This window comes from Falsiroseomonas sp. CW058, assembly GCF_050563535.1.
Taxonomy (GTDB): Bacteria; Pseudomonadota; Alphaproteobacteria; order Acetobacterales; family Acetobacteraceae; genus Falsiroseomonas.
In genome coordinates this window covers 53,630-96,962 of sequence record NZ_JBNXUO010000018.1, presented here as the reverse complement: position 1 = coordinate 96,962, position 43,333 = coordinate 53,630, and the positions used below count along the sequence as shown (strand labels likewise).

46 protein-coding genes (1 of these 46 only partly in view) are annotated in these 43,333 nt (G+C 73.9%); 20 read left to right on the top strand and 26 right to left on the bottom strand.

Annotated elements, in window-relative coordinates; all coding sequences use genetic code 11:
- The 3 genes from ACK8OX_RS15510 to ACK8OX_RS15500 all read right to left on the bottom strand — a co-directional run.
- On the bottom strand, positions 1-248 hold a 248-nt coding region (locus ACK8OX_RS15510; protein WP_430665092.1), incomplete at its 3' end, for a hypothetical protein.
- A gap of 66 nt (positions 249-314) precedes the next feature.
- The gene (locus tag ACK8OX_RS15505) at positions 315-1,097 is read right to left on the bottom strand and encodes an enoyl-CoA hydratase/isomerase family protein (RefSeq protein ID WP_430665091.1); all 783 of its coding nucleotides are present in this window, start codon (positions 1,095-1,097) and stop codon (positions 315-317) included.
- Positions 1,098-1,109: 12 nt separating this feature from the next.
- Positions 1,110-1,988, bottom strand: a complete 879-nt coding sequence (locus ACK8OX_RS15500; protein WP_430665089.1) for an SAM-dependent methyltransferase — start codon at positions 1,986-1,988, stop codon at positions 1,110-1,112.
- Positions 1,989-2,083: 95 nt separating this feature from the next.
- On the opposite strand from ACK8OX_RS15500, the gene ACK8OX_RS15495 reads away from it, so the two are divergent.
- Positions 2,084-2,599, top strand: coding sequence for a pyridoxamine 5'-phosphate oxidase family protein (locus tag ACK8OX_RS15495; protein WP_430665088.1), 516 nt, complete (start codon positions 2,084-2,086; stop codon positions 2,597-2,599).
- A gap of 46 nt (positions 2,600-2,645) precedes the next feature.
- Here the strand turns inward: ACK8OX_RS15495 and ACK8OX_RS15490 are convergent, their stop codons facing one another.
- The 8 genes from ACK8OX_RS15490 to ACK8OX_RS15455 form a co-directional block, all read right to left on the bottom strand.
- Positions 2,646-3,611: a Bug family tripartite tricarboxylate transporter substrate binding protein gene (locus ACK8OX_RS15490; protein ID WP_430665087.1), complete on the bottom strand. Its 966-nt coding sequence runs from the start codon at positions 3,609-3,611 to the stop codon at positions 2,646-2,648.
- A 67-nt stretch (positions 3,612-3,678) separates the two neighbouring features.
- A complete protein-coding gene (locus tag ACK8OX_RS15485; protein ID WP_430665086.1) occupies positions 3,679-4,431 on the bottom strand; it encodes a potassium channel family protein in 753 nt (250 codons plus the stop codon).
- Between the two features lie 46 nt (positions 4,432-4,477).
- The gene (locus ACK8OX_RS15480) at positions 4,478-5,536 is read right to left on the bottom strand and encodes a mandelate racemase/muconate lactonizing enzyme family protein (RefSeq protein WP_430665084.1); all 1,059 of its coding nucleotides are present in this window, start codon (positions 5,534-5,536) and stop codon (positions 4,478-4,480) included.
- 14 nt (positions 5,537-5,550) lie between these two features.
- Entirely contained in the window at positions 5,551-6,429 is an 879-nt protein-coding gene (locus tag ACK8OX_RS15475; protein ID WP_430665083.1) for a 3-hydroxybutyryl-CoA dehydrogenase, read from the bottom strand.
- Positions 6,430-6,509: 80 nt separating this feature from the next.
- A complete protein-coding gene (locus ACK8OX_RS15470) occupies positions 6,510-7,439 on the bottom strand; it encodes an electron transfer flavoprotein subunit alpha/FixB family protein (RefSeq protein ID WP_430665082.1) in 930 nt (309 codons plus the stop codon).
- 2 nt (positions 7,440-7,441) lie between these two features.
- Positions 7,442-8,191: an electron transfer flavoprotein subunit beta/FixA family protein gene (locus ACK8OX_RS15465; protein WP_430665081.1), complete on the bottom strand. Its 750-nt coding sequence runs from the start codon at positions 8,189-8,191 to the stop codon at positions 7,442-7,444.
- A gap of 135 nt (positions 8,192-8,326) precedes the next feature.
- On the bottom strand, positions 8,327-8,518 hold the full coding sequence (locus tag ACK8OX_RS15460) for a twin transmembrane helix small protein (protein WP_430665080.1): 192 nt from the start codon (positions 8,516-8,518) through the stop codon (positions 8,327-8,329).
- A 59-nt stretch (positions 8,519-8,577) separates the two neighbouring features.
- Complete coding sequence (locus ACK8OX_RS15455) at positions 8,578-9,783, bottom strand: MFS transporter (protein ID WP_430665079.1); 1,206 nt, start codon at positions 9,781-9,783, stop codon at positions 8,578-8,580.
- A gap of 94 nt (positions 9,784-9,877) precedes the next feature.
- On the opposite strand from ACK8OX_RS15455, the gene ACK8OX_RS15450 reads away from it, so the two are divergent.
- The 5 genes from ACK8OX_RS15450 (at position 9,878) to ACK8OX_RS15430 (ending at position 15,621) form a co-directional block, all read left to right on the top strand.
- On the top strand, positions 9,878-12,193 hold the full coding sequence (locus ACK8OX_RS15450) for a mechanosensitive ion channel family protein (RefSeq protein WP_430665077.1): 2,316 nt from the start codon (positions 9,878-9,880) through the stop codon (positions 12,191-12,193).
- Between the two features lie 127 nt (positions 12,194-12,320).
- Entirely contained in the window at positions 12,321-12,632 is a 312-nt protein-coding gene (locus ACK8OX_RS15445; RefSeq protein ID WP_430665076.1) for a hypothetical protein, read from the top strand.
- Positions 12,633-12,765: 133 nt separating this feature from the next.
- On the top strand, positions 12,766-14,199 hold the full coding sequence (locus ACK8OX_RS15440; protein ID WP_430665075.1) for a cytochrome ubiquinol oxidase subunit I: 1,434 nt from the start codon (positions 12,766-12,768) through the stop codon (positions 14,197-14,199).
- Positions 14,200-14,204: 5 nt separating this feature from the next.
- On the top strand, positions 14,205-15,251 hold the full coding sequence (gene cydB, locus ACK8OX_RS15435; RefSeq protein WP_430665074.1) for a cytochrome d ubiquinol oxidase subunit II: 1,047 nt from the start codon (positions 14,205-14,207) through the stop codon (positions 15,249-15,251).
- 127 nt (positions 15,252-15,378) lie between these two features.
- Positions 15,379-15,621 carry a hypothetical protein gene (locus ACK8OX_RS15430; protein ID WP_430665073.1) on the top strand — a complete coding sequence of 81 codons (243 nt, stop codon included), beginning with the start codon at positions 15,379-15,381 and terminating at the stop codon, positions 15,619-15,621.
- Positions 15,622-15,655: 34 nt separating this feature from the next.
- Here ACK8OX_RS15430 and ACK8OX_RS15425 read toward each other — a convergent pair whose 3' ends face one another.
- Positions 15,656-16,291 (bottom strand): glutathione S-transferase family protein, encoded by a 636-nt coding sequence (locus ACK8OX_RS15425; RefSeq protein ID WP_430665072.1) that lies wholly within the window; start codon positions 16,289-16,291, stop codon positions 15,656-15,658.
- A 46-nt stretch (positions 16,292-16,337) separates the two neighbouring features.
- Entirely contained in the window at positions 16,338-18,497 is a 2,160-nt protein-coding gene (locus ACK8OX_RS15420; RefSeq protein WP_430665071.1) for a primosomal protein N', read from the bottom strand.
- 190 nt (positions 18,498-18,687) lie between these two features.
- On the opposite strand from ACK8OX_RS15420, the gene fsa reads away from it, so the two are divergent.
- From fsa to ACK8OX_RS15400, 4 genes are all read left to right on the top strand, one after another.
- On the top strand, positions 18,688-19,344 hold the full coding sequence (gene fsa / locus ACK8OX_RS15415; RefSeq protein ID WP_430665069.1) for a fructose-6-phosphate aldolase: 657 nt from the start codon (positions 18,688-18,690) through the stop codon (positions 19,342-19,344).
- A 5-nt stretch (positions 19,345-19,349) separates the two neighbouring features.
- Positions 19,350-20,051: a hypothetical protein gene (locus tag ACK8OX_RS15410; protein ID WP_430665068.1), complete on the top strand. Its 702-nt coding sequence runs from the start codon at positions 19,350-19,352 to the stop codon at positions 20,049-20,051.
- Between the two features lie 4 nt (positions 20,052-20,055).
- A complete protein-coding gene (locus ACK8OX_RS15405) occupies positions 20,056-20,988 on the top strand; it encodes a tyrosine recombinase XerC (RefSeq protein WP_430665067.1) in 933 nt (310 codons plus the stop codon).
- Positions 20,989-21,132: 144 nt separating this feature from the next.
- Positions 21,133-21,366, top strand: coding sequence for a hypothetical protein (locus tag ACK8OX_RS15400; RefSeq protein WP_430665066.1), 234 nt, complete (start codon positions 21,133-21,135; stop codon positions 21,364-21,366).
- A 159-nt stretch (positions 21,367-21,525) separates the two neighbouring features.
- On the opposite strand, the gene ACK8OX_RS15395 is transcribed toward ACK8OX_RS15400, so the two are convergent.
- The 7 genes from ACK8OX_RS15395 to ACK8OX_RS15365 are packed head-to-tail and all read right to left on the bottom strand — an operon-like array spanning position 21,526 to position 28,925.
- Entirely contained in the window at positions 21,526-22,086 is a 561-nt protein-coding gene (locus ACK8OX_RS15395) for an NADH-quinone oxidoreductase subunit B family protein (protein WP_430665064.1), read from the bottom strand.
- Between the two features lies 1 nt (position 22,087).
- Positions 22,088-22,324, bottom strand: a complete 237-nt coding sequence (locus ACK8OX_RS15390) for a hypothetical protein (RefSeq protein WP_430665063.1) — start codon at positions 22,322-22,324, stop codon at positions 22,088-22,090.
- Positions 22,321-23,829, bottom strand: coding sequence for a hydrogenase expression protein HypE (locus ACK8OX_RS15385; protein WP_430665062.1), 1,509 nt, complete (start codon positions 23,827-23,829; stop codon positions 22,321-22,323). Before ACK8OX_RS15385 ends, ACK8OX_RS15390 begins: the two co-directional genes overlap by 4 nt.
- Positions 23,826-25,277: a proton-conducting transporter membrane subunit gene (locus ACK8OX_RS15380; RefSeq protein WP_430665061.1), complete on the bottom strand. Its 1,452-nt coding sequence runs from the start codon at positions 25,275-25,277 to the stop codon at positions 23,826-23,828. Before ACK8OX_RS15380 ends, ACK8OX_RS15385 begins: the two co-directional genes overlap by 4 nt.
- Positions 25,277-25,951: a hydrogenase-4 component E gene (locus ACK8OX_RS15375; protein WP_430665060.1), complete on the bottom strand. Its 675-nt coding sequence runs from the start codon at positions 25,949-25,951 to the stop codon at positions 25,277-25,279. The genes ACK8OX_RS15380 and ACK8OX_RS15375 overlap by 1 nt, the downstream gene beginning before the upstream one ends.
- Positions 25,948-26,907 (bottom strand): respiratory chain complex I subunit 1 family protein, encoded by a 960-nt coding sequence (locus tag ACK8OX_RS15370; RefSeq protein ID WP_430665059.1) that lies wholly within the window; start codon positions 26,905-26,907, stop codon positions 25,948-25,950. The genes ACK8OX_RS15375 and ACK8OX_RS15370 overlap by 4 nt, the downstream gene beginning before the upstream one ends.
- Positions 26,904-28,925, bottom strand: coding sequence for a proton-conducting transporter membrane subunit (locus ACK8OX_RS15365; RefSeq protein WP_430665058.1), 2,022 nt, complete (start codon positions 28,923-28,925; stop codon positions 26,904-26,906). Before ACK8OX_RS15365 ends, ACK8OX_RS15370 begins: the two co-directional genes overlap by 4 nt.
- Positions 28,926-29,155: 230 nt before the next feature.
- Here ACK8OX_RS15365 and ACK8OX_RS15360 point away from each other — a divergent pair, with 230 nt between their 5' ends.
- Genes ACK8OX_RS15360 through ACK8OX_RS15350 form a run of 3 tightly spaced genes read left to right on the top strand, consistent with a single transcriptional unit; the run spans position 29,156 to position 31,590 of the window.
- The gene (locus ACK8OX_RS15360) at positions 29,156-29,707 is read left to right on the top strand and encodes a TRAP transporter small permease subunit (RefSeq protein ID WP_430665056.1); all 552 of its coding nucleotides are present in this window, start codon (positions 29,156-29,158) and stop codon (positions 29,705-29,707) included.
- Between the two features lie 12 nt (positions 29,708-29,719).
- Entirely contained in the window at positions 29,720-31,132 is a 1,413-nt protein-coding gene (locus ACK8OX_RS15355; protein WP_430665055.1) for a TRAP transporter large permease, read from the top strand.
- Entirely contained in the window at positions 31,129-31,590 is a 462-nt protein-coding gene (locus ACK8OX_RS15350) for an SAM-dependent methyltransferase (protein WP_430665054.1), read from the top strand. The genes ACK8OX_RS15355 and ACK8OX_RS15350 overlap by 4 nt, the downstream gene beginning before the upstream one ends.
- Before the next feature lie 21 nt (positions 31,591-31,611).
- Here the strand turns inward: ACK8OX_RS15350 and ACK8OX_RS15345 are convergent, their stop codons facing one another.
- Positions 31,612-32,442, bottom strand: coding sequence for an aldo/keto reductase (locus ACK8OX_RS15345; protein ID WP_430665052.1), 831 nt, complete (start codon positions 32,440-32,442; stop codon positions 31,612-31,614).
- 37 nt (positions 32,443-32,479) lie between these two features.
- On the opposite strand from ACK8OX_RS15345, the gene ACK8OX_RS15340 reads away from it, so the two are divergent.
- The 4 genes from ACK8OX_RS15340 (at position 32,480) to ACK8OX_RS15325 (ending at position 35,378) form a co-directional block, all read left to right on the top strand.
- Complete coding sequence (locus tag ACK8OX_RS15340; protein WP_430665051.1) at positions 32,480-33,115, top strand: hypothetical protein; 636 nt, start codon at positions 32,480-32,482, stop codon at positions 33,113-33,115.
- Between the two features lie 105 nt (positions 33,116-33,220).
- Positions 33,221-33,760 (top strand): sigma-70 family RNA polymerase sigma factor, encoded by a 540-nt coding sequence (locus ACK8OX_RS15335; protein WP_430665050.1) that lies wholly within the window; start codon positions 33,221-33,223, stop codon positions 33,758-33,760.
- Positions 33,757-34,437 carry an anti-sigma factor gene (locus ACK8OX_RS15330; RefSeq protein ID WP_430665049.1) on the top strand — a complete coding sequence of 227 codons (681 nt, stop codon included), beginning with the start codon at positions 33,757-33,759 and terminating at the stop codon, positions 34,435-34,437. Before ACK8OX_RS15335 ends, ACK8OX_RS15330 begins: the two co-directional genes overlap by 4 nt.
- Before the next feature lie 107 nt (positions 34,438-34,544).
- On the top strand, positions 34,545-35,378 hold the full coding sequence (locus ACK8OX_RS15325) for a DUF4394 domain-containing protein (RefSeq protein WP_430665047.1): 834 nt from the start codon (positions 34,545-34,547) through the stop codon (positions 35,376-35,378).
- Positions 35,379-35,448: 70 nt separating this feature from the next.
- Here ACK8OX_RS15325 and ACK8OX_RS15320 read toward each other — a convergent pair whose 3' ends face one another.
- Together ACK8OX_RS15320 and ACK8OX_RS15315 are read right to left on the bottom strand one after the other, a co-directional pair.
- The gene (locus ACK8OX_RS15320) at positions 35,449-36,663 is read right to left on the bottom strand and encodes an MFS transporter (RefSeq protein WP_430665046.1); all 1,215 of its coding nucleotides are present in this window, start codon (positions 36,661-36,663) and stop codon (positions 35,449-35,451) included.
- Positions 36,660-37,766 carry a M20/M25/M40 family metallo-hydrolase gene (locus ACK8OX_RS15315; protein ID WP_430665045.1) on the bottom strand — a complete coding sequence of 369 codons (1,107 nt, stop codon included), beginning with the start codon at positions 37,764-37,766 and terminating at the stop codon, positions 36,660-36,662. The genes ACK8OX_RS15320 and ACK8OX_RS15315 overlap by 4 nt, the downstream gene beginning before the upstream one ends.
- Positions 37,767-37,818: 52 nt before the next feature.
- Between ACK8OX_RS15315 and ACK8OX_RS15310 the strand changes: the two genes are divergently transcribed.
- The 3 genes from ACK8OX_RS15310 to ACK8OX_RS15300 are packed head-to-tail and all read left to right on the top strand — an operon-like array spanning position 37,819 to position 40,523.
- The gene (locus ACK8OX_RS15310) at positions 37,819-38,937 is read left to right on the top strand and encodes a pyridoxal-phosphate dependent enzyme (protein WP_430665044.1); all 1,119 of its coding nucleotides are present in this window, start codon (positions 37,819-37,821) and stop codon (positions 38,935-38,937) included.
- Positions 38,934-40,049 carry an alanine racemase gene (locus tag ACK8OX_RS15305; protein WP_430665042.1) on the top strand — a complete coding sequence of 372 codons (1,116 nt, stop codon included), beginning with the start codon at positions 38,934-38,936 and terminating at the stop codon, positions 40,047-40,049. The genes ACK8OX_RS15310 and ACK8OX_RS15305 overlap by 4 nt, the downstream gene beginning before the upstream one ends.
- A gap of 48 nt (positions 40,050-40,097) precedes the next feature.
- Complete coding sequence (locus ACK8OX_RS15300; protein WP_430665041.1) at positions 40,098-40,523, top strand: hypothetical protein; 426 nt, start codon at positions 40,098-40,100, stop codon at positions 40,521-40,523.
- A 19-nt stretch (positions 40,524-40,542) separates the two neighbouring features.
- On the opposite strand, the gene ACK8OX_RS15295 is transcribed toward ACK8OX_RS15300, so the two are convergent.
- From ACK8OX_RS15295 to ACK8OX_RS15285, 3 genes are all read right to left on the bottom strand, one after another.
- Complete coding sequence (locus ACK8OX_RS15295) at positions 40,543-41,190, bottom strand: trimeric intracellular cation channel family protein (RefSeq protein WP_430665040.1); 648 nt, start codon at positions 41,188-41,190, stop codon at positions 40,543-40,545.
- Between the two features lie 4 nt (positions 41,191-41,194).
- On the bottom strand, positions 41,195-42,427 hold the full coding sequence (locus tag ACK8OX_RS15290; RefSeq protein ID WP_430665039.1) for an MFS transporter: 1,233 nt from the start codon (positions 42,425-42,427) through the stop codon (positions 41,195-41,197).
- 114 nt (positions 42,428-42,541) lie between these two features.
- Positions 42,542-43,333, bottom strand: the 3' portion of a protein-coding gene (locus tag ACK8OX_RS15285; RefSeq protein ID WP_430665038.1) for a LysR family transcriptional regulator. It continues 54 nt past the right edge of the window; only the last 792 of its 846 coding nucleotides appear in the window; the start codon falls outside the window, past its right edge; the stop codon is at positions 42,542-42,544.

The following is a 43,333-nucleotide window of genomic DNA, read 5'->3' as shown; positions in this document are numbered from 1 at the left end:
AGCCTGCGGTCGTGCAGGGTCGGCCGGCAGGCCCCGAGGCAGGCGTCCCAGTCGAGGATGTAGACCCCGCGACCGCCCAGCGCGGGCAGGAGAAGCTCGGGCGGCCTGCCCGCGGGCCGGCGCAGCCTCGCCCCGGCCAGCATCGGCGCCGTGAACGGCACCGCGACGCCGCGGTCGGCGAAGCTGGAAGGGCGCTCCGGCAGGGTCGCGACGAAGCGATCCAGCGAGGCATGATCATGCGCGGGCATCGGCGGCACCTTGCCGCGAAAGAGTGACCGAATAGTTTTCTTGACCGGCGCGCCCGCCCCGGGCCTTCAGCGGGCCCGGAAGACCGGCTTGCGCTTCTCGACGAAGGCGCGGGCGGCTTCGCGGAAGTCCTCCGTGTAGGCGTAGTCGCCATTGGCGCGGATCTCCTCCGCCGTCACCGGCAGGGGGCCGCGCAGGCGCTGCAGGGCGCGCTTGTGGAAGCGGTTCGACAGCGGCGCCCCCGCGGCGATGCGCCGGGCGAGCGCGATCGCCTCCTCCCCCACCGCCTCGTCGGGGACGAGGCGGGAGAGCAGGCCCTTCTCCAGCGCCTCGGTCCCGGTGAAGACCCGGCCCTCGATCAGCAGCTCGCAGGCGACCGCGTAGCCCACGGATTGCAGCAGCGGGTCGAGCTCGCCATAGGCGTACCAGATGCCGAGATTGCGCGCCGGGATGCCGATGCGCGTGCCCGGCCCGCCGACGCGGAAATCCGACATGGTGGCGATGCCCGCGCCGCCGCCCATCGTCCAGCCGCGGCAGGCCGCGACCACCGGGTGCCGGCACGCCCGCAGCGACTGGAAGCTGCGCGTCAGTTCCCGCGAATACACCTCCTCCCGCTCCGGCGTGCCGCGTTCATGCGCGAAGGCGGCGATGTCGGCGCCGGCGCAGAACGCTTCCTCCCCGCTGCCGCGGACGACGACGCAGCGCAGGCTGTCATCGGCATCCGCCGCCTCGATGGCATCGGCCAGCGCGATCCACATGGGCAGGTCCATGGCGTTGCGCTTGGCCGGGCGGTCGATGGTGACGAGGGCGATGTCGCCCTCGCGCGAGGTCAGGATGTGGGGATGCGGCATGGCGGCGCGAAGCTAGCCCGGCCCCTTCCGCGCCGCCAGCACCCGGTAGCGGACATGCCCCTCGGTCTGCAGCGATTCGAGCAGCATCCCGCCGATCTCGGCCTCGGCGCGCAGGCCGAAGCCCAGCAGGCGCGGCAGCCGGGCGCGGCGTTCCAGCGCGGCGAGCCGCGGCGCCAGTTCCGCCGCGCCGCGGACCCGCAGCAGGGGGTTGAGGTCGCGTTCCGCCACCGGCTCCAGCCCCGCCGCGCGGCAGGCGGCAATCCAGCCCGCCCGGGTGGGCGCCACCGGACAGCGCCAGAAGCGGCGGAAGCGGGCAAGGCGGCGCATTGCATCCTCCGGCAGTGCCTCCTCCGGCATGTCGTCCACCACCACCAGGTGCCCGCCGGGGGCGAGGTGTGCCGCGATGTTGGCCACGGTGCGCGCCGGATCGGCGCTGTGGATCAGGCTCTCGATCCCGTAGACGAGGTCGAAAGGGCCGGGCAGCGCGCCGTCATAGGACCCGACCGCGATCCGCGCCCGCCCCGCCAGGCCGCGTGCCGAGATCTCCGCATTGCCACGCGCCGCCTGCACCGGGGACAGGGTCAGGCCCGTCCAGTCGCCGCCGAGATGCGGCGCGAGGTCGAGCATCGTCGCGCCATAGCCGCAGCCGGCATCGAGCACGCGCGGCGCGGGCGGCAGGTCCAGCCCGTCCAGCATCAGGCGGTGGATGACCTGCGCCGAGGGCGGCCCGCCCGCCGGATCGGCCAGCGCCCGGTGGACCGGCAGCGCGCCGTGCCCGGCCGCCGCCCGGTGCTCGTCGAACCAGGTCAGCCGGTCGAGCCAGCGGTAGTAGCGCGCGACGCGCCGCGCCTGGCGGGCGGCGTCCGGGGGAAGGGTGCCGATATGGGACATGCCCGCCAGAGATGCTGGCGGGCGGCCCGAGCGCAAGCGGCGCAACCGGCGCGCGGCTGCGCCGTTCCCCCGCCGACCCAGAGGGAGCGAGGATCATGGTGGAGACCCGGACCGACCAGGCGGCGCGCGACAAGCTGTGGGAAATGATCCGCGAGGTCCAGATCGCGATGATGGTCACTCTCGACGAACAGGGGCGGATGCGCGGGCGGCCGATGCGCGCGGTGAAGATGAAGGAATTCTCCGGCACGCTGTGGTTCTTCACGAGCCAGCCCAGCCCGAAGACCGAGGAGATCCAGCATGACGGGCGCGTGCTGCTGGCCTATGCCGACCCGTCCGAGCAGAACTACGTCTCCGTCTCCGGCACGGCCGAGGTGATCCGCGACCCGCAGAAGCAGAAGGAACTGTGGTCCGAGCCGCTGCGCACCTGGTTCCCCGGCGGGCCCGAGGACCCGAGGGCGGCGCTGCTGAAGGTGGAGGTGGAGGGCGCGGAATACTGGGACAGCCCGTCCTCCACCCTCGTGCACGCCTATGGCTACGTGAAGGCCCGCCTGACCGGGGAGCCGCCGAAGGCGGGCGAGAACGACAAGGTGTCGCTGAAGCGGCCTGCCTGAGGACGCGCCACCCCTCCCCCGCGGCGGGGGAGGGGGGCCGGGGCGGTCAGCCGCGGCGCATCGCGGCGCGGATGGCGTCGAGCAGCGTATCCATGTCGCGCTGGAAGGCCGGGCCGTCCGCATAGCCGTCCGGGTCGCCCGCGCGGTCCATGAAGCGGCGCCAGACCGGGGTGGCCATTCCCTGGCGGAAGCGGTCATGCAGCCAGGCGACCATCTCCGGCGTCATGCCGGCCGGCCCGACCCAGCCCTTCATGTTCTCCGCCACCAGTTCGCTCCCCATCTCCCGCATCGTCGGCACCGTCGGGTGCTGGGGGTGGCGTTCGGCCGTGGTGACCGCAAGCGGCAGCATGTCGCCCGAGGCGACGAGCCCGCCAAGCTCGTCGCTGGCCTGCACGGCAAGGTCGATCTGCCCCGCCAGCAGCGCCTGCTGCTGCGGCCCGCCGCCGGTATAGGGGACGTGCAGCAGTTCCGTCCCGGTCGCGCGTTCGAACATGATGAAGATGGAATGCGACAGGGAGCCGACGCCCGACGATCCGTGGGTGACGGCGCCGCGCCCGGCGCGCGCGGCCTCGATCACCTGCGGCAGCGTCGTGAAGCGGCCGCCGCGGCCGCGGGCGCAGATGAAATGCGCGTTCCTCGTCAGCCGGATCACGGCGGCGAAGCTGCGCTTCGGGTCGTAGGGCAGGTCGCGATGGGCGGGGAGGGAGGTGCTTTCCGACCCGCCGGCGAGCAGCAGGGTGTGGCCGTCCGGCGCGGCGCGCGCCACCTGTTCCGCCGCCAGCGCGCCGCCCGCGCCGGGGCGGTTCACGACGACGAGCGGCACGGGGAAGAAGGGCGCGCAGGCCTCGGCGATGGTGCGGGCGATGATGTCGCTGCCGCCGCCCGGGGCGAAGCCCACGACCAGCTGCATCGGCCGCGTCGGCTGCCAGCCGGATGCGCCGGCGCCCTGGGCGCGGGCCGCCAGGGGGGCGGCAAGGGGCGCGGCGAGCAGCGTGCGGCGTTTCAGCATCATGGACCATTCTCCCGTCGCGCCGTCTCCGCGGCGCGCGGGGGAAGGATGGACGCGGCGCGCGGCCGCTTCAATCGTCGTCGTCGGGGATGTTCAGCAGCGCCCCGCAGGCCTTGCAGTGGACCGCGTCCGGCTCGTGCCGGCCGAGGCCGCAGGACTGGCAGCGGAAGCGCACCTTGTTCGGCCGGAACAGCGCCTGGGCGAGGCGCAGGAACAGCGTGACGCCCGCCAGCATGATGACGACGGAGATCAGCCGCCCCGTGGTGCCGGGCAGGGTGATGTCGCCGAAGCCCGTCGTGGTCAGTGCGGTGACGGTGAAGTAGAGCGCATCCGCCCAGTCGTCGATATGCGGGTTGGTGCGGTACTGCGTGGCATGGACGATGCCGGTCATCACCACGATGAACACCACGAGGTCCGACGCCGCCACCACCGCTTCCTGGTTCTGGCGGAAGGCCGGCAGGTCGCGCCGCAGCTGCGCCACCAGCCGGGCGGACCGCAGCAGCCGCAGCGTCCGCAGGCTCCGCAGGAAGCCCCATCCGGCGAAGAAGGGCGCCAGCAGGAAGGAGATCACCGCCAGCAGGTCCGCGATGCCCGCCGGGTGCAGCAGTTCCCGCCGGGCGGAAGGTGAGGCGCGGAGCCGGATCGCCAGCTCCGCCGCCAGCACCAGGCCCACCGCGATGTCGGCCGCGAAGACCACGGGGCTCTCCGGCAGGAAGGACTCCAGGATCACCCAGCCCAGCGCGGCGAGGTCGAGCGCGAGCAGGCCATAGGCCGCGGCCGCGCCGCGCCTGCCGCCAAGGCCGTCCGATCCGGGGATGGTCATCCGTGCCGCCACCCCGGCAGGACGCGCGGGCCGCGCGCGGGTTCGGTCATGCCGCGAAGCCGAAGCCGAGGCCGGGTGCCTCCGGCACGGCCAGCCAGCCGGCCGCGCAGGCGGGGTGCGTCGCGAAACGGGCACGCAGCGCGGCATGGGCGCCGTGGACCTCCAGCATCCCGCCATGGGCATGGCCGGCCATGGCGGGCAGGTTCGCCGCCTCGAACCCGCCCGCGCCGCAGGCGGGCACGCCTTGCGCCTCGGCCAGCGCCAGGATGCGCAGCATGGCGGTCAGCCCGCCGCAGAAGGCCGCGTTGGGCTGCACGATGTCGAGCGCGCCGGCCGCCAGGGCATCGCGGAACCAGCCGACGGACTGGATCATCTGGCCCGAGGCGAGCGGGACGGGGATGGCGCGGCGCAGCGCGGCCAGGGCGGGGATGTCGTTGCCGCGCACCGGCTCCTCGAAGAAGGCGATGTCGCAGTCGGCGACCATCCGGGCGAGCCGCCCGGCCTGGTCCGGCGTGAAGGCGCAGTTGGCGTCGATCATCAGCGGCGCGTCGCCGATGGCGCGGCGCACCGCGCGGATGCGGGCCGCATCCTCGGCGATCGGCCGGCCGGTGCCGACCAGCATCTTCACCCCCGCATGGCCTTCGGCCAGCGCGGCCTCGCAGGCGGCGACCAGCTCGGCCTCGGTGAAGGCGGGCAGGCCGGCGGTGGCGTAGGTCCGCACGCGGTCCACGGCCCCGCCCAGCAGCCGCGCCACCGGCTGGCCCAGCGCCTTGCCCTTCAGGTCCCAGAGCGCGAGGTCGAGGGCGGAGAGCGCCGAGACGAATGCGCCCGTCGCGCCGCGCGGGTTCAGGCTGCGGCACAGCAGGCCGCACAGCGCCTCGTGCCGCATCGGGTCCTGGCCGCGCAGCAGGTCCTCGAAGTCGCCTTCCAGCAGGGCGGCGACGCTTCCGGCGAGGAATCGGCCGGTCATCCCCTCCCCCACCAGCCCCGCATCGGTCTCGACGCGGAGGCGGACGAAGGTCAGGCTTTCCCGCCCGGCATAGGCATCTGCGGCGCGCGCCGGGCGCAGCTGCTCCACCGCCGCGACGAGGCCGGTGATGCGCATGGCGCGCGGCGGGATCAGCGCGTCGGCTTCGGGGGCTGGACCGAGTAGTCGTAGAAGCCCTTGCCGGTCTTGCGGCCGAGCCAGCCGGCCTCGACATACTTCCGCAGGAGGGGGGAGGGGCGGTACTTGCTGTCGCCCATGCCGGCCTGCAGCACCTCCATCACCGAGAGGCAGGTGTCGAGGCCGATGAAGTCCGCCAGTTCCAGCGGCCCCATCGGGTGGTTGCAGCCGAGCTTCATGCCCGCGTCGATGGAGGCGATGTCGCCCACGCCTTCCTGCAGCGCGACGCAGGCCTCGTTGATCATCGGCAGCAGGATGCGGTTGACGATGAAGGCGGGGTAGTCGGCGGCGAAGGCCACCGTCTTGCCCATGCGCTGCGCCAGCCCCGCCACCGCCTGCACCGTCGCCTCCTCGGTCGCGAGGCCGCGGATGACCTCGACCAGCTTCATCATCGGCACGGGGTTGAAGAAATGCATCCCCACGAAGCGGCCCGGGCGGTCGGTGGCGGCGGCCAGCCGGGTGATGGGGATGGAGGAGGTGTTGGTCGCGACCAGCGCATCCGCCTTCAGGTGCGGCGTCAGCGCGGCGAAGATCTGGCGCTTGACCTCCTCGCGCTCGGTCGCGGCCTCGATCACCAGGTCGCAGTCGGACAGGGCGGCGTGGCCGGTTGCGGTGGCGATGCGCGCCAGCGCCGCGTCCTTCTCGGCTGCGGGCAGCGTGCCCTTCTGCACCTGCCGGTCCATGTTCTTCGCGATGGTGGCGACCGCCTTGGCCAGCGCCGCCTCCGCCACGTCGAGCATCACGACCGACAGGCCGGACTGCGCCGCCACATGGGCGATGCCGTTGCCCATCTGGCCCGCGCCGACGATGCCAAGCTTCCGGATTTCCGCCATCCGACCTGTCCCCTGACCTGCGAAAAGCGCCGGCGGGTCACCCCGCCGGCGCGCATGCGACCCCGCCGGCGATGCGGCCCCTACTTCTTGTCGAGCTCGCCCTCGAGCTCGGGGATGACCTTGAAGACGTCGCCCACCAGGCCGTAGTCGGCGACCTGGAAGATCGGCGCCTCCTCGTCCTTGTTGATGGCGACGATCACCTTGCTGTCCTTCATCCCCGCCAGGTGCTGGATCGCGCCCGAGATGCCGAAGGCCATGTAGAGTTCCGGCGCCACGATCTTGCCGGTCTGGCCGACCTGCATGTCGTTCGGCGCGTAGCCCGCATCCACCGCCGCGCGGGAGGCGCCGATGGCCGCGCCGAGCCGGTCGGCGACGCCTTCCAGCACCTTGAAGTTGTCGGCCGAGCCCATCGCCCGCCCGCCCGAGACGACGACGCGCGCCGCCGTCAGCTCCGGCCGTTCGAGCTTCGCGATCTCGGCGCCGACGAAGGAGGACAGCGCCGGATCCTCGGCGGCCGGGGCATCCTCGACCGCGGCGGACCCGCCTTCGGCCGGGACGGGATCGAAGGAGGCGGCACGCACCGTCATCACCACCTTCGGGTCGGAAGTCTTCACGGTGGCCAGCGCGTTGCCGGCGTAGAAGAAGCGGCGGAAGGTGTCCGGCCCCTCCACCCCCGCGACGTCGCTGATCACCTGCACGTCGAGCAGGGCGGCGACGCGGGGCATGATGTTCTTGCCCATCGCGGAGCCGGGCGCGAGCAGGTGCGAATAGCCGGGCGCGAGCGCCACGACCAGCGCCGCCGCGGGCTCCGCCAGACCGTGCCCGTAGGCGGGACCGGAGGCGACGAGCACCTTCGCCACGCCCGGCAGCCGCGCCGCGGCCGGCGCGCCCTCGGCGCCGAGGACCAGGAGGTGGACGTCGCCGCCCAGCTTCTGCGCCGCCGCCACCGCGCTGCGGGTCGGCTGGGAGACGGCCGCGCCGGAGCGGTCGGCCAGGACAAGGACGGCCATCCTCAGATCACCTTCGCTTCGTTGCGCAGCTTGTCGACGAGTTCGGCCACCGACCCCACCTTCACCCCGGCCACCCGCTTCGGCGGTTCCTCCACCTTCAGCACGGTCAGCCGCGGCGCGACATCGACGCCGAGCGCGTCGGGCTTCACCGTCTCGATCGGCTTCTTGCGGGCCTTCATGATGTTCGGCAGGGACGCGTAGCGCGGCTCGTTCAGGCGCAGGTCGGCTGTGACGATGGCCGGCAGCTTCAGCGCCACCGTCTCCAGCCCGCCATCGACCTCGCGCGTCACCCGCGCGCCGCCCTCGGCGATCTCGACCTTGCTGGCGAAGGTGCCCTGCGGCCAGCCCATCAGGGCGGCGAGCATCTGGCCCGTCGCGTTCATGTCGTCGTCGATCGCCTGCTTGCCCATGATGACGAGGCCCGGGCTTTCCTTCGCGACGATCGCCTTCAGGATCTTGGCGACGGCCAGCGGCTCCACCACCCCATCCGTCTCGACCAGGATGCCGCGGTCGGCGCCCATGGCGAGCGCGGTGCGGATCTGTTCCTGCGCCGCGGCGGGGCCGACGGAGACGGCGACGATCTCGGTCGCCGCGCCCTTCTCCTTCAGGCGCACCGCCTCCTCGACCGCGATCTCGTCGAAGGGGTTCATCGACATCTTCACGTTGGCCGTCTCGACCCCCGTGCCGTCCGCCTTCACCCGGACCTTGACGTTGTAGTCGACCACCCGCTTGACGGGGACGAGGATTTTCATCGTGTGACGGATCCCTGGAGATCACCTGCCGCGGGGTGCTGCACCGCCGCGAAACATGCGCGGACCATAGGGCGGGGGGCGGGGGCCGGCAAGATTCGCCCCCGCGGGCCCGGGCGGCCGCGCCTCACCCCCGCGTCACCGGACCGCCAGCAGGATCAGGAACAGCACCAGCGTCAGCCCCTGCAGCCCGACCCGCCAGCGCATCAGCCGGTTGGACCGCGACCCGCCCGCGGCCTCGCTGCGGACCAGGCCGAGCATGCCCGCGAACATCACGCCGAGGGTCGCCAGCATCGAGACGGCGAGGAGGACGGTCAGGAGGGTCAGCATGGCGGGAACATGGCGTGAATCCGGGGCGTGGCAAGCCATCCCCGCGCCGCGCGCCGGCCTCAGCGCGCCGGCGTGCGCCCGATGGCGACGGCGCCGGCCAGGGTGGCAGCGACGCACATGAGGAACCCCGCCGCATAGCCGCCCGTCAGCGCCACCAGGGCGGAAAAGGCGGGCGGGGCCACCAGCATGGTCAGCCCGAAGCAGAAGGACAGCGCGGAGGTCGCGGCACCGACCTGCCCGCCCGGCGCGATCCGCGCGGCCTCGGCCAGCATCACGCCGTTCCAGCCGACCGCCGTCGCGCCCATCACCATCCCGGCCAGCACCACCAGCGGGCCCGGCCAGCCCGGCCCGGCCAGGGCCAGCGCCAGGCCCCCCGCCGCCGCGCCCGCGCCGCACAGCACCAGCACCGGCGGGCCGCCCCAGCGGTCGGCCATCAGCGCCCAGCCGATGCGGCCGACCACGCCCATCACCTGCGCCGCCGCCATCCGCAGCCCCGCCTCGGGCAGCGGGGTGCCGAGGGCGGCGACCTGGAAGGCCACGAAGAAGGTCAGGAAGCAGAACTGCGCGATGCCGAAGCCGCAGGCCATCACCGTCAGGTGCCGCAGCGCCGGGGCGTGGCGCAGCAGCCCCACCGCGCCGGCCGCATCCCGCAGCACGCCGCGCGGCCCCGCGCCGCCCGCCGCCGGGTCGCGGTCCGCATCGAGCGGCGCACGCAGCGGCTGGATCGCCAGCGCCACGGCGAAGGCGGTGGCCGCCACCGCGAGGATTGCGGCCCGCCAGCCCAGCAGCGCGGCGATGGCGGGCGTCGCCGCCGCGACCAGCATCGCCCCGGCCGGAACCCCGGTCTGCTTCAGGCTGAACACCAGCGCCCGCCGGCCCGGCGGCGTGCGGGCCGCGATCAGGTGGCTGCCGCCCGGCGTCACCGGCCCATGCCCCACCCCCGCCAGCAGCGCCGAGGCGAGCAGCGCCCAGGGGCTGCCCAGGGCCGCCAGCGCGATGCCGGCCCCCATCACCACCAGCGCCCCCTGCAGCACGCGCACCCCGCCATGGCGGCGGATCAGCCCCGCCGTCATCGGGCCGGAGACGAGCGTGCCGGCATAGACCACGGCCGTGTGAAAGCCGACCAGGCCGACCGGCAGGCCGGTCTCGGCGGCGATCAGCGGCGACAGCACCGGCACCGCCAGGAAGGCGCCCATGCCCGCCAGATGCGCGGCCAGCAGGGCCAGCATGGTGGGCCAGAGATACGGGGCGGCGAACGGCTTCACCGGGCCGATCCTGGAACGGTGTTCGCTGCGGTGCAACATGCCGTTGCGCGGTTCAGGGTTGACCGCCGCGCCCGGCACGCGCTTACCCAGGCCCATGCGACACCTGCTCCGCCTGCTGATCCTCGTCCTGGCCTGCGCCGGGGCGGCCCGGGCCCAGACGCCGGCCGCCCCGGCCGCGACCTCGGCCGCCGAGATCCAGCGCGTGCTGGACACGCTGCGGGACGATGCGCGGCGGGCGGAGCTGCTCCGCACGCTCGAGGCGCTGGCCGCGGCGAGCCGGGCCGCGCCCGCCCCGGCCGCGGCACCCGCCGCCCCCGCGGCGGCCCCCGCCACCCCCGCACCGGCCCCCGCGGCCGAGGCGGCGCCGAGCCCGGCGCCCGACATCCTCGCGCCCAACACGCTCGGCGCGCAGCTGCTGATGGGGGCGTCGCAGCGCCTGCAGGCGCTGTCGGACAGCCTGGTGGCGGCGGCGCAGACCGCGACCGACCTGCCAGGGCTGGCCGCCTGGGCGTCGGGGGTGGCGCGCGACCCGGTGACGCAGGCGCGGGTGACGGATGCGGCCTGGAAGCTCGCGCTGCTGTTCGGCGCGGGGCTGCTGGCGGAATGGCTGACGCGGCGCGGGCTGCGGCGCTGGCTCGACCGGCTGGACGCCATGGCCCCGGCGGACGGCGATGCCTGGACCTGGGTGCGCCGCGTGCCGCTGGTGGCGGCGCGCTTCCTGCTGGATCTGGTGCCGATCGCCGCCTTCGCCGTGATCTCCTACGGCATGATCGGCTTCGTCCGCCCGCTGCCGACGACGGAGCTGGTGCTGCTGACCGCCAACAACGCCTACATGGCGCTGCGCGCGGTGATGGCGCTGTCGCGCGTCCTGTTCTCCCCGGCCTCGACCCATCTGCGGCTGGTCCGCGTGCTGGACGAGACGGCGGCCTATGTCACGGTCTGGGTGCGGCGGATCGCGGTGGTGGCCATCTTCGGCTACGCGGTGGCCGAGGCGGGGCTGCTGTTCGGCCTGCCCTGGAGCGCCTATGACGCGATCCTGCGGCTGTCGCTGCTGGTCGTCTCCCTGCTGCTGGTCATCGTCGTCCTGCAGAACCGCCATGCGGTCGCGGAGGCGCTGCGCGCGCCGGAGCTGAAGCCGGGCGAGAGCCCGGACCGCGCGCGCCGCCTGTTCCGCGCGCTGCGCGACCGTCTGGCGGATGTCTGGCACCTGATCGCCATCCTGTGGCTGTTCGCGCTGTGGGGCGTCTGGGCGCTCGAGGTGCGCGACGGGTTCGAGAGGCTGCTGCGCGTCTCCGCCCTGACCATCGCCATCCTCGGCCTCGCCAAGCTGGCGGACGAACTGGCGCGGCGCGGCATCGCGCGGGGCTTCCGCATCGGGCCGGACCTGGCGCGGCGCTATCCGGGGCTGGAGGCGCGGGCCAACCGCTACGTCCCCGTGCTGAAGGGCGTCGTCTCCGCGCTGATCGGCGTGACGACGCTGCTGTTCCTGCTGGAGGCCTGGGGGCTGGATTCCTTCGCCTGGTTCCGCCGCGGGCAGCTCGGCGCGCGGCTGCTCTCCTCCCTCGTCTCGGTCTCCATCACCATCCTGGTGGCGGTCACCGTCTGGGAACTGGCCAACGCCGCCATCGCCCGGCACCTGACGAAGCTGTCGCGCGACGCACAGGCGGCCCGCAGCGCCCGCGTCCGCACCCTGCTGCCGATGCTGCGCACCGTGCTGTCGGTGGCGATCCTCGTCTTCGTCGCGCTGAACGTGCTGACCGAGATCGGCGTGAACGTCGCCCCGCTGATCGCCGGCGCGGGCGTCGTCGGCCTCGCGATCGGCTTCGGGTCGCAGACGCTGGTGCGCGACGTCATCACCGGCATCTTCCTGCTGTTCGAGGATGCGGTGGCGGTGGGCGACGTGGTGCAGGTGGGCGGGCTGTCGGGCGTGGTGGAACAGCTCTCCATCCGTTCCATCCGGCTGCGCGCGCAGGACGGCAGCGTCCACATCATCCCCTTCAGCGCGGTGACCACCGTCACCAACATGACGCGCGACTTCTCCTTCGCCGTGCTCGACGTCAGCGTCGCCTATGGCGAGGACACCGACCGCGTCGGCCAGGTGATGAAGGACGTGGCGGCGGAGATGCGTGCGGACCCCAAGCTCGGCGCCATCATCCGCGACGACCTGGAGCTGCTGGGGGTCGAGAGGCTGGCCGATTCCGGCGTGCTGATCCGCGCCCGCATCAAGGGCGACCCGACCGCGCGCTGGGCGGTCGGGCGGGAATTCAACCGGCGCATCAAGCAGCGCTTCGACAAGCTCGGCATCGAGATTCCCTACCCGCACCAGAAGCTCGTCATCGACCGCGCCGACGCGAAGCACCCGGCCGAGGACTCGACCGAGGCCCCGGGCGGCGCTAGGCTCGGCGCGTGAGCAGCTTCCGGATCCCCGCGGGCCGAATTACCGGCCCGGCCGCCTGACCCGCCCCCGGCCCCGGGGACGGGGCCGGTCGCGGCCGGGCAGCATCGCGGCGTTCCCTTTCCGATCCGGAGTTCCCCCCATGTCCGACACCCCCATGTCCGACACCCCCATGTCCGATACCGGCGACGAGCCGCTGGTCGCGGCGCGCTTCACCGTCACCGCCGCGGCCTCGCCCGGCCTGCTGTCCCGCATCCTGGAGCCCTTCGCCAAGCGCGACCTGGTGCCGGATTCCGTGCGCGCCGCCCGGCAGGGCGAGGCGATGCGCGCCGAGGTCGCGCTGCACGCCATGCCGCTCGGCATGGTGCATCTCGTGGCGGGCAATCTCGGCCAGATCATCGGCGTGCAGCGGGTGGAGGCGATGGAAGGCCGCATCGTCCGGCTCGCGGCCTGACGGCCGGGCGCGGGCCGCCCACCCTTTTTTCCGCCACGCCCCTCCCGTCCTCGTGATGGCCATGCGCGTCCGCGCATGAAGCGCCGGCCGGTCCCGCGCGCTGTTCCCCGCGGTTGAGGAACGGAGATGCGCGATGCTGTGGGAGGCCTTCCCGAGCGCGCTTGACCTTGCGCGATTCCAGTTCGCCTTCACGGTCGTCTGGCATTTCCTGTTCCCCGCCTTCACCATCGGCCTCGCCTCCTACCTCGCGGTGCTGGAAGGGCTGTGGCTGGCCACCGGGCGGGCGGTGTTCATCGAGACCTTCCGCTGGTGGCTGCGGGTCTTCGCGGTGGCCTTCGCGATGGGCGTCGTCTCCGGCATCGTCATGTCGTACCAGTTCGGCACCAACTGGTCCGCCTTCAGCGACCGCGCGGGGCCGGTGATCGGCCCGCTGCTGGGCTACGAGGTGCTGACCGCCTTCTTCCTGGAAGCCGGCTTCCTCGGCGTGATGCTGTTCGGGCTGAACCGGGTGGGCAGGCCGCTGCACTTCGCCGCCACCTGCTGCGTCGCGGTCGGCACGCTGATGTCCACCTTCTGGATCATCGCCGCCAACAGCTGGATGCAGACGCCGGCGGGGCACGAGGTGGCGGCGGATGGGCGCTTCCTGCCGCTCGACTGGTGGGCGATCATCTTCAACCCGTCCTTCCCGTACCGCTTCCTGCACGTCGTCGCCGGCGCCTACCTGACCACCGCCTTCATCGTCGGCGCGGTCGGCGCCTTCCACCTGCTGCGCGACCCGGCCAACCGCCATGCGCGGCTGATGTTCTCCATGGCGATGTGGATGGCGCTGGTGGCGGCGCCGGCGCAGGTGGTGCTGGGCGACCTGCACGGGCTGAACACGCTGGAACACCAGCCCGCCAAGGTCGCCGCGATGGAAGGCCACTGGGAGGAGCGGCGGACCGGTGCGCCGCTGATCCTGTTCGCGCTGCCCGACATGGAGAGGGAGCGCAACGACCTCGAACTCGGCATCCCCGGCCTCGGCAGCCTCATCCTCGGCCATGCCTGGGATGCGGAGATCCGCGGGCTGAAGGCCTTCCCCGCCGATGCGCGGCCCACCAACGTGCCGCTGGTCTTCTGGTCCTTCCGGGTGATGGTGGGGATCGGGCTGCTGATGGTGGCGCTCGGCCTCGTCGCCTTCGTCATGCGGCTGCGGGGGCGGCTGTTCGACGCGCCCTGGCTGCACCGCTTCGCGGTGGCGATGGGCCCTTCGGGGCTGGTCGCGGTGACGGCGGGCTGGATCGTGACGGAGGCCGGGCGGCAGCCCTTCACCGTCTACGGCCTGATGCGCACGGCGGAGAGCGTGTCGCCCATCGCGGCGCCGGCGGTGGCGACCTCGCTCGCGATGTTCGTCGTGGTCTACTTCGCCGTCTTCGGCGCGGGCATCTGGCTGCTGTTCCGCCTGTTCGGCGTGCCGCCGCACCCGGCGCAGGAAGGGCCGGAGGAGGGCGCGCCGATCCGCACCGCCGGCATCACGCCGGCGCCGTCCCTGCCCGGGCGGCAGGTCGTGCCGGCGCCGGCGGGGGAGTGACGGCGATGGAACTCGACCTTCCCCTGGTCTGGGCGCTGCTGCTGGCCACCGCCGTCTTCCTCTACGTCGCGATGGACGGCTTCGACCTTGGCGTCGGCATCCTGTTCCCGGCGCTGAAGCTGAAGCAGGACCGCGACGTGGCGGTGGGATCCATCGCGCCGGTCTGGGACGGCAACGAGACCTGGCTGGTGCTGGGCGGCGGCGGGCTGCTGGCGGTCTTCCCGCTGGCCTATGCCATCGTGCTGCCGGCGCTCTACATGCCGCTGATCGTCATGCTGCTGGCGCTGGTCTTCCGCGGCGTCGCCTTCGAGATGCGCTTCCGCGCCGCCACGCCGCAGGGACGCCTGGGCTGGGACACGGGCTTCTGGCTGGGCAGCACGGTCGCCGCCTTCGCGCAGGGCGTCGCGCTCGGCGCCTTCGTGCAGGGGATCGAGGTGCAGGGCAGGGCCTATGCCGGTGGCTGGTGGGACTGGCTCACCTGGTTCTCGCTGCTGACCGGCGCGGCGCTGGTGGCGGGATACGGGCTGCTGGGCGCGACCTGGCTGGTGTGGAAGACCGAAGGCGCGCTGCACGAGCTGGCGCGGCGGCTGGCGCGGCGCTTCGCCATCCTGACGCTCGTGGCGATCCTCGCGGTGAGCGCGGTGATGCCCTTCCTGCAGCCCGGCTTCGCGGCGCGCTGGTTCGGCCTGCCCACCGTGCTGTTCGCCTGGGTGGTGCCGCTGGCGGTGGTGGCGCTGGCCTGGGTGCTGTTCCGCGCGCTGGCCGCGGCGGCGCCGTCCGGCCCGCGGACGAGCCTGCTGTGGCGCGACGCCATCCCCTTCGGCGTGGCGCTCGGCCTGTTCCTGCTGTGCTATGCGGGGCTCGGGCTCAGCATGTGGCCGCACATCGTGCCGCCCGGCATCACCATCTGGGACGCGGCCGCGCCGCCGGCCACGCAGGCCTTCCTGCTGGCGGGGGCGGCGGTGCTGGTGCCGGTGATCCTGGTCTATACCGGCTTCGTCTACTGGATCTTCCGCGGCAAGGTGCGGCCGGGGGAGGGCTACCACCACTGAGGAAGCTGGCCTGGTTCCTCGCGCTCTGGCTCGGCGGGGTCGCGGTGCTGTCGGCGGTGGCGCTGGCGATCCGCCGTGCATTGGGCCTGTGATTGAACGGCGCCCCCCGCGGGCCCATGTCCCGGCCATGAGCTACATCCTCGCGGTGATCGTCCCGCCGCTGGCGATCCTCCTCCAGGGCCGGCCCTTCCAGGCGGTCTTCAACGCCGTGCTGTGGATCGGCGGGCTGCTGTTCATCCTGCTGCCCTTCGTCGCCGGGCAGGCGGCGTGGCTCGTCGCCGTGATCTGGGCGGTGGCGGTGGTCTACAACCGCCGTCAGGAAGCGCGCGACCGCCGCCTGGTGCAGGACGCGCTGCGCCAGCGGGGTTAGGCCGCAACCCGCCCCTGGCGGGCGGGGGCAGGGGTCAGCCGAGCTTCGGGCGGGTCTTCACCACGCTGTCGCGCGCGTTCATCCGGTCCCACCAGGCGGACAGCTTCGGGCTGGCGGCGAAGGCGGAGGCGCCGGCCCTGGCCATCCGCAGGTATTCGACCGCCGGCAGCAGGTGCAGGTCGGCCAGCGTCACGCCCCCGCCGCACAGCAGGTCGCCCGCCATCAGCCCCTCGATCACGCCGAGCGCCTTGCGGGTGGCGGCGAGCCCCTCCTCGGCCACCTTGGCGTCCGGCGTGCCGCCCTGCATCGGCACGATGATCTCCTGCCAGAACACCTTCCCCACCATCGCGCCATAGGCGTAGCTGTCCACGATGCCGCAGATCTGCGTCATGCGGGCGCGCCCCTTCGCGTCGGCCGGCTGCAGAGCCGGGCCGGGAAAGGCCTCGTCCACGTAGCGGGTGATGGCGAAGGTCTCGAACAGGTGGAAGCCGTCATGCTCGAAGGCGGGCACCTTGCCCCAGGGCTGGCGCGCCAGGTGTTCCGGCGCGTGGCCCTTGCCGGACAGGATGTCCACCTCGTTCAACTCGTAGGCGACGCCCTTCTCCTCGAGCGCGAGGCGCGCGGTGCGGGAATAGGTGCTGTAGCCGGGGCCGTGCAGGATGACGGGCATCGTGGTGTCTCCCTTCCGCGCCGGGCGGTCCCGGCGGGGAACGGCATCACAGGAACCCCACCGGATCAACATCCACCTGCACGCGGACGCTGTTCGGCAGCTTCACCCGGTCCAGCCAGTCCCGCAGCAGCGGCTGCACGCCGACGTCGCGCCGCGCCTTCAGCAGCAGCCGCCGCCGGTGCCGTCCCCGCAGCAGCGCGAGCGGCGCGGGCGCCGGGCCCAGCACCTCCACCCCCGGCCCCCGCGGCGCGGCAAGGCCGAGGTCGCGCGCTGCGCGATCCGCTTCCCGTTCGTCCTCCGAACTCACGATCAGCGCGGCCAGCCGGCCGAAGGGGGGCCAGTGGCCGGGGCGGCGGCCCGCCGCCTCCTCCGCCATGAAGGCGGCGACGTCGCCGGAGACGAGGGCGTGCATCACCGGATGGTCCGGCGCGAAGCTCTGCAGCAGGACCCGGCCCGGCGCCTCGGCACGGCCGGCGCGGCCGCTGACCTGGTGCAGCAGCTGCAGCGTGCGTTCCGCCGCGCGAAGGTCACCGCCCGCCAGGCCGAGATCGGCATCCACCACGCCGACCAGCGTGAGATGCGGGAAGTGCCAGCCCTTGGCGACGATCTGCGTCCCCACGATCAGGTCCACCTGCCGCGCCGCGATGGCTTCCGCCGCCGCCGCCGCCGCCGCCGGGCCGGGGATGGTGTCGGACGCCATGACGATGCGTCGCGCATCGGGGAACAGGGCGGTCGCCTCCTCCACCACGCGTTCCACCCCGGGGCCGACCGGAGTCAGCGTGCCGGGCGCGTTGCATTCCGGGCAGGTCGGCGGGATCGGCTCGGCATGGCCGCAATGGTGGCATTGCAGGCGCCGCTGCGCGCGGTGCTCCACCAGCCAGGCGGTGCAATTCGGGCAGCGCATCCGGTGGCCGCAGGCGCGGCACAGCGTCAGCGGCGCATAGCCGCGCCGGTTCAGGAACAGCATCGCCTGCTCGCCGCGGGCCAGCGTCTCCTGCACCGCCTCGATCAGCGGCGGCGACAGGAAGCGCCCGCGTTCCGGCGGGTGGCGCCGCAGGTCGATCGCCTCGACCGCCGGCATCCCCGCGCTGCCGTGGCGTTCGGACAGGTGCAGGTGGTCGTAGCGCCCCTGTTCGGCATTCGTCAGGGTCTCGAGCGAGGGGGTGGCGGACACGAGGATGCAGGCGGCATTGGCCAGCCGCGCGCGCACCACCGCCATGTCCCGCGCGTGGTAGACCACGCCCTCCTCCTGCTTGAAGGCGGTCTCGTGCTCCTCATCCACGATCACCAGGCCGAGGTCGGGATAGGGCAGGAACAGGGCGGACCGCGCGCCGACCAGCACGGGGGCCGCGCCTTCCGCCACCGCGCGCCAGGTGTCGCGCCGCGTGCGGGAGGTCAGTTCGGAATGCCACAGCGCGGGATCGACGCCGAAGCGGCGGCGGAAGCGTTCCAGCCACTGCGCGCTGAGCGCGATCTCCGGCAGCAGCACCAGCGCCTGCCGCCCCTGGCGGAGGCATTCCGCCACCGCGTCCAGGTAGACCTCCGTCTTGCCGGACCCTGTGACGCCGGTCAGCAGCGTCACGCCGAAAGCCCGCGCCGCGACCCTGGCGCGCAGCGCCTCGGCCGCCTGGGCCTGGTCGGGGGCTAGGGTCGGGCCGGGATGGTCGGGGTCCGGCCGCGGGAAGCGGTGGCTGCCGGCCGGCAGCAGCGCGGGCACCAGCAGCCCCGCATCGGCCAGCCCCCGCACCACGCCCGGCGAGACGCCGGCTTCCGCCGCGAGGTCGGTGGCGCTCCGCACCTCGCCGATGTCGAGGGCGTCGAGCACGCGCGCGCGGGCAGGGGTCAGCTTCAGCTCCTCGCGGATCGCGCCGGGCGCAAGCTGCCAGCCCGCGCGCTGCGCGGGCCGGTCGAGCGCTGCGGGCGCGCTCATCGCCATGCGCAGCACGGCGCCGGGGGGGCTCAGCGTGTAGGCGGCCACCCATTCGACGAAGCGGCGCAGGCTTTCCCCCATCGGCGGGGCGTCGAGCACGGCCTGGATGTCCTTGAGGCGGGAGGCCGGCAGCGACGCGTCCGGCTCGCCGTCCCAGACCACGCCCAGCACCTCGCGCCCGCCGAGCGGGACGGCGACGAAGCTGCCCGGCGCGGCAACCAGCCCGGGCGGCAGGCGATAGTCGTAGGTGCCGGCATCGAGCGGCAGCGGCAGCATGACTCGCAGCCTTGGAACGATCCGCCCCTCGCCCCGTTCCCGCGCGGAGCGTGGCCCGTCTGCAACGCCTCCCGGTTGGTTCGGGGGCGATGACTTCCGCGCAACCTCGCCCATCCTATATACTTCTCGCCAATCGCGCCCGTAACGAAATTCCTCCCCCCGACGTGGCGCGGCCCAGGGACAGGACACCATGAAGTTCTTCGTGGACACCGCCGAGGTGTCCGACATACGCAGCCTGGCGGAAGCCGGGCTGGTCGATGGCGTGACCACGAACCCGAGCCTGATCGCCAAGTCGGGCCGCCGGATGGCGGAGGTGATCGCCGACATCTGCGCCATCACCCCCGGCCCCGTCAGCGCCGAGGTCACGGCGACAGACTTCGACACGATGCTGAAGGAGGGCCGCTACCTCCGCTCCATCGCCGCCAATGTGGCGGTGAAGGTGCCGCTGACGGAAGCGGGGCTGCGCACCTGCCGCGTCCTGGCGGACGAGGGCACGCCGGTCAACGTCACGCTCTGCTTCAGCCCGGCGCAGGCGCTGCTGGCGGCGAAGGCGGGGGCGGCGTTCATCTCTCCCTTCGTCGGCCGTCTGGACGACATCTCGACCGACGGCATGGCGCTGATCGCGGACATCGTGCAGATCTACCGCAACTACCCCAATCTTAAGACTGAAGTCCTGGTTGCTTCGGTCAGACATCCTATCCATCTGGTCCAGGCTGCCAAGCTGGGCGCAGATGTGGCGACTTTGCCGCCGAATGTCATCAGGCAACTGCTGAAGCATCCGCTCACGGATGCAGGACTTGCTTCCTTTCTCGCCGACTGGGCCAAGACGGGGCAGAGCATCCTGTGAACACGGTGGGGGCTTCGCTCCGGCGGGACCTCGACGACGAGCCCGTCGCCGAGGAAGTCGCCGCCTGGCTGAAGGAGCATCCGGACTTCCTCGCGAGGCGGCCGGAGCTCTACCGCGTCCTGACCCCGCCGAAGCGCATCCATGGCGAGAACCTGGCGGACCACATGGCCGCCATGGTCGCCGCCGAGCGCGCGCGGATGGCCACCATCGAGGCCGAGGTGGCGGAGGCCATCGCCGATGGCCGCGCCGGCGCCGGGCTGGTGCTGCGGGTCCGCCTCGCCGTGCTGGCGCTGATGCGCGCCCGCGACGTGCCGGAGGCGATCCAGCACGAGCTTCCCCCCCTGCTGCGGGTCGAGACCTGCACCCTGCTGGCCGAGCCCCGCCCGCCCCGCGCCCTGCTGAGCGGCCGGCAGGAGACGGCGGTGCCCCGCCACGGCGTCCGTGCCATGCCGGAAGGCGCGGCGCGCCGCCTGCTCGGCACCGGGCGCGACGCGCGCGTGCGCGCCGATCCGGAGGAGCGCGAATTGCTGCACGGCGAAGCCGCGGCGCTGGTGGTGCGCGACGCGCTGGTCCGCGTCCCGCTCTGGTGCGGCACGCCCTGCCTGCTCGCGCTCGGCGCCCGCGAAGCCTCCGCCCTGCCCCTGCGGCAGACCGCGCAGACCCTCGCCTTCCTCGGCCGGGCGGTGGCCGCCGCGCTGTCGCGCTGAGCGGATGGAAGGGGAAGTCGCGCTCGCCGACTACCTCGCCCATCTCGCGCAGCAGCGCCGCGCGAGCCCGAACACGGTCGAGGCCTATCGCGGCGACCTGTCGCTGTTCCTCGGCTTCGTCGCGCGCCACACGGGGGAGGCGCCGGACCTCGCCGCCCTGTCCGCGCTGCGGCCGGCCGACATCCGCGGCTTCCTGGCCGAACGCGCCGCGGCCGGCGACGGCAACGCCACCCGCGCCCGGCGGCTTGCCTCGCTGCGCGGCTTCCTGCGCCACCTCGCGCGGCGCCATGGCGGCGGGACCGAGGCGCTGGCCGGCCTGCGCGGCCCGCGCGCCCGCGCGCCCGTGCCGCGCGCGCTCTCCCCGGACGAGGCGAGGGAGGTCGCGCGCGACATCGGCGCCGTCCACGACCCCGCCCGCGCCGAGCAGCCGGCGATGCAGGCGGCGCGGGACGTGGCGCTGTTCACCCTGCTCTACGGCTGCGGGCTGCGGATCGGCGAGGCGCTGGCCCTCGACGTGAAGGACGCGCCGCTGCCGGGCGGCACTGCGGCGCTGCGGGTGACCGGCAAGGGCGGCAAGACGCGGCTGGTGCCGGTGCTGCCGGCGGTGCGCCAGGCCATCGCCGCCTGGCTGGCGCAGCACCCGGACCGGCGGCCGGACGCGCCGCTGTTCCTCGGCGCGCGGGGCGGCCGGCTCGACCCCGCCATCGCCCAGCGCAGCCTGCGGCACTGGCGGCGCCTGGCGGGGCTGCCCGAACACGCGACGCCGCATGCGCTGCGGCATTCCTTCGCGACGCATCTGCTGGGCGGCGGCGCCGACCTGCGCGCGATCCAGGAATTGCTGGGCCATGCCAGCCTGTCCACCACCCAACGCTACACCCGGGTGGACGCCGCGGCGCTGCTCGAGACCTGGCGCAAGGCGCATCCGCGCGCCGGATGAGGCGCCGCCGGCAGGCGCGATATTACCGGGAATTCAGCGCGGCCCCATCGCGGCGAGAGGGCCGGTTGCGCAGTCTGGCGGCTCTGCGGCGTTCCCCCGGCGCCCTGGAATCCCGCTGCACGACTCCGGATCAGGAAGCCGACAATGAAGTTCCTCCGCTACGCGCTGCTCGCCACGGTCCTCGCCGCGCCGGCCGCCTTCGTCTCCGCCCCGGCCAGCGCCGCCGGCCCCGCCGCGCCGTTCGAGGAAGTGGCTGCGGCGCGCGATGGCCAGGGGGCCCGCGCCCAGCGCCGCCACCGCCGCCAGCAGGCCCAGTCGCCGCGCCGGCACCGCCAGTCCGCCCGCGCCGCCCGCCGCGCCCGCGCCGCGCAGGGCTGACCGCCTTCGGCACCCCCGGCTCGCCCGGGGGCGCCACGGAATTCGGCATCGGCCATTTCCCGGCAGGCCGATGCCGACGAGGCCGGTTCCCCTGGAATCGGCCCTTCGGGCCGGTCGCAGCGATGCGGCCGGCCCCTTCTTTTTTCCGCCGCCCGTGCCCTATCCCGGCTCCGCCGCCGCCCCCGCCTGGATGCGGCGCGGCGGGTCCTGGGCGCGGAGCAGGGCGAGCAGTCCTTCCAGCATCTGCAGCGGGCTCGGCGGGCAGCCGGGGATCACCAGATCCACCGGCAGCACGGCCGGGACGCCGCCCTCCACCCCGTAGCTGCCCTTGAAGACGCCCCCGTCCAGCGCGCAGTCGCCGGCGGCGACCACCCAGCAGGGCTCCGGCACGCAGGCGCGGGTGCGCTCCAGCGCCTCGCGCATGTTGCGGCCGACCGGGCCGGTGACCAGCAGCACATCGGCATGGCGGGGACTGGCCACGAAGCGCAGGCCGAAGCGTTCGAGGTCGTAGAGCACGCCGGCCATGGCGTTCACCTCCAGCTCGCAGCCGTTGCAGCTGCCGGCATCCACCTGCCGGATCGACAGGCTGCGGCCCAGCCGGGCGCGCGCCGTCGCCTCCAGGCGCTGCGCAAGCGCCGCCACCACTTCGTCCGGCGGGGCGGGGCGCGCATCCGTCAGCGGGCGGGAAGCGAGCCGCTTCGCGAGCTTCGGCCACAGCATGTCACGCCACCTTCGCCATGCGGAGAAGCTCCACCCCCTCGGGGTCCTTCAGCACCATCTCGGTGCCCGGCGCCACGCGCTCCGCGATCCAGCCGAGGTCGTCGAGCGCCTGTGCGCGGTCGTCATAGGCCCAGTGTTCCGCGATGGCGCGGCCCGGGCCGGGCCTGACCAGCGTGACGGTGAACATCCCCGACGCGCCCGCCGCCGCGCCCGCCCGCGTGGGATAGCGCCCGCTCACAGGTCCACCCCGCTGTAGGAACAGTTGAACGACTTGTTGCAGAGCGGGAAGTCCGCGACGATGTTGCCCTCCACCGCCGCTTCCAGCAGCGGCCATTGCAGCCAGGACGGGTCGCGCGGGAAGACCGCGCGGATCAGCCCGCCGTCGTCGAGCGCCATCCAGGTCAGCACCTCGCCGCGGAAGCCTTCGGCGGCCGCGATGCCCTCGCCGCCGCGCTGCGGCAGCGGCACATGCGTCTCCCCCGGCTCCAGCGCGCCCAGCAGGTCGCGCACCAGGCCGAGGCTCTCCCGCAACTCGGCGATGCGGATGCGGACGCGCGCATCGACATCGCCTTCCGCGAGGGTCGGCAGCGCGACCGCCAGCCGGTCATAGGGCGGGTGCGGCAGGGCGCGCCGCGCATCGAAGCCGCGGCCCGAGGCGCGGCCGACCACGCCGCCCGCCGCGAAGCGACGCGCAAGCTCCGGCGCCAGCGTGCCGGTGCCCACCACGCGGTCCTGCAGGCTCGCATGGCCGTCATAGATCGCGACGAGGGAGGGGATCTCCGCCTCCACCGCGTCGAGCGCGCCGAGGATGGCTTCCGCCCCGCCTTCCGCGATGTCCTGCAGGACGCCGCCGGGGATGACGCGGTCCATCAGCAGGCGGTGGCCGAAGGCGGCGTCGCTGGCGCGCAGCAGGCCTTCGCGCAGCAGGCCGCAGCGGGCATGCGGCCAGGCGAAGGCGGCGTCGTTGCAGATGAAGCCCCAGTCGTTCAGGTGGTTGGCGATGCGCTCGACCTCCAGCATCGCGGCGCGCAGCGTCACCGCGCGCGGCGGCGGGACATGGCCGGATGCGGCTTCCGCCGCCAGCGCGAAGGCCAGCGAATGCGCCACCGTGCTGTCGCCCGACAGGCGGGCCGCGAAGCGCGCGGCCGCGCGCGGCGAACGCCCCTGCATCAGGCCCAGCGTGCCCTTGTGCGCGTAGCCCAGAAGCTGTTCCAGCCGCACCACCGTCTCGCCCTGGACGGTGAAGCGGAAATGCCCGGGCTCGATCACCCCGGCATGGACGGGGCCGACCGGGATCTGGTGCCAGCCCTCGCCCTCGACCGGCAGGAAGGCGGGCGGGGCGGCCGGCGCGTCGTTGCGGGCGGGCCTGGCGGACAGCGGGCCGACCACCGGCCAGCGCCCGTGGTCGAGCCAGGGGCGGAGGTCGAGCGCGCCTTCCGCCTCCAGCCGCCACAGGTCGCGGATCGCGCGTTCGAACCGGACCGCGCCGGGGCGGGCGGGGGACAGCGCGGGATAGCGACCCTCGCTCGGGCAGGTGGCCAGCAGCAGCCCGCCTTCCGCCTCGTCGAGGAAGGCGGCATGGACGAAGCCGGGTTCCGCCCACAGCGACAGCAGCGCCAGCGACGGCTCCATCGGCAGCGCGTCGCGCAGCGCGCCGAAATGCGCGGGCGCCAGCAGGAAACGCTCGAAGGGCACGCAGCCCTGCGGCGCGCCGCGGCGGATGAGGTCGGAGGCGATGGTCATCCCAGGATCCTCGCGCCCTCGCGCAGCAGCGCGCCGAAGGCGGCAGGCGCCGCGAAGCCCAGCGCCGCCGCCAGTGCCAGGTGGGTCCAGACCGGCACCGTCGCCCACAGCATCCCGCCCCGCAGCGCGAAGGCGCCCGCCACCGGGCGGTCCGGGCTTGGCGCGCCGAGGCAGAGCGCCTGCGCCGCGCGCACCAGCGCCGCCCCGGCGGTGAACAGGCCGAGGCCGAGCGGCAGGATCAGCCAGGGCTGCCGCGCCGCCGTCTCCGCCACCATGCGGAACTCGCTGACGAAGATGGCTGCCGGCGGCATCCCCGCCAGCGCCGCGATGCCGAGCGCGAGGCCCCAGCCCAGCACCGGATGGCTGGCGGCGAGGCCGCGTATGTCCTCGGTCTTCTGGCTGCCCTTCAGCAGCGCCGCGGCGCCGACCGCGAAGAACACCGCGCTCTTCACCAGGGAATGGCCGAGCAGGTGCAGCATCCCCGCCAGGTTCGCCGCCGCGCCGCCAAGCCCGAAGGCGAAGGTCGCGAGCCCCAGATGCTCGATCGAGGACCAGGCGAAAAGCCGCCGCGCATCCCGCCGCCGCCAGAGCGAGGCGGCGCCGAGCAGCAGCGACAGCAGGCCAAGCCCCATCAGGAAGGGGCCGGGCGGCATCGCGCCCGGATGGGAGGAGACGATCGCCTCCGCCCGCAGCACCGCCAGCAGCGCGGCGTTCAGCAGCAGCCCCGACAGCACCGCGGAGATCGGCAGCGGCCCCTCGGCCTCGGCATCGGGCAGCCAGGAATGCAGCGGCACCAGCCCGGCCTTGGTGCCGTAGCCGATCAGCAGGAAGACGAAGGCCAGCGACAGCACGCCGGCATCGCATCGCGCCGCCACGGCCCGCAGCGCCGCCCAGGACAGGCCCGGATCGCCGCCCCCCACCACCGGCTGCGCCGCCAGGTACAGCAGGATGGTCCCGAACAGCGCCAGCGCGATGCCGACGCCGCACAGGATGAAGAACTTCCACGCCGCCTCCACCGCCGCCGGCGTGCCGTGGACACCGACCATGAGCACCGAGGCGAGGGTCGCGATCTCGATCGCCACCCACATCACCCCCATGTTGTCCGACACCAGCGCCAGGAACTGCGCGCCCATGAAGACCTGGAAGGCGGCGTGGTAGGCGCGGTGGCGCAGCGCGTCGAAGCGTTCCGCCGCCACCGTCGCCGCCGAGAAGGCCGCGGTGGTCAGCCCGACAAGGGCGGAGACGACGACGAGCGGCAGGTTCACCGCGTCGATCCGCGTCCAGCCCTGCTCACCCGGCGGGTGGCCGAGCAGCGCCAGCGCGATGACCAGCGAGACGGCGGCCACGCCGATGTTCAGCGGCGGCGCGAGCCGCCCGCGCGGCGGCACGAGCGCGAGGACGACGGCGCCGAGCCAGGGCCAGAAGACCAGCACCCAGGGCAGCGGCATCACGCGTCGCCCCGCTGACGGTCGAGGATGGAGGTGTCGAGCGTGTCCATCCGGTCCCTGATCTGGAACACCACCACGCCCGCCACCACCGCCACCATCAGCACCAGCGCGGCGGTGGACAGTTCCACCACCAGCGGCATGCCGGTGACGCCGACGGCGGCCAGGATCAGCCCGTTCTCCAGGCTCAGCAGCCCGACCACCTGGCTGACCGCGTTGCGCCGCGCGATCATCGCCAGCATCCCGAGCAGCACGACGGACAGCGCGATGGTCAGGTCCACGCGCGCCAGCGGGTTGGCGCTGGCCGAGGTGACCGGCAGCACCACCAGCACCGAAAGCCCCACCAGCCCGATCGCCGCGATCAGCGACGCGCCGATGCCGAGCGAGGGCTCCACCTGCCGGTGCGCCCCGAGCCGGCCGAGCAGGTAGCGCAGCGCCAGCGGGATGGCGACCGCCTTGGCCCCGAAGGCGATCACGGCGGTGACGTAGAGCCCCGGCGCGCCCTGCACGAAGCCCTGCCAGGCCGCCGCGGCCGCCAGCAGCCCGCCCTGCACCGCGAAGGCGTTGATCACCGCGCCGAGCCGGCGCTGGTAGAGCAGCACGAAGGACAGCAGCAGCACGCCCCCGCCCAGCATGTGCGACACGTCATAGGCGGGGGTCCCGAAGGCGGGGGTCATGCCAGTCTCGTCGAGACGAACAGCAGGATGGCGCCGAGCAGGCCGAGCAGCAGCGCGACGCCCAGGAATTCCGGCACGCGGAAGACGCGCATCTTGGCGATCGCGCTCTCGAACGCCGCGAGGGCGAGGCAGAGGACCGCCATCTTCGCCGCCCAGGCCAGCAGGCCGAAGACCCAGCCCAGCGGCGCGAAGCCCGCGGGCGCGGTGCCGAAGGGCAGGAAGACCGCCGCCAGCAGCGCCAGCCACAACGTCAGCCGCAGCGCGGACGCGGCTTCCCACAACGCAAGGTGGCGGCCCGACGCCTCCAGGATCATCGCCTCGTGCACCATGGTCAGTTCCAGGTGGGTCGCCGGGTTGTCCACCGGGATGCGCGCATTCTCCGCCACCGCCACCGCCAGCAGCGCGAGCAAGGCGAGGCCGAGCGACACGCGCAGCCCGAGCGCGCCTTCCTGGAAGGCGGCCGCGATCCCCTCCAGCCCCGTGGTGCCGGCAAGGATGGCGCAGCTCAGCACCGCGATCAGCAGCGCGGGTTCGGCCAGCGCGGCGAAGGACATCTCCCGCGCCGCGCCGAGCCCGCCGAAGGCCGTGCCGACATCGAGCCCCGCCAGCGCCAGCGCGACGCGGCCGAGTGCCAGCAGCCCCGCGACCAGCACGAGGTCGGCCACCGGCGCGAAGGCCATCCCCCGCGTGAAGCTCGGCACCAGCGCGGCGGCCGCCAGCGCCGCGCCGGCCGCGACATAGGGCGCCGCGCGGCTGATCCAGCTGGCGTTGTCCGCCAGCACCGGGCGCTTGCGCAGCAGCTTCAGCATGTCCACCAGCGGCTGCAAGGGATGCGCGCCGGTGCGGCCCATCATCCGCGCCTTCAGCCAGCGCACCCCGCCCAGCACCAGCGGCGCCGCGGCCAGCATCAGCGCGATGTGCAGCAACTGCGTCAGGAAGCCGGAGGCGAGGCTCATCCCCCCGCCTCCAGCCAGGCGATCAGGGCGAGGGCGGCGATCAGCGCGCCGAAGGGCAGCATCAGCGCCTGCCGGATGGTGAGGTGGCGCAGCCGCTCCGCCCGGTCCACCGCCGCGTCGCGCAGCCGGGCCAGCGGCGCGAGCAGCAGCGCGAAGGACGGGTCGCGGAACCCCGCCGCGATCCGCGCGGGGGAGGGGTCGCCCGGCGGCGGCATCGCCACCGCCTCATGCGCGGCGAGCAGGGGGGAGCCGAGCATGCGGCGCAGCGGCTGGCCCAGTCCCGCCGCGGTGGGTTGCGTCACCGGGTCGCCGAAGGGCAGGTGCGCGGGCGGCGCGCCGAAGCCGCAGTCCCAGGCCGGGCCGCGCGCCACGCCCGCGGGGCTGCGCGTCCGCACGAACCACCAGATGAGCGCGAGGCAGGCCGCCAGCAGCAGCGCCACGGCCACCGGCAGGTAGCTTGCCGCCCCGTCGCCGACATGCACCGCGGCGAAGCCCGCGCGTTCCGTCATCTCCTGCCCGGTGATGCGGCGCAGCGCGCCTTCGGCCAGCGCCAGCATCGGCCCGGGGACCAGCCCGAGCACCACGGTCAGCGCGGCCGGCAGCAGCAGCGCCAGCCGCGCGGGCAGCGGCCCGTCCTCCGCCCCCGCGGCGCGCGGCGTGCGCGGGCGGCCGAGGAACACCAGGCCGAACATCCGCACCATCCCCGCCGCCGCCAGCGCCGCGGCCAGCGCCGCCAGCGCCATGACCGCGACGCCCAGCACCTGGAAGGCGAGGTCGCCGACCCGCCACGCCGCCAGCAGCGCCTGCAGCAGCAGCCATTCCCCCGCGAAGCCGGACAGCGGCGGCAGGCTCGCCGCGGCGCCCGCGCCCACCAGCACGCAGGCCGCCGTCCAGGGCATGGCGTGGACCAGCCCGCCGAGGCGGTCCAGCCGGCGCGACGCCGCGCCGTGCGCGACCTCCCCCATCCCCAGGAACAGCAGGGTCTTGAACAGCGCGTGGTTCAGCGCGTGCAGCAGCGCCGCCCCCGCCGCCAGCGCCGCCAGCGCGCCGAGATCGGCGGCCCGGAAACAGGCCGCGAGGCCGAGGCCGATGGCGATGAGCCCGACATTCTCGATGGTGGAGCAGGCGAGCAGCGTCTTGCCCTCCTCCTCCAGGTTGGCGCGCAGCGCGCCGAGCACGGCGGAGGCCGCGCCGAGCACCAGCAGCGGCACCCCCCACCAGAGCGGCTGCGCCGGGCCCGAGAGGTCGAGCAGCAGCCGCGCCATGACATAGAGCGCCATCTTGGTCATCGCGCCCGACATCAGGGCCGAGACATGCGACGGCGCGGCCGGGTGCGCCAGCGGCAGCCAGGCATGCAGCGGCACCAGCCCCGCCTTGGACCCCGCCCCCGCCACCACCAGCGCCAGCACCAGCCCGGCCTTCCAGCCGGTGGGCGGCGCGGCGCGCATGGCGTCGAAGGAAAGGTCGCCCCCCGGCCCGGCCAGCAGCCCGACGGCCGGCACCAAGCACACCCCCGCCAGCAGCGCGAAGACGAGGTAGAGCCGCGCGGCGCGGCGGTTCTCCTCCTCCTCGTGCCCGGCGGCGACCAGCGCCCAGGAGGCGAGCGACATCGCCTCGAACCCCAGCAGCAGGGTCAGGCCATCGGCGGCCAGCAGCGTCAGCGCCATGCCGGCCAGGAACAGCGGATAGGCCGCCAGCACCCGCGGCGGCGCCCCGTTCCCGTGCCCGAGGGCGAACAGCGCCGAGGGCGCGGCCGCGAGCCCGAGCAGCAGCAGGAACCAGGCCGACAGCCCGTCGAGCGCGACCAGCATCGGCCCCCAGGGCGGGCCGAGCGGCAGCGCCGCCGGCCCGGCCCCCCCGGCGGCGAGGGCAACTAGGCCGCATCCGGCGAAGACGGCCGCGGCCAGCAGGCAGCCGCCATGCACCACCGCGCCCGCCACCCGCCGCCCGGCCGGCACCACCGCCAGCAGCGCCAGCGCCAGCAGCCCCGCGAGGGTGAGGGAGAGCGCCGTCAGCACGGCGGGCGGATCGGGGCTGGCACGCCCGGACGATAGCCTGCGATCGCCGGGGGTGGAAATCGGCAGGCGCGTGAACCGCCTGCAATCCGCGCGCCGCGCCGGGGCGCGTCCCGACCCCGTCCCACCTGTGCGAGGGCGCTTCCCAACCGCTGCGCGCGGGGCTAGATGCCACGCTCGCGCGTCCTTCCGCGCCCGTCATCCCTGCCATCCCCGGGAGTTCCCCCAGGCCCATGGGCCCGCTGCTCGCCTTCAGCCGAGGTGTGGATGCGCTGAACACCGCCTTCGGCCGGCTGGCCGACTGGCTGGTGCTGCTTGCCTGCGTCGTCAGCGCGGGCAACGCCTTCCTGCGCTACGGCTTCGGGCTGGGGTCGAATGCCTGGCTGGAATTGCAGTGGTACCTGTTCGCCGGGGTGGTGATGCTCGGCGCGTCCTACACGCTGTTCCGCAACGAGCATGTGCGGGTGGACCTGGTCTATGGCAGCATCCGCGAACGCGCGCGGCTCTGGGTGGACGTGGTGGGCATCGGCCTGTTCCTGCTGCCGGCTATGGCGCTGCTGGCCTGGATGACCTGGCCCTTCTTCGTGGAATCCTGGGTGCGGGGGGAGATGTCGTCCTCCCCCGGCGGGCTCATCCGCTGGCCGGCCAAGCTGCTGATGCCGCTGGGCTTCGGGCTGGTGGTGGCACAGGGCCTGTCGGAGATGATCAAGCGCATCGCGCTGCTGCGCGGCATGCGGCTGGCGGACGGGCGGCTGCACGCCTCCTATGCGCGGCCGGAGCAATAGGGCGGCGATGCCGTGATCGACCTTGAACTGATGCCGCCGCTGATGTTCGCGGGGCTGGTGGTGTTCCTCATCATCGGCTTTCCCGCCGCCTTCTCGCTCGCGGCGGTCGGGCTGTTCTTCGGCTTCGCCTCGATCGAGATGGGCTTCTTCGCGCCGTCCTGGCTCGAGGCGCTGCCGCTGCGCGTGTTCAACATCCTGTCGAACGACCTGCTGCTGGCGATCCCCTTCTTCACGCTGATGGGCGCCATCCTGGAACGCTGCGGCCTGGCGGAGGACCTGCTGGAGGGGACCGGGCAGTTGTTCGGCAAGGTGCCGGGCGGGCTCGCCTATGCGGTGATCCTGGTGGGCGCCATCCTCGGCGCCATCACCGGCACCGTCGCGGCCAGCGTGATCGCGATGGGCATGATCAGCCTGCCGATCATGATGCGCTACGGCTACGACATGCGGATCGCCACCGGCGTGATCGCGGCGTCGGGCACCATCACGCAGGTGATCCCGCCGTCGCTGGTGCTGATCGTGCTGGGCGACCAGCTGGGCCAGTCGGTCGGCGACATGTATGCGGGCGCCATCGGGCCGTCCTTCCTGCAGGTCTTCCTGTTCCTGGCCTTCATCGCGGTGGTCAGCGTGGTCGCCCCCCACAAGGTGCCGCCCCTGCCGCCGGAGGCGCTGGCCCCGCGCGACTGGCGGCTGTGGTGGCGCGTGCTGAAGGGCATGGTGCCGTCGGTCGTGCTGATCTTCATGGTGCTGGGCACCATCTTCATGGGGCTGGCGACCCCCACCGAAGCCGGCGCGATGGGCGTGGTCGGCGCGGTGGTGCTGGCGGCGATCAACCGGCGGCTCACCTGGCCGCTGGTGCGCGAGGCGATGGGCACCACCATGCGGATCACCGCGATGGTGATCTTCATCCTGATCGGCGCCACCGTGTTCAGCCTGGTCTTCCAGGGCGTCAACGGCAGCGTCTGGATCGAGCACCTGCTGAGCCACCTGCCGGGCGGCCAGACCGGCTTCCTGATCTTCGTCAACATCTTCATCTTCTTCCTGGCCTTCTTCCTCGACTTCTTCGAGATCGCCTTCATCGTCATCCCGCTGCTGGCGGGGCCGGCGAAGAACCTCGGCATCGACCTGGTGTGGTTCGGGGTGCTGATCTGCATCAACATGCAGACGAGCTTCATGCACCCGCCCTTCGGCTTCGCGCTGTTCTACCTGCGCGGCATCGCGCCGAAGGAAGTGCGGACGCGCGACATCTACTGGGGCGCCGTGCCCTGGCTGTTCCTGCAGCTGCTGCTGGTGGCCATCGTCATCTTCTGGCCGGAAAGCGTGACCTACTGGCTGGACCGCGGCCCGAAGGTGGACCCCGACACGGTCATCATCGACCTGCCGCCGCCGGTGATCCCGGACAGCAACGCGGTGCCCATCTTCCAGTGATCCCCGCCATCGCCCCCATCGGCCATGTGCGCGGCGGCCGCGCGGCGCCGGTGGACGACGCCTGGGACGGGGTGGAGGCGGAGATCGTGCTCGACCCCGCCATGCTGGGGGCGGAGGCGACGCTCGGCCTCGACGCCTTCAGCCATGTCACCGTGGTCTTCGTCTTCGACCGGATCGACCCTGCGGGGGTGGAACGCGGCGCGCGGCACCCGCGCGGGCGCCGGGACTGGCCGCGCGTGGGCATCCTGGCGCAGCGCGGCTCCCCGCGTCCCAACCGGCTCGGCGTCACCACCTGCCGGCTGCTGGGCGTGGCGGGGATGGTGCTGCGGGTGCGCGGGCTCGATGCCGTCGACGGCACGCCGGTGCTCGACGTGAAGCCCCACATGACCGGCTTCGACCCCCGCGGCGAGGTGCGGGAGCCCGCCTGGGCGCGGGAGATCATGCGGGGCTACTGGTAGGCGGCAAGGCCGGTCCCGGCGTCAGATCATCTCCAGCGGCCGCTTGCGGCGCGGCGGCGGGAAGGCGGCGTCCAGCGCGGCCAGGTCCTCCGCGTCCAGCGCGAGGTCGCGCGCCGCGGCGTTCTGGCGGAGATGCGCGGGGTCCGACGCCTTCGGGATGGCGATCACCCCGGGCCGCGCCAGCACGAAGGCCAGCGCCGCCTGCGCCGGCGTCGCGCCATGCCGCGCCGCCACCGCGCGCAGCGCCGCGTGCCGCAGCAGCGCGCCGCCCTGGCCGATCGGCGAATAGGCCATCACCGGCATCCCCCGCGCCGCGCAGAAGGGCAGCAGGTCGTATTCCACTCCCCGCGCCTCCAGGTTCCACAGCACCTGGTCGGTCGCGCATCCCGCCAGCGCGGGGCCAAGCTCCTCCAGGTCCTCCACGTCGAGGTTGGAGACGCCCCAGCGCGCGATCTTCCCCGCCGCCACCGCACGTTCCATCGCCTCCGCCGTCTCGGCCAGCGGCACGCCGCCCCGCCAGTGCAGCAGGTAGAGGTCGAGCCGCTCAACCCGCAGCCGCCGCAGGCTGGCATCGAGCGCGCGCGGCAACCCGGCGCGGGACGCGTTGTGCGGATAGACCTTGGAGACGAGGAACACCTCCTCCCGCCGGCCGGCGATGGCATCGGCCACCACCTCCTCCGCGCCGCCTTCGGCATACATCTCCGCCGTGTCGATCAGCGTCAGGCCGAGATCGAGGCCGAGGCGCAGCGCCGCGGCCTCCGCCTTCCGGTCCGCCCCCCGCTCCCCCATCCGCCAGGTGCCCTGGCCGAGGGCGGGGACGGGCGTGCCATCCGGCATTCGCAGTTCAGTCATGGAACCTCCGCGGTCGCGCCCCCATCTTCCGGCTGCCATGACCCGCACCGCAACCGCGCTCCTCGCCCTGGCCCTGGCCGGCGGCGCCCAGGCCCAGACCACCCCGCCCAACGCCGTGCCGCCGGAGGAGATCGGCAGCTGGCGCCTGTCCTGCGTGGCCGACCGCATGACGGACCGCGCCGACTGCCTGCTGCGCCACCGCGAACCGGTGGAACGCGCGCAGGGCGCGGCCGGGTCGTCGCTGGTGCTCGAGGTGCAGGACCGCGGCGGAAGGCTGGTGCCGGTGGTCGCCGCGCGCGACCTGACGCTGGACGGCGCGCAGCGCGGCATCCTGGCGCTGACCGGCACGGCGCAACTGCGCTTCCCGCCCAACCGCTACTTCGAAATGCCCTGCGGCCTGGAAGGCCGCGCCCTGGTCTGCGCCCCCCGCCCCGAGGACGCGGCCCGCGCCGCCGAGGAACTGGCGGCGGCGCCGACCGTGCTGGTGCGGATGGTCGGCCTCGGCGCCGGCACGAGCGGGACCGAGCCGGTGGAGCTGCGGCTGGAACGCACGCGCGACGCCCTGGCGCGCTACCGCGCCCGCGTGCCGGAAGGCAGCGCGCCGCCCGCCGCGCCCCCCGGCCAGACGCTGCCGCAGCTGATCGAGCGGTTCCAGCGCCTGTTCGGCAACTGATCCGGGGCGGGCCCGCATCCAGGCGGGGCCGCCGGGCGTAGCGCCCGCATGTTCCTTTTCGTTGCCGGCTTGCCGCCCCCTGCCGGCCTCACCATGCTGCGCCGCATGGATGCCGCCGACGACCTGTCGCCCTTGCTTGCCGCCATCGCCCGCGGCGACAGGGCGGCGCTGCGCGCGCTCTACGAACGCCAGGCGGCGCGGCTGTTCGGCGTGGCGAACGCCATCCTGCGCGACCGCGACGGGGCGGCCGACGCCCTGCAGGACGCCTTCCTGCGCATCGCCCGCCGCGCCGCGCAGTTCGACCCCGCGCGCGGCACCGCCGAGGCCTGGCTTGCCGCCATCGTCCGCCACGTCGCGCTGGACATGATCCGCGCCCGCGGGCGCGAGATCCCGACCGACGATCCCGCGCTGGGCGACCAGCCGGTGGCGCCCGCGGCCTTCGACCAGGTCGCGGCGGCGGCGGAGGCGCGGCGGCTGCACGAATGCCTCGCCGCGCTCGAGGAGAAGAACCGCCAGGGCATCGTGCTGGCCTTCGTGCACGGCTTCAGCCACGCGCAGATCGCGGCGCGGCTCGACCTGCCGCTCGGCACCGCCAAGGCCTGGATCCGGCGCGGCCTGCTGCGCCTGCGGGAGTGCCTGGCATGATCCCCGCCGACCCCGAGGCGCGCGACGCGCTGGCCGCCGAATACGTGCTCGGCACGCTCGAGGCGCGGGAGGCGGCTGAGGTCGCGCGCGCGCTGGAAACCGACACCGCACTTGCCGAGGCGGTGGCGCGGTGGGAGGCGCGGCTGGCGCCGCTGACCGCGCTGGCCGCGCCGGAAACGCCGCCCGCCGGGCTGTGGGACCGGATCGAGGCGGCGCTGGACCCCGCGCCCCGCGTCGCGCCCGCGCGGCCGCGCTGGCGCGACCCCTGGCGGCTCGGCGCGCTGGGCGCGACGGCGCTGGCGGCGGGGCTCGCCGCCATCCTGCTGGTCCGCCCGGCGCCGGCGCCGCTGATGACGGTGCTGCTGACCGAACGCGAACAGCCGGCCTGGCTGGTGCAGGCGGACAGGCAGGGCATCCGCCTGTCCTCGCTGAACACCCGCCCCGCGCCGCCCGGCCGCGTGCTGGAACTCTGGGCGTTGCCGCAGGGCGCCGCCGCGCCGACCTCGCTCGGCCTCATCCCGCATGATGGGCGGCTGGTGGTGCGGCCGGCGACGATCCGACCCGAGCCCGGGATGCTGATCGAGATCACGCTGGAGCCGCCCGGCGGTTCGCCCACCGGCCGGCCGACCGGGCCGATCCAGTTCATCGGGCGGCTCGCGCCCGCGGCGGGCAGCTGACCATCACGGACTTGTAATCGCCGCCGCCGCGTCCGGCCGCCGCGACGCCCCGTAGCGCCGGCAGCGGGGCCGATCCGGGCCCCGCCGCCAGACGACGGAGAACGCCCATGACCCCCACCTTGCGCTGCGCGATGGCCGCCGCCGCGATGATCGCCGCCGCCCAGGCCGCCGGGGCCGCGACGCTGGTCGGCCTGACCGCCGACAACGCGCTGGTCCGCATCGACACCGAGACGCGCCGCGCCAGCGCGCCGATGCGCGTCAGCGGCACCGATGGCCGCCTGCTCGGCATCGACCAGCGGCCGCAGGACGGCAGGCTCTACGGCGTGACGGAGCGCGGGCAGATCGTGACGATCGACCCCGCCGACGGCCGCGCCACGCAGGTCTCCCGCCTGAACATGCCGTTCGAGAGCGGCGGGCGCGCGGTGGTGGACTTCAACCCTGTCGCCAACCGCCTGCGGCTGATGGGCATGGGCGGTGCCAACTTCCGGGTGAACGTGGACACCGGCGAGGTGGTGCGCGACGGGGATCTGAAATACGCCCAGGGCAGCCCGATGGCCGAAAGCCGCCCGCGCATCACCGCCGGCGCCTACACCAATTCGGTCGCGCCGCCCGCGGCCTCCTCATCCGCGCCGCCCGCGGCGACCCCGTCCGCGCCGCCCGCGGCGACCGCGCTCTACACCCTCGACACGCTGTCGGGCAGCTTCAACCTCCAGGCGCCGCCGAATGACGGCGTGCAGCAGGCCCGCGGCACGGCCGGCGCCTCGCTGCCGCCCGGCACCGCCTTCGACATCCTGAGCGACGGCCGCGGCGGCAACACCGGCTTCGTGCTGGCGGGCGGCATGCTCCATACGATCGACCTCGCGGATGGCCGCCTCACCGCGCTCGGTCCCGTGGCGGGGCTGCCGGGCGCCGAGGTCATCGACATCGCCGCGATGCGGTAGTCCATCCCCCTCCGCCCGCCGCATCACACGCGACGCCGCCGCCCGGGCCCTCCGCCGGGCGGCGGTTGCGTCACGCGGGGGCCGGCCTTGGCCGCGGGCCGCGCGGCAGCGCCACGACGACCTGGAGGATGCCGGCCGCCAGCCCCATCCCCACGCCGAGCTTCCAGGCCAGGTCGTAGGACCCCATCGCGTCGAAGATGACCCCGCCCCCATAGGCGCCGAGGAAGCTGCCCAACTGGTGGCTGAAGAAGGCGAAGCCCTGGATCATCGCCTGCCAGCGCAGGCCGAACATCTCCACCACCGCGCCCGAGATCAGCGGCGCGACGCCAAGCCAGAGGAACCCCATGATCGCGGCGAAGACCAGCGTGCTGCCCGGCGTCGGCGGCACCGCGAAATACCACCCCAGCACGACCGACCGCGTGACGTAGATGAGCCCGAGCAGCACCCCCTTCGACCACCGCCCCCCGGCCCAGCCGAAGAACAGGCTGCCCACCACGTTGAAGGCCGCGATGACGCCGAGCGCGGTGGCGCCCAGCATCGGGTCGAGACCGCAGAGCACGAGGTAGGAGGGCAGGTGGGTGGTCAGGAACACCAGCTGCAGCCCGCAGACGAAATAGGCCCCCGCCATCACCACGAAGCCGCCATGCCGCATCGCCGCCCGCGCTGCCGCCATCGCCGAGGCATCGCCCCCCGCCGCCGGCGCGATCGGCATGCGGTCCACCCGCCCTGCGATCCAGGCCGCCGGCAGCAGGCAGAGCGCCAGCAGCCCCAGCCCCAGCACGCCCGCGCGCCAGTCGAAGGCGTCCATCAGCCCCTGCGCGACCTGCGCGGCGAAGAGCGGCCCCGTGGACCCCACCGCCGAGACGATGCCGAGCACGCTGCTGCGCGCCGCATTCGGCACGGGCCGCGATGCGACGGCCATCGCCATGCCGCTGGCCGTCGCCGCCAGCGCGATGCCGATCAGCAGCCCCGCGCCCAGCATCACCGCCAGCACGCCCTGGGCGTTCGCCAGCAGCAGCAGCCCCGCCGCATAGGCGACGCCGCCGGCCAGCATGGTCGGGCGGAAGCCGAAGCGGGACGCGACCGCCCCCGCGAAGGGCTGCGCCAGGCCCCAGGCGAGGTTCTGGAGCGCGATGGCCAGCGTGAAATCCGCCACCGCCAGGCCGAGGTCCCGCGTCACCGGCAGCAGGAACAGGCCGAGGCTCTGCCGCATCCCGTTGGCCAGCGCCAGCGCCGCCGCGGCCGCCAGCAGGATGGGCAGCGCCGCGCGGGGGATGTTCCTCACGCCGCGCCCGCCGCCAGCAGCCGCCCGAACAGCGGCACGGCGTCGAGCAGGTCCTGCGCGCGGACGAATTCGCGCGGCGTATGCGCCTGCGCCATGTCGCCCGGCCCGAGGATGACGCAGGGCGCCAGCGCCTGCAGCGCGCTCGCATCCGTGCCGTAGGGGGCGGTCCGCGGCGCCCGGCCCGTGATGCGCGCGGCCAGCGCGACCAGCGGGTGGTCGGCCGGCAGTTCCGGCGGGGTGCCCTCGTGCCGCTCGTCGAGGTCGAGGCCGGCGTCGCGCGCGGCGTCCCGCACCGCGCGCAGCACGGGGGCGGGGTCGACCTTCGCGCTGTAGCGGAACTTGATGGCGGCGGTCGCCCTGGCCACCGTCACGTTCACCGCCGTGCCGTGGTTGTCGATCACCAGGTTGAAGTCGGAGAAGGGCGGGTCGTACTCCGTGTCCTGCAGGGCGGGGTTGCTGCGCAGCTCGTCATGCACCTTCCGCATCGCCGCCAGGAAGGGCAGCAGCTTCCAGTTGGCGTTGACGCCCTTCCCGGTGGAAGAATGCGCCTGCACCCCGTGCGCGGTGGCGGTGAAGGCGACATGGCTGCGGTGGCCGCGCACCGGGACGAGCGAGGTCGGCTCCGCCACCACGATGCCCTTCAGGCCGAGCGACCCTGCCAGCCGGCTCTCCTTCGCGATCAGGGCGGCGCCCTGCTTCGTCGTCTCCTCGTCCGCCGTGATCAGCAGCGTCGCCGGCACGTCCGCCGGCGCGGCGCGGGCGGCGAGGATGGCGGCCGCGACCTGGCCCTTCATGTCCACGCTGCCGAGCCCGTGCAGCATCCCCTGCGCGTCGAGCCGCGGCGCCCAGGGGTCGCTCTCCCATCCCGTCGCGGGGACGGTGTCCATGTGACCGGACAGCGCATGGCCGCCCTTCGGCCCCTTGTGGGCGACGAGGACGCGCTTCGCCACCCCGGCGGGGTCGGTGTAGTCGAGGCGCTCCACCTCGAACCCCGCAAGCTCACGCTCGATCCGGTCGGCGAGGGGGATGTTGGAAAGCGTGCTGCGGCTGTCGATCGCGACGAGGTCGGCGGCGAGGCGGAGGACGGGGTCGGAGAGGGTCATGGCGCGGCAGCCTCGCTTGCCGGCCGGGCCGCCGCAAGGGAGGATGCCATGCATGCAAAGTTACCTCGACCCCCGTTCCGGCCGGACCTGGCCGCTTTCCGAACCCCGCTGGTGCGGCGACGCGCAGACGCCGCTGCTGCTGACGGAACGGCGCGGCCTGGCGCGTGACGAGATCGCGGCCGGCACGCGCAGCATCTGGCGCTATGCCGCGGCGCTTCCCTGGATGCCGAAGGCGCCGGTGACGATGGGGGAGGGCTGCACGCCGCTGGTGGAACGCGCGCTGCCCGGCGGCACGGCGCTGCTGAAATGCGAATGGTTCATGCCGACCGGCAGCTTCAAGGACCGCGGCGCCTCCGTGATGCTGTCGCTGCTGCGCGACCAGGGGGTGACCGCCGTGCTGGAGGACAGTTCCGGCAATGGCGGCGCTGCGGTCAGCGCCTATGCCGCGGCGGGGGGGATGGCGGCGACGATCTTCGTCCCCGCCTCCACCAGCCCCGCCAAGACCGTGCAGTCCCGCGCGGCGGGCGCGGCGATCGAGCTGATCCCCGGGTCGCGCCAGGACTGCGCGGACGCCGCGCTGCGGAAATCGGCCGAGATCTTCTACGCCAGCCACAACTGGCAGCCCTTCTTCCTGGAAGGCACCAAGACGCTGGCCTATGAGCTGTGGGAGGATCTGGGCTTCCGCGCGCCGGACCATGTCATCGTGCCCTGCGGCGCGGGGTCGAACGTGCTGGGCTGCTGGATCGGCTTCGGCGAGTTGCTGCGCGCGGGGCAGATCGCGCGGATGCCGCGCATCTGGGCGGCGCAGCCGGCGAATTGCGGCCCGATTGCCCGCGCCGCGCTGGGGCTGCCCGCCGCGGAAGCGAGGCCCACCATCGCGGAGGGCACCGCCATCGCCCAGCCCATCCGCCTGCCCGAATGCCTGCGCGCCCTGAAGGACAGCGAAGGCGGCGCCGTGCTGCTCGATGAGGCGGAGATCGCGGAGGCCGCGATCGCGCTCGCCCGCACCGGCGTCTATGTCGAGCCCACCTGCGCCCAGGCCGCGGCGGCCTTCGGGAAGCTGCGCGCCGCGGGACGCATCGCGGAGCGGGAGACGAGCGTGGTGGTGCTGACCGGCACCGGCCTGAAGGCCACGCCGCGCTTCGCGGAGATGCTGGGAGTAGCGCTGTGACCACCACGCTCGACGACCTGCCCACCCCCTGCCTGCTGCTCGACCTCGACGTGCTGGAGCGCAACATCGCGCGGATGGCGGGGGCGATGGCGCGGCATCCCGGCGTGGCGCTGCGGCCGCACATGAAGACGGCGAAGAATGCGCAGGTCGCGGACCTCGCCGCGCCGGGGAAGGGACCGATCACCGTCAGCACGCTGGCCGAGGCGCGCCACTTCGCCGACCACGGCTTCCGCGACCAGGTCTATGCCGTCGGCATCACGCCGCGGAAGCTGGATGCGGTGGCGGCGCTGAACGCGGCGGGCAACGACGTCAAGGTCATCACCGACGACCTCGACACCGCCGCCGCCATCGCGGCCCATCCCGGCCGGCTTCCGACCCTGGTCGAGGTGGATGTGGGGGAGGGGCGGGCCGGCGTCTCGCCCGACAACGTCATGCTGCTGCGCATCGCCGCCGTGCTGGGCGACCGGCTGGCCGGCGTGCTGTCGCATTCCGGCCATTCCTATGCCGGGCGCAGCGAGGAAGCGATGGCCGACATCGCGGAGGCGGAGCGCGCCAACCTGACCCGCGCCGCGGCGCGGCTGCGCATGGCGGGGCATGCGGTGCGCATCGTCTCGGCCGGCGCCTCGCCCACCGCGATGCATGCGCGCAGCCTCGACGGCGTGACGGAGATGCGGGCCGGCGTCTACATGCTGGGCGACCTTCTCCAGGGGCAGATCGGCACGCATCCGCCCGACGACATCGCGGTGACGGTGCTGTCCGCCGTCATCGGCCGCTACCCGGCGCGCGGGGCGGTGCTGGTCGATGCCGGCGCGCTGGCGCTGTCGAAGGACCGCAGCACGGAAGGCGCGCCGCGCGACTGGAAGTTCGGCCGCGTGCTGGACCGCGACGGCCGCCCGACGCTCGGCGACGCGATGGTGGTGCGGGTCCACCAGGAACATGGCGAGGTCCGCGCGGCGGAGGGATCGGCCCTGCCGGTGGAGGAGATGCCGGTGGGGACGCTGCTGCGCGTCGCGCCCAACCATGTCTGCCTGACCGCCGCGGCGCATGACCGCTACCATGTCCTTCGCGGCGGGCAGGTCGTCGCCGAATGGATGCGGGTGAACTTCTGGTGACGTAACCTTCAGTCGCGGGGCGGCGGGGCGCGGCGTATCGTTGCGATCATGCTCCGATCCCCCTCCCGGCGCGGCGCGCTCGCGCTGCCCCTGCTGCTGGTGCCCGGCGCGCGCGCGGCCGCCGCCCGGCTGCCGGCGGAGGTGCCGCCCTTTCCCGCCTGGGTCGGCCGGACGGCCCTTCTGAACGGCGATGGCGGCGCGGCGCGCGTGCTGCTGGCGGCCGATGGCGGCGGGGTGATGTCCGTGAAGCTGTTCCTGTTCTGCCGCACCGTGCCGATCATGCGCTGGGAACAGGGGGCGGACGGGCTCCTGCTGCGCTACGCGCGCCCATCCGTGCTCGATGCCCGCCGCGTCATCGAGGGCGAGGCGGAGATCCTTCCCGGCCGACGGGAACTGCGCTGGGTGGAGGCGCGGGCCCATCTGGCGGAGTTCGAGGGGTTCGCGGCGCCCGACGCGGCCGGCCGCTGCGGGTAGCGGGCGGGGGCATCCGGCCTCAGCGCCCGTCCGGGTAGTCCCGCGGCGGGCGCCCGCGGTAGGACGGCAGCGACCAGCCGTACCAAATCGCGGCCCCCCGCGTCCCGAAGCCCACCGCGATGCCGGCCACCAGCGCCAGGTCGCGCGGCAGCGGCGCCAGGCGCAGCGCAACATAGGCGGCCGCGGCGGCGACGGCGGCGGTGATGTAGATCTCCCGCCGCAGGATCAGCGGCAGCTCGTTGCAGACCACGTCGCGGATGATGCCGCCGCCGGTCGCGGTCACCATGCCGAGGAAGACCGCCGCCCAGGGATCGGCCCCCGCGACCAGCGCGATCTCCGCCCCCACCACGGCATAGAGCGACAGGCCCACGGCATCGGCCCAGAGCAGCGCGCGGAAGCGGCTTTCGACCAGATGCGCGGTGAAGAAGACGAAGACCCCCGCAGCGGCCGCGATGCCCAGCAGTTCCGGCGCCCGCAGCCAGAAGACCGGCGTGCGCCCCAGCAGCAGGTCGCGCAGCGTGCCGCCGCCGAAGCCGGTGATGACGGCGATGGCGACGAAGCCCACCGCATCCATCTGCTTCCGGCTGGCCACCAGCGCGCCGGACGCCGCGAAGACCGCGATGCCGAGCCAGTCCAGCAGCCGCAGCGCCGTATCCAGGCCGCCCAAGACGCTATTCCGCCGGCACCGCGGCCTGCCGGGCGGCCCGTTCGGCCCGCGCGGCCCCCGCCGCCGTGCCCATGCAGAGAAGCGAGGCCAGCAGCAGCAGCGCCGCCAGCGGCAGCACCACCTGCGCCAGCCCGAGGTCGATCAGCCAGCCCACCGGCGCCGGCGTGATCGCGCCGCCCAGCGGCAGGCCGGAGGAGACGAAGCCGAAGACCTTGCCCATCTGCCCCGGCGGGATCGCATCCTTCAGCATCACGTCCCGCGGTGTGCGCGAGGAGCCGAGCGTGATGCCCGCCAGGGTCGCGACGATGGGGATCAGCACCTCCGGCATCGGCACCAGGCCCAGCACCATCAGCAGCGTCGCGCTGACCAGCGAGAGGGAGACGATGAAGGCGAAGTGCTTCTTCGACCGGTCGGCGAACCAGCCGCCGATCAGCGTCCCCCCCGTGGCCCCCGCCATGTAGCCCGTCAGCGCCAGGGACGCGACCGCGACCGGCGTGCCCCACAGCTTGCCGAGCACGGTGATGGAGAAGGCCTGGATGATGCTGCCGGCCATCGCCGTCAGCAGGAAGAAGCCGAAGAACAGCAGGATGGGGCGGGACAGCAGAAGTTCGCGGCCGGTCGGCCCGGCTTCCCGCGCCTTGCGCTGCGTGTGGTCGGCCAGGATGCGGCTCTGCCACAGGATCGCCAGCGCGACCGGGATGGACAGCAGGCCGAGCATGGCGAGCATCGGCCGCCAGTCCATCACGTAGAGCAGCCCGGCGACGACCGGCGGCGCGAAGGCGAAGCCGAGATTGCCGCTGAAGGTGTGCAGCGCGAAGGCGCGCCCGATGCGCGACTTGTCGATGGACGCGCCGAGGATGGCGTAGTCCGCCGGGTGGATCACCGAATTGCCGACGCCCGACAGCACCGCCAGGCCGAGGATCACCCAGTAGTTGGGCGCCAGCGCCATCGCCGCGATGCACAGCCCCATCAGCACCACGCCGCCCACCAGGTAGGGCCGCGCGCCGTGGCGGTCCACCAGGAAGCCGACCGGGGTCTGCAATGCCGCCGTTACCGCGCTCATCAGCGCGAAGGACAGGCCGAGCTCGGCGTAGCTGACATCGAACTCCGCCCGCCAGGTCAGGAACAGCGGCGGCAGGCAGAGCATGTAGAAATGGCTGAGGAAATGACCGAAGCCGATCAGGGTGAGGATCTTCGCATCGCGCGCTTGCGGGTGCGGGGTGGGATCGGCGGTCATGCCGCGTGCGGCCTCATGGCTTGGACGCGCCGACCCTGCGCCCCCCGGCCGCGGGGGTCAATCGCGGCCGGGGCGGCCGCGCCGCGCGAAGCGCGCGCCCGCCGATCGAGGGCATCAACCAAGACTCTCCCGGATGAAGCTCACCAGCGGCTCGACCAACTGGTGGCGGCCTGCGGCGTCGCCGAACAGTGCCATCTCCACCTCGCCGAGCGGCGGCAGCCCGGCCACCTCCTCCAGCCCCGGCGGGAAGCCGCGGCGGCCCAGCACGGTCAGCGCGAAGCCCGCCTGCGCGGCGGCGGCAAGGCCGAGCAGGCTGTCGCAGGTGAACACCGTCTCTCCCGGAAGGCCGGCGCGGGCCAGTGCCTTCAGGGCGCGTTCGCGGAACATGCAGCCTTCCGGCAGCAGGGCCAGCGGCAGCGGGCGGCCCGGCGGGGCGGACCAGTCCGGCGCCGCGGCCCAGACCACTGTCTCGGTCCAGACATGGGTGCCCGCCACCTCCCCGTCGCGCCGCTTGCCCAGCACCAGGTCGAGCCCGCCTTCGGCCTGGCGGGCGCGGAGGTCGTGGCTGCGGCCGACCTCCACCTCCAGCCGGACCTCGGGATAGGCGCGCGCGAAGCGGGACAGGATGTGCCCCAGGCTGCGGGGCACGAAATGGTCCGCGACGCCCAGCCGCAGCCGTCCCGCCACGGGCGGCGCGACGAGCCGGCGCACCGCCTCGTCATTCAGGGCGAGCAGGCGGCGGGCATAGGCCAGCAGCGTCTCGCCATCCGCCGTCAGGGCGACGCTGCGGCTGGTGCGGCGGAAGACGGGGCGGCGGACGATGTCCTCCAGCCGCTTCACCTTCAGGCTGACGGCCGATTGCGTCAGCCCCAGCGCCTGGCCGGCCGCGGTGAAGCCGCCCTGTTC

Coding starts and splice junctions, on each gene's coding strand:
- ACK8OX_RS15290 (WP_430665039.1), bottom strand. CDS start 42,427: ATGACCGCCGATCCCACCCCGCACCCGCAAGCGCGCGATGCGAAGATC.
- ACK8OX_RS15480 (WP_430665084.1), bottom strand. CDS start 5,536: ATGCGCATCACCGGCCTCGTCGCGGCGGTGGAGCAGCTGCGCCCGGCG.
- ACK8OX_RS15495 (WP_430665088.1), top strand. CDS start 2,084: ATGGTGGAGACCCGGACCGACCAGGCGGCGCGCGACAAGCTGTGGGAA.
- ACK8OX_RS15500 (WP_430665089.1), bottom strand. CDS start 1,988: ATGTCCCATATCGGCACCCTTCCCCCGGACGCCGCCCGCCAGGCGCGG.
- ACK8OX_RS15470 (WP_430665082.1), bottom strand. CDS start 7,439: ATGGCCGTCCTTGTCCTGGCCGACCGCTCCGGCGCGGCCGTCTCCCAG.
- ACK8OX_RS15360 (WP_430665056.1), top strand. CDS start 29,156: ATGGGCCCGCTGCTCGCCTTCAGCCGAGGTGTGGATGCGCTGAACACC.
- ACK8OX_RS15380 (WP_430665061.1), bottom strand. CDS start 25,277: ATGCCGCTGCCCTGGGTGCTGGTCTTCTGGCCCTGGCTCGGCGCCGTC.
- fsa (WP_430665069.1), top strand. CDS start 18,688: ATGAAGTTCTTCGTGGACACCGCCGAGGTGTCCGACATACGCAGCCTG.
- ACK8OX_RS15300 (WP_430665041.1), top strand. CDS start 40,098: ATGCTCCGATCCCCCTCCCGGCGCGGCGCGCTCGCGCTGCCCCTGCTG.
- ACK8OX_RS15475 (WP_430665083.1), bottom strand. CDS start 6,429: ATGGCGGAAATCCGGAAGCTTGGCATCGTCGGCGCGGGCCAGATGGGC.
- ACK8OX_RS15440 (WP_430665075.1), top strand. CDS start 12,766: ATGCTGTGGGAGGCCTTCCCGAGCGCGCTTGACCTTGCGCGATTCCAG.
- ACK8OX_RS15345 (WP_430665052.1), bottom strand. CDS start 32,442: ATGACTGAACTGCGAATGCCGGATGGCACGCCCGTCCCCGCCCTCGGC.
- ACK8OX_RS15310 (WP_430665044.1), top strand. CDS start 37,819: ATGCAAAGTTACCTCGACCCCCGTTCCGGCCGGACCTGGCCGCTTTCC.
- ACK8OX_RS15325 (WP_430665047.1), top strand. CDS start 34,545: ATGACCCCCACCTTGCGCTGCGCGATGGCCGCCGCCGCGATGATCGCC.
- ACK8OX_RS15385 (WP_430665062.1), bottom strand. CDS start 23,829: ATGACCATCGCCTCCGACCTCATCCGCCGCGGCGCGCCGCAGGGCTGC.
- ACK8OX_RS15370 (WP_430665059.1), bottom strand. CDS start 26,907: ATGAGCCTCGCCTCCGGCTTCCTGACGCAGTTGCTGCACATCGCGCTG.
- ACK8OX_RS15340 (WP_430665051.1), top strand. CDS start 32,480: ATGACCCGCACCGCAACCGCGCTCCTCGCCCTGGCCCTGGCCGGCGGC.
- ACK8OX_RS15490 (WP_430665087.1), bottom strand. CDS start 3,611: ATGATGCTGAAACGCCGCACGCTGCTCGCCGCGCCCCTTGCCGCCCCC.
- ACK8OX_RS15395 (WP_430665064.1), bottom strand. CDS start 22,086: ATGCTGTGGCCGAAGCTCGCGAAGCGGCTCGCTTCCCGCCCGCTGACG.
- ACK8OX_RS15375 (WP_430665060.1), bottom strand. CDS start 25,951: ATGACCCCCGCCTTCGGGACCCCCGCCTATGACGTGTCGCACATGCTG.
- ACK8OX_RS15465 (WP_430665081.1), bottom strand. CDS start 8,191: ATGAAAATCCTCGTCCCCGTCAAGCGGGTGGTCGACTACAACGTCAAG.
- ACK8OX_RS15460 (WP_430665080.1), bottom strand. CDS start 8,518: ATGCTGACCCTCCTGACCGTCCTCCTCGCCGTCTCGATGCTGGCGACC.
- ACK8OX_RS15420 (WP_430665071.1), bottom strand. CDS start 18,497: ATGCTGCCGCTGCCGCTCGATGCCGGCACCTACGACTATCGCCTGCCG.
- ACK8OX_RS15330 (WP_430665049.1), top strand. CDS start 33,757: ATGATCCCCGCCGACCCCGAGGCGCGCGACGCGCTGGCCGCCGAATAC.
- ACK8OX_RS15425 (WP_430665072.1), bottom strand. CDS start 16,291: ATGCCCGTCATCCTGCACGGCCCCGGCTACAGCACCTATTCCCGCACC.
- ACK8OX_RS15405 (WP_430665067.1), top strand. CDS start 20,056: ATGGAAGGGGAAGTCGCGCTCGCCGACTACCTCGCCCATCTCGCGCAG.
- ACK8OX_RS15315 (WP_430665045.1), bottom strand. CDS start 37,766: ATGACCCTCTCCGACCCCGTCCTCCGCCTCGCCGCCGACCTCGTCGCG.
- cydB (WP_430665074.1), top strand. CDS start 14,205: ATGGAACTCGACCTTCCCCTGGTCTGGGCGCTGCTGCTGGCCACCGCC.
- ACK8OX_RS15505 (WP_430665091.1), bottom strand. CDS start 1,097: ATGCCGCATCCCCACATCCTGACCTCGCGCGAGGGCGACATCGCCCTC.
- ACK8OX_RS15450 (WP_430665077.1), top strand. CDS start 9,878: ATGCGACACCTGCTCCGCCTGCTGATCCTCGTCCTGGCCTGCGCCGGG.
- ACK8OX_RS15335 (WP_430665050.1), top strand. CDS start 33,221: ATGGATGCCGCCGACGACCTGTCGCCCTTGCTTGCCGCCATCGCCCGC.
- ACK8OX_RS15400 (WP_430665066.1), top strand. CDS start 21,133: ATGAAGTTCCTCCGCTACGCGCTGCTCGCCACGGTCCTCGCCGCGCCG.
- ACK8OX_RS15485 (WP_430665086.1), bottom strand. CDS start 4,431: ATGACCATCCCCGGATCGGACGGCCTTGGCGGCAGGCGCGGCGCGGCC.
- ACK8OX_RS15445 (WP_430665076.1), top strand. CDS start 12,321: ATGTCCGACACCCCCATGTCCGACACCCCCATGTCCGATACCGGCGAC.
- ACK8OX_RS15430 (WP_430665073.1), top strand. CDS start 15,379: ATGAGCTACATCCTCGCGGTGATCGTCCCGCCGCTGGCGATCCTCCTC.